We start from the raw sequence: 57,671 nt of genomic DNA, 5'->3' as shown, positions 1-57,671 counted from the left end.
CATGTGGTTGACGGGGAAGAGCACGGCGAGGTGCATCTGCTTGACGGGCTTGTTCATCGAAGGGGCGCCTTTCAGGCCGTGAACACGTTCGGGGCCTTCTCGGGCAGGCCGAGCCGCGCGCGCAGAGTGGTTCCCCGATGCGGGCGGAGCCAGGACCGCCGGCGCAGGACGGGGACGACCTCCGCGACGAACCGGGACAGCGTGGTGGGCAGGAACGCGGGGCGGAGGTGGAATCCGTCGACGTCCCCGGAGTCCCACGTGTCGCCGAGCAGATCGGCGAGTTCCAGCGGTGAGCCGGCGAACCTGGAGCGGTGCGGGGCGGGATCCCCGGTGGGACCGTCCCAGCCGGACACGCCGTGGTCACCGGCGAACAGGACCTCCAGCTCGCCGATGACCCGGGTGCGCGCACCGAACCGTGCGCGGGCCGCCGACGCGTCACGGACGTCGACGAACACCATGTCGGCGTCGTGGACGGCGTTCTGGTCTCCGCGCGGATCGAAGTCGACCGCGAGGACGGGATGGCCCTGGGGCGGCCGGGGCACGTTCGCCGGGCCCTTGATCCGGAAGTGCCGTCCGGCGTGGTCGACGGGGTGGAGCCTGGACCGGTCGAGGAAGCGTCCGGCCGCCACCTCCCTGATCTCCGCGCCGTCCTCCCAGCTGTCCCACAGCCTGGTGACCACCTCGGTGAACTCGGCCTCCTCCGTGTGGAGTTCATCCGGGTGGGCGGGCGGCTCGGGCCCGAAGTGCGCGGCTTCCGCCGCCGCGGTGACCACGCGCGGGCGCCAGCCGGCGCGGCCCCGGCTGATGTGGTCCAGCGTGGCCAGCGCCCTGGAGACGTGTACGGGTTCGCAGTGCGTGGTCGTCACCGTCGGCACCAGGCCGATGGTGGTGGTCAGCGGAGCGATCCCGGCGAACACGGTCACCGCGTCCGGGCGCCCGAGGGCGGCGCGGGGCCCGTCCGGGAGCGCCATGGAGTCGTCCAGCGTCACGAAGTCCACACCACCCCGTTCGGCTTCCAGTACGAGCCGTCGGTGGTGTCCGGGGTCCAGCGGATCGCCGGGCGGACACCACCGGGATTCCGGGTGGCAGCCGGTCGCGTCGACGGCCATGCCGAGGAACATCCGGGAGCTCCTCTCGAAGAGCTGGTCACGGGGGAATGGGTCGATGAGCGGGCAGCCCCGTCGAACGGACTGCCGCTGGGCCGCAGCCTAGGACGGGAGGGCCGGCCGGCCGGGTCTTCCGGGAGAAGGGCAGCGCCTGCGTCCGCGCCGGGCCGGACGGTTGCACGGATCGGTGAAATGCCGGAGCCGGGGCCGTACACGCAATCGGGTAACTGCCGGACAGGGCTTGTCGACCGCTTCGGGGCGCCTTTAAGTTCGCATCGTCCCGCCAGAGAGAAATGATGCTCCGGGGGTCCGGAAGGAATTCCCCGAAGACTTCCTGCGGGAACTTCAGCCTGCTCATCCAGCCAGAAGGAGAAAGACATGGGCGACACCCGGAAGAACACGCCGGAGACCGCGGCGGAGGAGATTTCCCCCGAGGTCGACGACGAGGAGCTGGAAGCCCTTTCCGGCGGGCTGGAAGTGATCTGACCGTCACGTTCCTGGTCGTGTACCGGCGGCGGGTGCCGCGGGTACACGGCCATTTCCATGTGAGAGAGCGCATGATGAAGACCGCACAGGTGCGAGTCGTCGAGTCCATGCAGGAATACGTGCCCCGGGCCGAGGAGAGGAGGATCTTCCTCGCCGGGGGGATGCACAACTGCCCCGACTGGCGCCACGACGCGATATCCGCCTTCCGCCGGATCTGGTCCGCAGGCAGCGCCGACCGGCGCCCACTGGCCCTCCTCAGTCCGCGTCGGGTCATCTCCGGCCCGTCCGGCTTCAATGAGGCCATGGTGACGTGGGAGCACCGGCACCTGGCGCTGGCGGACCTGGTGCTCTTCTGGTTCCCCAGCGGGAACGAGGCGCGGCCGGAACAGCCCATCGCCCTCTACGAACTGGGAGCGGCGGCGGCCACCGGGCGGGCGATCGCGGTGGGCGTCGAGGGCGGATACCGCCGCCGCCCGGACGTGCTGGCCCAGCTGCGCTGCGCGCGGCCGGGGCTGCCGGTCCACAGCGATCTCCTCTCCACCGTGAGCACCGCGGTGGAGGCCCTGCGCGACGGGTCCCGTCCGCTACGAAGTGCTTCGTGAGAGAAGGTGAGCACCTGATGGAGAACCTGCGCTCGTTGGTGGGCGACCCCGAGCGGTTCCTCGGCACCGCCTGGCGGCGTGAGGCCTGTGTGCTGAGCCCGAGCGTGCCGCCCGCCCGGCTGCTCACGCCGGCCGACCTGGACGCCGCGCTGACCGGCGGCCTGCTCCGCAGGCCCTATCTGGAAATGGTCCACGGCGGACGGAACCTGGAACTGAACGACTTCACCACCCCGCGAAGCGTCGGTGGACACGAGTTCCCCGGCTACGCCGACCCGGAAAAGGTGCTGGGGCGGCTCTCCTCGGGCGCCACCCTGCTGATGCGCAACGTCGAGCACTGGCATCCGGGGGCGGCGGCGCTCGCAGACCGGCTCGGCACCGAACTCGGCTGCCCCGTGGAGGCGTTCGTCTTCGTCACGCCGGCGGGGGAACAAGGGCTGGGTTCGCACCGTGACGACGCGGACGTCTTCGTCGTCCAGCTGAACGGCAGCAAGCGGTGGCAGGTGCACGGCGCCCCGGCGGATGAGGCGTGGGAGGTCGGGTACGAGCCGGACCCGGGGCCGGTGGTGCTGGAGACCACGGTGGAGCGCGGCCAGGTGCTCTACATCCCGCGCGGAGCCCCGCACTCGGCCGTCGGCCGGAGCGGCGGTCTGTCGGTGCACCTGTCGCTGACGGTGCGCAGGCCCGGTACCGGTGCTCCGGCCCGTCCGGGGGCGGACACGACGGGGGCGCCCTCGATCGCGGCGCTGGCGGCCGCGCTCGACGGCTGAGGAGCGGGGACCTCGCGGAGGCGGGGGCGTGGGGAACGGTCGTGCCGATGGCGGCACGGCCGTTCTGTCGTTTGCGGGCTGCGGGCTGCGGGCTGTTCGTGACGTGGCCGGAAAGCACTTCGGCGGCCGGCGGACGGGACGCTGCGCGTCCTGACCGCCGGCCGCCTCGGGCGCCGGACGGTGTGGTGCCTATTCGTCGTTCGTGACGGTCAACCCCTTGAGACCTGCCACGAGTGCCTGGAGGTCGTCGTCCGAGAGATCGGCGGCGTAGGTCTCATCTTCCTCGTTCACGGTCCTTCTCCTCTGCTGTGTTTCCTGGGGGGTTTCGGTTTCCCGGTGGGTGACGGCGTTCAGCGCGCGACGTCGGACGGTGCGGGGTGGCCCAGGCCGGCCACGAGGGAGTCCAGCTCCTCCTCGGTGAGGTCGCCGGCCTCGAACCGCTCCGGGTACGGGACCAGCAGCCTGAGGGTGCCGCGGGCGGCGATCTCCCCCCAGGCCCGGATCTGGGATTCCAGCGCACCGGACGTCACGGGCTGATCGCGGACGACCTCGATGACGATGCCCATCGGCACGTCGATCCCGTGTTCGGCGAGCAGGGCGCCGGGATCGCGGGACAGCATCCGCTCCTTGCCGGGATCCGACCAGGCGGCCGCGACCACCGCGTTGTATCGAGCGGCGAAATCACTGCGCTCGGCTTCTTCCATCGTGCGGACCTTCGCTTTCGGTCATGGAGCGGGGGAGTTGGCGGCGGTGCCGCTCGGGTGCGCCGACTGTGCCCACAGCTGGCGCCGGGCGAGCCGGTGGAACAGTCCACCGGTGTCCGCGAACAGCTCGTGATAGGTGCCGCTCTGGACGATCCGGCCCTGGTCCATGACGAGGATGACGTCCGCGTTGATCACGGTGGAGAGCCGGTGGGCGATGACGATCCGGGTCGCGGCGAGCTGTCGGGTGCTCGCGGTGACGATCTCCTGGGTGTGGTTGTCGAGGGCACTGGTCGCCTCGTCGAAGAAGAGCACCCGCGGTTTGGAGATCAGCGCCCTGGCGATCAGGACGCGCTGCCGCTGGCCGACGGACAGGGCGCCGCCGCCGAAGGACAGCAGGCTGTTGAGCGCCATGGGCATCCGGCGGATGTCCTCGTCGAGGCCCGCCATGGCGGCGGCCTCCCAGACCTGCTCGATGGAGTAGGGCTGGGCGCCGCAGATGTTCTCCCGGATGGTGCCGCTGAACAGCCGCCCGTCCTGGAGGACCACGCCGCACTGGCGGCGCACGGCCTGCACGTCGAGCTCGGCGAGGTCCTGTCCGTCGTAGAGCACGGAGCCGCTGCGCGGGCGCTCGAAGCCGAGCAGCAGCCGCAGGAGGGTGGACTTGCCGGAGCCGCTGGGACCGACGATCGCGACGAACTGGCCGGGGCGGGCGTGCAGCGTCACCTTGTCGAGCACCGGGGTGTCCAGGCCCGGGTAGCCGAAGGTCGCGTTGACGATCTCGATCTCCCCCCGGAGGTCCAGCGGTTGGACGTGACTGGCTTCGCGCTCGGCCCGCGCGGTCAGTACCTCGGTGAGTCCGTGCAGACGGGGGAGCACGACGACGAACTCGGCGCCGCTGGTGACCAGGAGGATCATGGACTGGAGCTGCAGCGCGAAGGCCGCGTTGAGCGTGAAGAAGCCGCTCGCCGGCACCTGGCCCCGCAAAGGGCCCGCCAGCAGCGCGAAGAGGATCAGCTGTCCGGCGATGGGGACGGTGACGGCGACCGCCGACAGGGCCCCCTGCACCCGGTGCACGCGTTGCAGCCGGGCGCGCGCCACGACGGTGGCCTGCGCCCAGCGGCTGAACATGGCGTTCTCGGCGGCGGCCAGCCGGATCTTCATGATGCCGCCGAAGATCTCGTTGGTCACGGCCGCGGCGTGGTGCTCGGCGGGCAGGGCCTGGCGCTGACGGCGGATCACCACCAGGCCGAAGAGGACTCCCAGGCCACTGGTGCCCGCCAGCAGGACGAGGGTGTACAGACCGACGACGGGGTTGATCGTCAGGGTCAGGGCCAGTCCGGCCGCCGCGGTCAGCAGGGCGAGGAAGGTCCGGGTCGCCAGCCCGTTCAAGGCCTGGCGGGCATAGGCGGTGCCCAGCATCTTGCTGGCCAGGACACCACTGGCGGTCCGGGTGAAGAAGTCGGACGGAAGGCGCATCAGCCGGTCCCACAGGGCGAGCTGGATCCCCGATTCCAGCCGGTCCTCCAGCCGCAGCGCGTGCAGGTTGAGCAGCGCGGTGAACAGGGCCGCCGCGACCGCGCTCACCAGGTACAGGCCGGTGGCCCAGGGAAGGTCCTGGAGGCCTCCCGACGTCAGGGAACTGAGCACCTGGCCGATCAGCAGCGGGGTGGCCAGGCTCAGCGCGGCCACGGCGACCCCGGTGGCCAGCATGGACCGCAGCTCCGACGCGGTGCCGAAGGCCCCCCGGCGCAGGAGCTGCCGCAGGCTGGTGTCCGCGGGCAGGGGCAGCTGGGCCAGGGTGGCGTTCCGGCCGAAGGTGCCGGCGCGCCGCCGGTCCACCGGGGTACGGGCCCGGGTGTGCGGGTTGACCATCCAGTACCTGCCGCGGGCGAACAGCAGCGGAACCGGGATCAGCCGGGGGCCGCCGGAGGCGTCGTCACCGGAGGCCGGCGCGTCCGTGCGCTCATCGGCGGATGCCGGGCCCGCCGCCGTGGCCGGGCGCCAGCCGATGAGCGGGCCGACGTTGTTGCGCCACCACTTCGTGGACAGCCGGACCTGACGCAGGTGGAGCCCCGAACTCTGGGCGACCGCCCGGAGTTCGTCGCCGTGGTCGCTGGTCCCCGGCGTGTGGGTGGGCGGCTCGGTCACGGAGACGTCCGCTCCCTCGGTGACCACCCGGAGGGTTTCGACCGCCCAGGCCCGCGCGTCCTGGGCGCCGTCGGTGGCGAGCCGCCCACCGCGGGCGCGGTTCGCGCCGAGCACGCCCAGGGCCCGTCGGGCACTCGCCGCCACCATCTGTTCGGCGGCGCGCTTGCGGACGTCGATCGCGTGCAGGAACGCGGTGTCCGTCGCCCGGGCGCGGTCGCCGAGGGAGCGCACCAGATGGGCCATCTGCTGGTCGACCGCTTCGAAGAGGGCTCCCGAGCGCAGCAGGTCCGGGGTGTTCAGGAGCTCGACCAGACAGTCCGACTCCGCACGGGTCCAGTCCTGCAGACCGAGGAAGAGCGCCTCGCGCCCGGCCGAGACGATGTGGTCGGCCAGGCCGTTCTTGCTCATGCGGCCGTCCGCCAGCCGGATCCAGCACGGCCGGCCGCTGCCGACGACCGTACGGCCGCGGGTGAGCGAGACGATCTGCCGGGAGCGCAGTACCTGGGCGTCCCGCGGGGCGCCGGCGGAGCGCACGGCGTCCGAGACGGCCTGGAGGGCCCGGTCGAGGGCGTCGCTGATCACGTCGGCGACGCGGTCGTCACGACCGGCCGGCCGGTCGCGGTCCGGCTCCTCGGGCCGGACCTGGCGGACCAGCCCGGAGAGCTGGTCGTGGTCGATGCCGCGCAGGCGCCCGCCGGGCAGCGGCACCACGGTGAGCTGCCACTCGCCGGTCGCGGTCGAGGAGGGGATCGCGCTGTGGGCGGGGCAGCGGGCGACGAAGTGCTGCCGGGAGGTGTCGCCGTCGGGCACGAGACGGCTCGCGAAGATGTCGGCCGGCCCGCCTTCGACCAGGTAGACGGTGTGCCGCCCGTCGATCCGGCGGGTCGCGGTGGAGCCGGGGGCCGCCAGCTGGGCGAGCAGGTCCCAGTCCTGGGGCGGAACGGCGGTGCTCATGCGGTTTCCCCCGATGTTTTCGCCTGGTGCCGGATGAGTGCCGCATAGGAACCGTCACGTTCCATGAGGGCGTCGTGCGTGCCGCGTTCGACCTCCTGGCCGTGCTGGAGCACGATGATCCGGTCGCAGTCACGGATGGTGGACAAGCGGTGGGCCACGATGAGGCACGTGGCGCCGCGGCGGCGCAGGTTGGAGTCGATCCGTCGCTCCGTCTCGGTGTCCAGGGCGCTGGTGGCCTCGTCCAGGATGAGCAGCCGGGGGTTGCGGACCAGGGCGCGGGCGATTTCCAGGCGCTGGCGCTGGCCTCCGGAGAAGTTGCGTCCGCCCTCGTGCACCGGGCTGGCCAGACCGCCGGGGCGGGCCGCCACTTCCTGGTGGATGCAGGCGTCCTTGAGGGCCTGTACGACGTCCTCGTCGGAGATGGTCGGGTCCCACAGGGTGACGTTGTCACGTACCGTGCCCTCGAACATGATCTTGTCCTGGTCGACCATCGCCATGGTGGCGGCCCACAGACCCGGGTCGAGCTCGTGCGGCTCGCGGCCGTCGACGGTGATCCGCCCGCTCCAGGGCTGGTGCAGTCCGGCGAGCAGCCGGCCGACGGTGGACTTCCCGCTGCCGGATCCGCCCACCAGTGCCACCCGCGCCCCGGGGGGCAGGTCGAGCGAGAAGTCCTGGAGCAGGGGCGGGACCAACGGGTTGTAGCCGAAGGTGACCCGGTCGAGCACCACGTGGCCTTCCAGCGGTGCGGGCGTCCGGGAGGCGGCGGGTGCGGGCGGCAGCGGATAGCGCTCCACGTCCTGGAGGCGCTGCAGGTCCGCGCCGATCTCCTCGACCTGGGCACTGACCGTGGTGAGGCTGGTGACGGGCCGGTTCATCGCGACGGCCAGGCCCTGCATGGCGACGAGCACTCCGACGGTCAGGGTGCCGGTCAGGACGAGGTGACTGCCCAGAGCGATCAGCACGGCGGTGTTCAGTGCGGCGAGCAGAGCGGGGACCGCCGCCACGACGGCGGCGGGCACGCCCGCCTTCTGCTGCCCCGTGGTCACCGCCGCCTGACGCGCGGCGAACTGCTGGTAGCTCAGCTCCTCCTGCCCGCTGGCCTTGACGGTCTCGATCATCGAGATGGTGGTGTACACGGCGGCGAAGAGCCGCCCGCGTTCGGCCTGCAGGCCCGCGATGGCGGTCGCGCGGATGGTGGACAGCCAGCGCAGCACGACCACGTTGAGGCCGGAGAAGAACAGCGCGCACAGCCCGAGCACGAGGTCGTACTGGCACAGCAGCGCGGCGTAGGACAGGGCCAGGGCCATGTCCACCGCGGTGGACGCCAGCCGCCGGGTGAAGATGTCGGCCACCACGTCGTTGGTGCGCACCCGCCGGGCCAGATCGGCCGCCATGCGCTGGTTGAAGAAGCCCAGCGGAAGCCGCAGCATGTGCCGCATCAGGCGGGCCGCGCTGCCGAGCGCCACCGCGGTCTCGGCGCGCACCAGCAGGCGCTGCTGGAGCCATCCCGCGACGAGGGTGATCACGGTCGCCACGGCCATCGCCGCGACCAGCGCGACGGAGGTGGCCGATTCCGAGCCGAGCAGCACCCGGTCGACGAAGACCCGGGTGAGGGCGGGCACCGCGATGCCGACCAGGGCGACCAGGAGGCCGAGGATCGCGGTCTGGGGTACGACCGAGCCGAGGTTGCGCCAGCGTTCGCGCAGTGTGCGGACCAGACTGAACGGGTGCCCGCCGCGCTCGAACGCGGGACCCGGCTCCACCGCGATCAGGATGCCCGTGTACGCGTCGTCGAACTCCTCCCAGCTCACCGTACGGGGGCCGGTGGCCGGATCGTTGAGGCTGACCTTCCGCCCCAGCCCCTCCAGCACCAGGAAGTGTTCGAAGTTCCAGTACAGAATGGCCGGCAGCCGCACGGAGCCGAGCTCCGGGACGGGACTCTGGCGACCGCGTGCGGTCAGCCCGTACCGGCGCGCCGCCTTGGCGACGCTGGCCGCGGTGGAGCCGTCCCGGCTCACCCCGCAGGCCTGCCGGAGTTCTTCGAGCGGGACGTGGCGGCCGTAGTGCGCCAGGACGATGCCCAGCGAGGCGGCCCCGCACTCGGTGGCCTCCATCTGGATCACGGTGGGGGTGCGCACCCGCTTGGCGGACGGCCGGTCGGTACCGCGCTTCGGGAGGGTCGCCTTCATCGCTTCACCAGCCAGTTCAGCGGGCGCTCCTGGGCCACGGTCAGGGTCGCCGTCACCGCGCTCTGCGAAGACAGCGCGAAGGACGGGGAGGAGCGGGACCACTTCAGCCCGCTCGGCGACCCGGCGTCCGCGGTGAGGCGGACGGTCACCGCGACGACCGACCCGGTGCTGAGGAACGGGGTCACATCGCGGCCGGAGCCGAGGAAGGCGTGCAGGGACTCCTCCGTCTCCGGCAGGGAGCCGACGGCCGAGACCGTTCCGGACAGCGTGCCGAAGACGCTCACCGGCGCCACCGTGGTCGAGAGCCGTACGGGCATGCCGACGCGCAGCAGCGGGGCATGGGCCGCCGGGACGTAGACCATCGCCTCCAACCGGTCGCCGGCCGTGTCCAACCGCTCCAGTACGGCGACCTTGCTCCCGGGCAGCAGCATCTCGCCTTCGGAGATCCGGACACTGACCACGTGCGCGGTCCACGGCGCCGTGACCGTCTCCGTCGAGCCGTTCTGGCCGACCAGGGTGTAGAGCGGTTGCTCCTTGCCGACCCGTTGGTTCGGGGCCACCAGGACCGAGGTCACCTGCCCCTGCCGGGTGGCGTCCAGGGTGACGGCACCCGCCGCGTGGGTGAGCACCCCGGGGGCGTCGACGGTCTTCGGCACGGTGGCGAAGGCCGACCAGGTGCCGATGGAGAGCACCACGACCAGGAGCGCCAGCGTAGTCAACCAGCTGGGTATCGAGGCCAGCCGGGCGATCTCGTCGAGTTGCTCGGGTGATTCGAGCTTTCGGAGGGCTTGTTTGCGGAACCTCAAGGCTGCTCCTCGCAGTCGGACGGGCAAGAGCCGAGGACGAACTCGGCGATGGCGGGTTCGACCAGCGTGTCCAGTCCCGACAACGCGGCGAACGAGGCGACGTCCCCCGCCCCCAGCGCGCACGGGGCCAGCCCCATGTCGGTGGCGACGAGGTACATCCACGCGGTCAGGATTCCGGCGTCCTTGAGCGCCAACGCGTACGGAATCCCTTCGTACTTCCACATCAGGCGCCCGATCCGCGCGGTGATCACGAACAGCACCTGGGGCGGGTCCGGCATGGTGGCCGTGGCGCGCGCGAAGGACAGCATCTTCGCGGTCTCGGGGCCCGTGGCGGCGACGGCCGCCAGCCGGTGCCGCACCGAGTCGTAGTGGTAGAGCCCGCTCTCCAGTCCGGCGCAGCGCGAGACCAGCGGATAGATCTCCAGTTCGCCGATCCCGCCGGCCCCCGGGTACGGGCGCCGGCCGGCCTCCCGGCCGTCCGTGCCGCCGGTCGTGGCGGGGCCGAGGCGCTGGACCCGGTGCAGGAACTCGGCCAGCTGGGCCGCGGTGATCGGGCGGGTGCCGTCCTGGCGGCGGACACTGCGGCGACGGGACATCACCGCGGCCAGCGAGTCCGGCGCCGCCCCGGCGGGGCGCGCGGCGGGCGAGGGGAGGGCGATGGTGTGACGCGCGGCGGGACCGTCGGCCGGTGCGGGCTCCGGCTCCGGCTCCGGGACCCCGCGGAAGCGGTGGGTGGCGCCGATCGGCGCCGCGTGGCGCTGCGGCCGCGTCCGGTCGTGCAGCCACAGTTCCTCCGGCGACCACAGACCCATCGGCGCGGTGCCGGTCTCGGCCTCGGCTTCCTCGGAGGTCACCAGGACCTGGGCGGAGAGCAGCTCGTCCAGCACGTACCCGGCGGTGGGCTCGTCCACCTCCAGGGCCTTGGCCACGTCGAGCCGGCCGACCCCGTCCGCCGCCGCGCCCGCCAGGACGGCGCCCAGCTGGGTGTGCGCGCAGGCGATGGCGACGGTGCTCAGCGGGGAATGGGCCAGCATCCGCCCCCGATCGGTGCGGAGCACCGCGAAGCGGGACAGCCGGTAGACCACCCCGGCGCCGTGCAGACGCCGGACGGGACCGCTCTGCGCTCCGAGCCCACGGGGCACCACGTCCAGCAGCACCCGGGCTCCGGCGGCGATCCTCCGCTCCAGCCAGCAGTGCAACAGCAGGCGCCGGAGCAGGAGTTGGGCTGGCAGGATGCGTGCTTCGCCCTCCAGGCCGGTGACGAGCCGGGCTATCTGAAGGTCACTCAGCCACCCCTCGGCCATGCGCAGGAGCAGGGCGCGCCGGCCGGGCTCCGGGTCGGGAAGGCGCAGTCGGTAGCGGGACTGCTCCAGGACCAGGGACCCGCCCGGCTCGTGGATCAGCCGTGCGTCGACGCGCAGCCGGTAGCTCTCGACCTTGGCGGCGCCCGGAAACGGGGACGTGCGTTTCATGGGATTTCACGATCCTGGTACGGGGACGGTCGTGCGACGGTCGGACGGTGGCGGGTCCGTATGGGGTCCGGGGTTCGCGGCGGTCGGGGCCGCCGTCCCGCGGTGCGTGCGGCGAGCCCGGCTGACACCGACCGTAGGGCGGACGGGGCCGGTCCTCGGCGAACGGATCGATCCCGTGCCGGGCAGCCGACCGACCGCGGCACGGAACGGTGTCATCGGCCCACCGGGGACGCCGGGCCGCTCAGCCGTTCTCGACGACGACGGATTCCTCGACCCAGGGCGCGGACCCGAAGCTGCCGGCCAGCAGCTCCGCGGCCAGTTCCCGGCCGTGGTTCTCGGCGGCCGCGCGGAAGGCGCTCGCCAGGAGTTCCACCAGGCCCTGGGCGAAGTTGCCGGTGCCGTGGTCGTCCGGACCGGCGGCGGAGTTCCGGGCGTGGCAGGGAAGGTTGAGCGAGAGGATGTCCGCGCCGACGACCTTGATCAGCTCCTCGGCGGCGCCGTCGACCCGGTCCAGCAACCGTGCCAGGCAGTGCAGGGTGACCGCCGCGGGGATCCCCGCCCGGACGAGGTCGAGGGCGGCGCGCAGGACGCCCGGCCGGGCTATGCGTACGGCGCCGTCCTCGTCCCAGCCGACCACGCCGTGCCGGTTCAGGGAGTGGAAGACGCCGGGCCTCTCCCGTATCGCCCGCTGGAGGGCGGTGGTGAGCTTCTCCCGGACGTCGTCGCGGCCCTCCGCGCCGAGGATGGCGGCGATCGACACCAGGTTGAAGCCCTGCCGTTGCAGCGAAACGATGTGCTCCAGCCGGCGCACGTGCGTGTCGTCGTAGTAGCCGGTCCGCCCCCTGCGGACCGGGGGCTGGAGCAACTTGCGTGATTGGTGCGCCCGGACGTTCCTCGGGGACATGCCGACGATCCTGGAGAGCTCCTCCACGGTGTAGCGGGCTGCCGGACGATCCGGGCTCGTCAGGGACAGGGGGTTCGATGTCATGGTGTGTCCTTCCGCGGGCCGGCACCGTCGATGGCGATGGCGATGGCGATGGCGATGGCGATGAGGTGATGTCGACGAGGTGGGCGCACCGCACCGCGAGAGGGGTGTGCGGTGTGCGGGGGTCGGCCCTGCGGCCTCGGAGGCCGGCCGTGGGCCTGCCGTCCCGTGCCGTGGAGCGTGGTGCCCCGGCAGTGCGGCCGGACCCAGTCGAGCACGCGCGCGGCGGCCCGGACCAGGCGGTTCAGCCCGCAGGACTGAGTCGGGCATACTTCTGCCGTACAGCTCGCGCCGCACCCGGGGGAGCGCGCAGCACCACGAGGAGCGTTCCACGTGCGGCAGCCCTGCCGAGCCCCTGTCACCGGGCGTCCACCAGCAGCCGGTCGGTCATGAGCGGCGGCGGGTCCGCGCCCGGCGGGTTCGGGGAGCTGCTGCGCGGCCTGCGCGTCCGGGCAGGCCATACCCAGGAACGGCTCGCCCATGCCGCGGGAGTGAGCGTGCGCACCCTCGTCGATCTGGAACGCGGCCGTACGCGCGGACCGCAGCGCCGGACCGTGCAGGCCCTGGCCCGCGCACTCGCCCTGGACACCGCGGACCTCGAAGACCTGGAACGGGTCGCCGCCTGCGGCCGTCCCCGCTCACGCCCGGCCGCCGTCCCCTCGGCCACGCTGCCGCTGCCGCGCGACCTCAGTGACTTCACCGCCCGTACCCAGGACCTGGCCCGCCTGCGCGCCCTGGCCGAACACCCCGGCGGAGCCCCGGCACCCGTCGCGGTCGTCGCCGGACAGCCGGGCCTCGGCAAGACCGCCTTCGCCGTCCACGCCGCGCACTCCCTCGCCGCGCACTACCCCGACGGCCAGTTCGCCGTCGATCTGCGCGGCATGGACGAGCGGCCCGCCGACCCGCGCGAGGTCCTGGCCCGCCTGCTGCGCGCCCTCGGCGTCACCGAACGGGCCGTCCCCCACGACACCCAGGACCGTACGGGTCTGCTCCGCTCGATCACCGCCGTACGCCGACTGCTCCTGCTGCTGGACAACGCCGCCGACGAGGACCAGCTGCGCCCGCTGCTCCCGGGCCGGGGCGACTCGCTGACCATCGTCACCAGCCGCCACGCCCTGGCCGGCCTGGAGTGCGCGCACCGCGTCGACCTCGCCCTGCTGCACCGCGAGGAGTCCGTCGGACTGATCACCCGCATCATCGGCGCACAGCGCGTCGCCCGGGAAGCCCAGGCCGCCCGCGACCTCGCCGACCTGTGCGGCCACCTGCCGCTGGCCGTCCGGATCGCCGGACAGCGCCTGGCGATCCGGCCGCAGGAGCGCCTGGGCAAGCTGGTCGCCCAACTCGCGAGGGAGGAAAGCCGCCTGGACTCCCTGAGGGCGGGCAGTCTGGAGATGCGGGCCGCGTTCGCGCTGTCCTACCGTCGTCTCACGCCGACCGCCCGGACCCTGCTGCGGCGGGCCGCCCTGGCGGCCGGCCCCGACTTCAGCCCGGAGACCGCGGCCGTACTGGCGGGCACCACCCTGCGCCGGGCCCGGCTGTACGTCGAGGACCTCGCCGACCACGGACTCCTCCAGCCGCACCCGGAGACCGAGCGCTACCGCTTCCACGACCTGTTGAAACTGTTCGCCACCGAGCAGCTCGCCGCCGCCGACGAACCCACCGCCCTCGCGGCCGCCCGTGACCGCACCGCCCGCTGGATGCTGACCCGGGCCACGGCGGCGGCGCTCCACTTCGACGCGGACCACGGCCGGACCCCCGGAGGCGACCCGGACCCGGCGACCGCCCCCACCGGCTGCGAACCGGCCCGTGCCTGGCTGGAAGCCGAACGCGCCCAGTGGCTGTGGGCGCTCCACCACGCCCGGGCCGCCGGATGGCACCGTGAGGTCGTCGACACCGCCGAGGCCATGCACTGGTTCTCCGACCGGACCCAGCACTGGGAGCAGTGGGTGGAGGTGTTCCGACTGGCCGTCGCCTCCGCCCGGGCCCTGGGCAGCCGGGCGGAGGAAGCCGTTCACCTCAACTATCTGGCCTGGGCCTACAACATGTGCACCTACGACCACCACGCCGCCCTGGAGACCGCCGACGCGGCCTTCACCGCGGCCCGGGAGGGCGGCGACCGGCTCCAGATGGGCTGGGCCCTCGGGTACGGGGCGGGCGCGCTCAAACGCCTCGGCCGCACCGGCGAGGCCATCGCCTGGCTGCGCGACTCCGCCGCCTGCCACCGCGACAACACCACCCCCCAGGGCCGTGTCGCCGAACTGACCACCCTCAACGGCCTCGGGGTCGTGCTGCGCGAGACCGGCCACGCCGGGCAGGCCCTCGCCATCCACCGCAGCAGCGAGGCCATCTGCCGCGCGGGAATCCCGGGCCAGTCACCCGAGGTGATCGCCGTCTACCACGCCGCCACCCTCCACTACCTCGGTTGCGACCTGGCCGCACTCGCCCGCTGGTCCGAGGCGGAAGCCCACCTGCGCCGGGCGCTCGCCGCCTTCGAGGCCGCGGACATGCCGGCCTGGAGCGAACCGGCCCGCCTCGACCTGGGCATCGCCCTGCACCGCCTGGGCCGTGACGAGGAAGCCCGCACCGTCCTGACCAGGGCCCACCACACCCTGAGGGAACTCAACCACCCCCGCCACGGCGAAGCCGCCGCCCATCTGGAAGCACTTCCCGACGCCGGCGCATGACCCCGTTTTCCGTCTCGCGGAAGCCCTCTAGCAGGAGTCCGTCGCGGACGGGCGTATTCCGGTAAATATTTCCTATCCTCTGGCAAAGCATTTGCCGGACGCTTGCCCTGCCGGTGGGCGACCCGATGGGATGCGCGAGTCCCTTTGCTGAGCTTCTCCGGGTGATCCGGTCTCAGCCGAACCGTGGCGTACCGGAGGACCCGGTGCGTCATGCATGCGAACATCGAGGTCGAGTCACATCGTGCGTCAGATATCCTCCGCCGCCAGGCTTCTCACCGTTGCGGCACTTCCGCTGGCGCTGACCGCCTGCTCCTTCACCGCCGCGAAGGCCACCCCGAAGGCCGCCCCGAAGACCGCGGGCTCGAAGCCGGCCGCCGCGGCGCCGTCGGCCGCCGCTCCGGCCGGCGGGCCCAACAAGGGCCTGCTGACCGGCAGGCAGCTCAAGGCGCTGCTCGCTCCCGCGTCCTTCTTCGCCTCCGGTTTCACCCCCGACCCGGAGCTCGCCCGCGACACCGGTGACACCTACCAGCTGCCGGCCACCGCCGACGTGCCCACCCCCGACTGCACCAAGCTCGGCGGGACCTCGTGGACGGAGATCACCGGGATCGCCGGCGTCTCGTTCGCGCAGGACGCGTACGTGGACAAGGACTCCTCCGAGGAGTTCGCCCAGGAGATCGACGTCTACCGGGACACGACCGCCACGACCGTGCTCGACGCGCTGGGCAAGATCTCCATGGCCTGCCCGAGCTACACCGACGGCGCCACCCACGCCAAGGTGACGGTCGCCGAGAAGCCCCTGGCGGGCGTGGGCGACGGTGCCTGGGTCATCACCGAGACCAGCTCCGCCTGGCAGGGCGGCACCACGCTGGTGGCCGCGCGGGTCGGCACCTCGGTGGTGACCGTACTCGTCAGCAGCAGCACCGACAACGGCGTCGCGGGCGGGACCAAGCTGGCGAAGCAGCTGGTGGCGTCCCTCAAGGGCAAGGCCTGACGGCAGCCGCCCTTGCGGGTGGTGGCGCTCCCGCGCGACGGGGGCGCCACCACCCGGTGTGCTTACGGCCGCCTTAAGGCTGTTCAGGCGAATTCCGGCAATTCGCACCTGTGTCCCGAATCTCCACTTGCGGCTCGGCATCATGTCGATCACGGCGAAGGCTGCGACCGGAGCGGCCTTCAGTGGCAGACAGGTACTCATGCGGTGAACGAGATCGAACGGCACCCGCTGACGGCATATCAACGGGACGTCTGGGCCGCCGCCTCCCAGGCTCCCGGATCACCACAGTTCAACGGTGTCCTCCACGAGAGGCTGGAGGGCCGCCTCGACCACGACGCGCTCACCCGGTGCGTCGAGAACGCGTTACGGCGCCACGGGACCTTCCGGCTGCGGTTCGGCGAGGACGGGGGGAGGCCCTTCCAGTGGGCGGCGGGCGAGGACATCCGCGTCACCACGGTGGACCTCACCCGGGAGCCCGAACCGGACGCGGCGTGCGCCGAGTGGACGCGGCGCTCGATGGAGACGGCACTGCCCCTCACGGACGGCGGCGCCCTGGTCGAGGCCACACTGCTCCTGGAGGGCCCGGACCTGACGCACCTGCACGTCAAGGTGCACCACATCCTCGCCGACGGCTGGACCGTCCACCGGCTCAGCCACGAGATCTTCGAGGAGTACGAGCGGGACGCCGCGACCCCCGGTGGGGCCGCCCGCGCCGACGGGAGCTCCTCCTACCTCGCGTTCGTCGAGGAGGAGGCCGCCTACCGCGCCGGTCCCCAGGGCGACCGGGACCGTGCCTTCCACCGGGAGGCCCTGGCCGGTGTGACGCCCGCGCTCTTCACGCGCACCGCCGACGAGCACGCGCGCGGGCGCCATTCGTTCGTCGTCGAGGGGAGCCTCGTCGAACGGGTCCGCGCCGCGGGCTTCTCGCCGTTCGCCTACATCACCGCCGTGTTCGGGACCTGGCTGACCCGGCTGCACCGCAGCGAGGAAGCGGTCCTGGGCATCCCCTTCCTGAACCGGCCGGAGGACCACCACAAGGACGTCCTCGGCCAGTTCGCCAACACCCTGCCGCTGCGGGTCCCGGCGCCCGGCGGACGGACGGTACGGGAACTGGTCGCCGAGACCCAGGCCGCGACCCGCGCGCTGCGGCGCCACGAACGGCTCTCGCTGGGCGACGTCCTGCGCGAACTGCCCCCCTCGGCCAACGGCCCGCGCCGGCTCTTCGACGTGACGCTCTCCTACCTGCACTGGCCACCGCCGGAGCCGGTCACCGGCGTCGAACGGCAGACGGCGATGATGGCCCCCTCGCACGACCAGGACGCCCTGGGCGTCATCGTGTCCGCCTTCGACGGCACCGCCGGCATGCGCGTCGACCTGGACTACGCCCGCGACGTCTTCGACGAGGACCTGCCCATCGCGTCGGTCGCCGGCCACCTCCGGACGATGCTCGAACACGGCGTGACCATGCTCGACGGGCCGGCGTCGGCCGTCCCGATGCTGACGCCCGCCGAACACGCGGACCTCACCGCGATACGGAGCCACGGTCCGCGGGTGCCGTATGCCGACGGGGCCACGCTGCACGGACTGTTCGAAGCGCAGGCCGCCCGCCGTCCCCGGCAGACCGCCGTCATCGGGGCGACCGGCGAGACGCTCACCTACGCGGAGCTGGACGAGCGGGCCAACCGGGTCGCCCGGTCCCTGCGCGAGGACGGCGTCGGCGCGGACGACCGCGTCGCGGTGATGCTGGAACGCGGTCCGCAGTTGCTGGTGGCGCTCCTCGGCGTCCTGAAGTCCGGCGGCGCCTACGTACCGGTGGACCCCGGCTACCCCGCCGAGCGCGTGCGGTTCCTGCTGGAGGACAGCCGTGCCAAGGTGGTCATCGTCGACGGTACGGGCCCCGCCGCCGGCCTCCCCGACGGGGCGGGGGTGCGGCGCGTCGAGGAGCTGCTGGAGGGCGGTGGTGCCCCGCTCGCGCCGGTCGCCGGCTCCCGCGACCTGGCGTACGTCATCTACACCTCCGGTTCGACCGGCCGCCCCAAGGGCGTGATGGTGGAGCACCACAGCGTCGTCAACCGCCTCGCCTGGATGCAGCGCCGCTACCCGCTCGGCGACGGCGACGTCCTGCTGCAGAAGACACCCGTCTCCTTCGACGTATCGGTGTGGGAGCTGTTCTGGTGGGCCGTCGAGGGTGCCACGGTGGCCCTGCTGCCACCCGGTGGCCAGCAGGATCCGCAGGAGATCCTGCTGGCCGTGCGGGAGCGGGGGGTCAGCGCCCTGCACTTCGTGCCCTCGATGCTCGGCCCCTTCCTCGACCTGCTGGAGGGCCTGCCGGAGGGCCGCGCGGGCCTGGACTCCCTGCGGTACGTCTTCTGCAGCGGCGAGGCCCTGCCACCGGCCGCCGTCGAGCGGTTCAACCGGGTCTTCGGAGCCTTTGGGGCGGAGCGTCCGGTACGGCTGGTCAACCTGTACGGGCCGACCGAGGCCACGGTCGACGTCTCGTACCACGACTGCCCGGGGGACCCCGCCGGGAAGGTGACCCGGGTCCCGATCGGACGGCCGATCGACAACACCCGGCTGTACGTGCTGGACCCCGCCGGCCTGCCCCAGCCGGCCGGTGTCGCCGGAGAGCTGTGCATCGCCGGCGTTGGCGTCGCCCGGGGGTACCTGGACCGGCCGGAACTGACCGCCGAGAAGTTCACCGACGACCCGTTCACGCCCGGCGGACGCCTCTACCGCACCGGCGACCTCGCACGCTGGCTGGCGGACGGGACCCTGGAGTACCTGGGGCGGATCGACGGCCAGGTCAAGATCAGGGGCAACCGCGTGGAGCCGGGCGAGGTCGCCGACGCCCTGCGCTCGCTCCCCGGCGTCCGCGACGCCATCGTCGTGGACCGCAGCACCGCGGAGCGCGGCACCCACCTCGTCGGCTACTACGTCGCCGACGCCGAGCTGGACGACGCCCGGCTGCGCGAGGGGCTCGCGCGGACCCTGCCGGCGTTCATGGTCCCGGCCCACTTCCTGCGGATCGACGCCGTTCCGCTGACCCCCAACGGGAAGGCCGACCGCGGCGCGCTGCCCGAGCCCCGCAATGCCGCGGACCCGGACGGCGGCCGGCCGCCGCGCAGCCGCGCCGAGGCCGTCCTCGCCGAGATCTGGGCCGAGGTGCTGGGCTGGGAGCACGTCGGCGTCCACGACGACTACTTCGCGCTCGGCGGGGACTCCATCCTCATGCTCAGCGTGCGTGCCCGGGCCGAGGCCAGGGGCCTGCGCTTCTCCCTCACCGACCTCATCCGGAACCCGACGGTGGCGGGGCTGGCCGCACGGGCCGAGGAGGCGACCGCGCCGGAGGGCAGCGCCGCCCCCGCACCGTTCGCCCTCGTCTCCCGTGTGGACCGGGCCCGGCTGGAAGGCAGCGAGGACGCCTGGCCGCTCACCCGCCTCCAGCTCGGCCTGCTCTACCACAGCCGCAGGCGCGAGACCTCCGCCACGTACAAGGACGTCTTCCGCTACACCCTCGAACTGCCCTGGGATGAAGAAACGTTCCGCCAGGCCTTCGGCAGGCTGGTGGCACGCCACCCGGTGCTGCGCTCCGGCTTCGACCTCGCCGGCTTCTCCGAGCCGCTGCAGATCGTCCGCCCGCAGGCCCCCGGGGGCCTCGACGTCATCGACCTGCGCCCGCTCGACGGTGACGCGGCCGAAGCCGAGGTCAGGGCACACATCGAGGCCCGCCGCCTCCACCCCTACGCCTTCGACCGGGCGCCGCTGTACCTCTTCCGCGCGCACGTCCGGCCCGAAGCCGTCGACCTGGTCCTCAGCTTCCACCACGCGCTGCTCGACGGAGGCAGCGTGGCCACCCTCCTCCAGGAACTGCTCCAGGACTACGCGCACGGCCTGGGCCTGGCCATCGGCCCCGTGGACGACACGCCGGCGCCCTCGGCGGCGGCCTACGCGCGGGAGGAGCTCGCGGCCCTGGGGGCCGAGGAGTCACGGCGGTACTGGACGCAGAAGCTGGCCGGCGCCGAACCCCTTCAGATCGAGGCGTTCCGTACGCACCTGCCCGACACCGACCGGGAGCCGTCGGCGCACCGCGCCGACCTCGACGCCGAACTCCTCGTGCGGGTACGCGAATTCGCCGCCGCGCAGCACCTTCCGGTCAAGTCCGTGTTCTTCGCGGCGCACTGCCTGACGCTGGCCATGTTCGCCGGCACCGGCGACGTGACCACCGGACTGATCACCCACGGACGGCCCGAGCTCGCCGGCGCCGAACGCACGGCCGGGCTCTTCCTGAACACGGTGCCCCTGCGCCTGGACGTCGCCCGGGACCGGTGGCTGGACGTGGCGCGCGAGGCCTTCCGGCAGGAACAGGACGGCCACCCCCACCGCCGCTACCCGCTGAGCGCCATCCGGGAGGACCACGGCGGCTCCGTCCTGGACACCGCCTTCAACTACGTGCACTTCCACCAGCTGTCCCGGGTTTTCGGCCTGCCGGGCGTGCGACTGCGCGAGATCCGCACCTGGGAGGAGACCGACTTCGGCCTCCTGGTGAACGTGGTGACCGAGCCGGACGGTGGGCGCGTGTGGATGCGGATCGACCACGACGGCACCGGATTCTCCGCCGGCCAGGCCGCCCTCTTCGCCGACGGGTACCGCAAGATCCTGCGGAGCATGGTGGAGGACCCGCACGCCGAACCCGACTTCGTCTTCCTCGCCGGCCGGCCGTCCCCGGCACGTGCCACCCGGCTGCCCACCGTGGTCGAACGCTTCGCACGGCAGGCCGCCCGCACCCCGGAGGCGACCGCCCTGGTGATGGGGGAGGAGCGGTGGGACTACGCACGGCTGGACGCGACGGCCGCCCGGGTGGCCCGCAGGCTCTGCGGACTCGGCGCCCCGCTCGGGGCCCGGATCGGGATCGCCATGGACCGCTCGCCGCAGACCGTCGCCGTGCTTCTGGGCGTGCTGCGGGCCGGCTGCGCGGTGGTGCCGCTGGACGTCGGCTACCTCGTGAAGCGGCTGGCCGAGATGCAGGAACAGGCCCGGCCCTTCCGGGTCATCGCCCACGCCGCCCACGCCGGTCTCGTCCGTGACCGCTCGCTGCTGCTGCCCGCCGAGTCGCTGACCGATCCGTCCGCGGGGCCCGTGGGGGAGCCTCCGGCGACGATCCCCGCCGACACCACCGCCTACGTCCTGTTCACCTCCGGCTCCACGGGCCGGCCCAAGGGCGTGGCCATGCCGCACCGTTCCCTGGCGGGCCTGGTCGACTGGCAGACACGGGCGCAGAGCGGCGCCGCGGGCGGCGCCACCCTCCAGTACGCGCCGATGAGCTTCGACGTCTCCTTCCAGGAGATCTTCTCCACCCTCTGTTCCGGCGGCACGCTGCACCTGATCGGCGACGCCGAGCGGCGCGACATGCCGGAGCTGCTCAGGCTGATCGACCGCGCCGGCATCGAGCGCGTCTTCCTCCCCTACGTGGCGCTCCAGCAGCTGGCGGAGACCGCACAGACGCTGGGCATCACCCCGCGCGCGCTGCGGGTACTGGTGTCCTCGGGCGAGCAGCTGCGCGTCACCCGGGAGATCCGGGCCCTGTGCGCCGCGTTGCCCGGCGCCGTGCTGGAGAACCAGTACGGGCCGACGGAGACCCACGTCGCCACCACCTTCACCATGACCGGGGACCCCGCCGCCTTCCCCACGCTGCCCCCGATCGGACGACCCGTCGACGGCGCCGAGGCGCACGTGCTGGACGCCCGGATGCGCCCGGTGCCCGCCGGAGTGCGCGGCACGATCCACCTGGGCGGCACCTGCCTGGCCGACGGCTACGAAGGCCGCCCCGACCTCACCAAGGAGCGCTTCGTCCGGCACCCCTTCGCGGGTGAGGACCGGATGCTGTACGACACCGGGGACCTCGGGATGGTGCTGCCCGACGGGACGCTCGTCTACACCGGCCGGGCCGACGCCCAGGTCAAGGTGCGCGGCTACCGCGTCGAACCCGCCGAGGTGGAGCTGGCCGTCACCGCCCTCACCGAGCGGTACCCGTCGCTGCACGACGCCGCGGTGGTGGCCCGGTACAAGAACGGCGAATGCCTCCTCGCCGCCTTCCTCGTGGGCGAGGGCACCACCGAGGACCTGACGGCCGTCCGCGAGCGGTTGCGCACCGAGCTGCCCGAGCACCTGGTCCCCTCCCACCTGCAGTGGGTGACCCACCTGCCGCTGACCCCCAGTGGGAAGCGGGACGACGCCGCCCTGCGCCGGATGCCGCTCGACGCGACGGCCGCCACGGCCGGAGCCGGCGCGACCGGGCCGCGCGACGCCCACGAGCGCGTACTGTGCGAGATGCTGGCGGACCTGCTGGAACTGCCCGCCGTCGGCGTCCACGACAACCTCTTCGACCTGGGCGGCACCTCGCTCACCGCGATGCGCCTGACGGTCCGGATCGAGCAGCGCTACGGCGTCGCCGTTCCGCTGTCGCAGTTCATCGCCGCTCCCACCGCGGCCGGCCTCGCGGCACGCCTGCGCGCGGGCGGCGCGGCCCCCGCCTACGACCCCCTGGTCCCCATCCGCCCGCAGGGCACCCGCCCGCCGCTGTTCATGGTCCACCCCATGGGCGGCAACGTGCTGTGCTACGTACCCTTCGCCCGGCACCTTCCCGAGGACCAGCCGCTCTACGCGCTCCAGGCGTGCGGCGCTGACCCCGGCACCACACCGCTCGGCACCGTCGAAGAGCTCGCGGACAGCTACATCGCCGCACTGCGCACGGTGCAGCCGCACGGCCCGTACAGCGTCGGCGGATGGTCCTACGGCGGCTTCGTGGCCTTCGAGATCGCCCGCCGCCTGCGGGAGGCGGGCGAGGAGGTGGCCCACCTCGTGCTCCTGGACACCACCGCGCTCAGCCGGGAGGAACGCCACCGGCACGACGACGACGCGCTGCTGGGGTGGTTCTTCTGGGAGCTGCTCTGGCTGGGGCGCGGCGGGGACTCGCCGATGGAGGTCATACCCGGAGAACTGGAGGGTCTGGAGGAGAAGTTCGACTTCATCGCCCGCCTCGCGGCCGACGAGGGCGTCCTGCCGGCCGGCAGTTCCGGTGCCGTCGTCCGCCGGCTCTTCGGCGTCTACCGGGCGAACTGGCAGGCGGCGCTGGAGTACCGCCCCGAGGGCGGGTACCGGGGGCTCACCCTGATCCGCGCCGTGGAACCCCTGCCCGACGTCCTCGCCGCGATGCACGGCGCGGCCGGAAGCCGCCACGCGGACGAGTCCAACGGCTGGCGGGACATCGCCGGCGGCCGGCTCCGGATCATCGCCGTGCCCGGCGACCACCTCACGATCATGGAGGAACCGTACGTGGAACACATGGCGAGGACGGTCGCGGACCTGATCATGTCCGAAACCCCCACGACCCACGAGGAGAACTGACGACATGCCGACGAATCGTCCCGTGAAGGCCATCGTCATCGGAGCCGGCATCGGCGGGCTGGCCTGCGCGGTCACACTGCGCCGGGTCGGCATCGACGTGGAGGTGTACGAACGGGCCACCGAACTGCGCGCCGCCGGTTCCGGCCTGTCGGTCATGAGCAACGCCATCAGCGCCCTCGCCACGCTGGGCATCGACCTGAGCCTGGAGGAACGCGGCCGGGTCGTCGAGTCCTTCACCGTCGTGGACCACAGCGGCCGTCTCATCAGGGACCTGCCCTTCAAGGAGGTCTGCGAGAAGGTCGGCGCGCCCAGTGTCTGTCTGAGCCGCTCGGACCTCCAGAAGGCCCTGCTGGAGGCGGCCGGGGACTGTCCCGTCCACCTGGGCGCCACCGCGACCGGCTTCGAGACCGACGACTCGGGCGTCGTCGTCCGCTTCGCCGACGGGAGTTCGGCGCGCGGGGACCTGCTCATCGGCGCCGACGGGTTCAACTCGGCCGTGCGCGGCGGGCTCGTCGGACCGGAGACCTCCCAGGACAGCGGCTACGTCTGCTGGCTCGGCATCGTCCCCTTCAGCCACCCCGTGCTCGCCCCGGGCGCCGTGCGCCACTACTGGGGCAGCGGACAGCGCTTCGGTCTCATCGACATCGGCCACGGCCGCTACTACTGGTGGGGCACCCGGAACATGCCCGAAGCCCGCTCGCGGGCCTGGGACGGCACCAAGGAGGACGTCGTCGGGGCCTTCGAGGGGTGGGCCGACGAGGTGCGGTCGGTGATCGGGGCCACGCCCCCCGAGGACATCCTCGCCACGCCCTCCCACGACCGTCCGTTCCTGGAACGGTGGGGAGCGGGCCCCGTCACCCTCCTCGGTGACGCGGCGCACCCCATGCTGACCACCCTCGGGCAGGGCTCGGCCATGGCGATCGAGGACGCCGTGGTCCTGGCCCACACCCTGGCCGGGCCGGAGGCCCGCGAGGACCTGCCGCTCGCCCTGCGGACGTACGAGGACCGGCGGCGCGACCGGACCAGGGCCATGGTCGCCGCCTCCCGGGCGATGAGCGACCTCGAACAGGCCGACACGCCCGAACACCGCCGGATCCGCGACGACCACTTCCGCCTGACGCCGCACGAGGAACTCGCCCGCCGGAACGAGGAGGCGCTGACCTTCCCCGCCGTCGCGGTGTCCGCACCCCTCGTCCGGCCGAACCCCGCAGGCCACGTGCTCCCGTAGGAGCCACCCCCGCCGCCCCGGCCGGGCCGGGGCGGCGGCCGGTTCAGCTTCCGCGCAGGATCCGTACCCGCGTCTCGATCGCGGTGATGAGGGCCTCGACCCTCACCTCGAAGATCTGCTCCTCCGTCACCTCGGCGAGCTCGGTGCTCAGCGCGGTGATGTGCGGGAAGCCCGCGGGATCCACCAGCCGGTACTCGCGGCTCCAGGAGGACTCGTCGGCCGCGCGGACGTCCGGGTCGAAGAGCAGGTAGGCGGCGCGCTGGCCGACGTAGGCCAGCAGGGAGTCGCCGACCATCCGGTAGTGCACGGCTGCCTCGGCGCCTTCGAGTCCGGCCTCCGTGACGGCGCCGAGGATCAGTTCCACCACCCGGAACTCGTTGGGCCTGCGGGTGGTCCGGCTGGCCATGGTCGAGCCGACCACCGGGTACTTGAGGGCGACCTCCAGGGAGCCGGCGGCCAGGGCCCGCAGCCGGTCCTTCCAGTCGAGGCCCCCGGGGATGCTGTCGAGGACCTCGCCCAGGGTGCGGTCCGCCACGGACAGCAGCAGGTCGTCCTTGTCGCGGAAGTGCCGGTAGACCGCCGTCGGGTCGGCACCGAGCTCCTCGCCGAGACGGCGCACGGTGAAGGCGTCCGCACTGCCGCGCGCCGCGATGCGCAGGCTCGCTTCGATGATGGAGTCGGGAGTGAGCTGGCTTCCGGCGCGCTTGGACCGGGTGGGTGTCTCGGATGACTTCGGCATGGTGCGGCCAGTGTAACGATGCGGAACAGAGGCAGCGCAACACCGTTGACAACAATGTTGCGCTCCCGTTCACTCCTCCTCAACGAACACGCCGTGCGGGCCCCGCCCGCCGAGCCGGAGGAAGCATCGATGGACCGGAACAGGCAGTACGGCAGGCAGCGGGCGGACACCGTCTTCGTGGGAGGACGGGTGTTCACCGGGACCCACGGGACACCGGTCGACGCGGCCGTGGCCGTCGGCGGGGGCCGGATCCTCGCCGTCGCCGACGACAGCGCCGTGCGCTCCCTCGCGGACACGGGCACCGAGGTGGTGGACCTCGCGGGCGGGCTGCTCGTCCCCGGATTCCAGGACGCCCACGTCCACCCGGTCGTGGCCGGCGTCCAGATGCTCGGCTGCGACCTGAGCGGGGAGCACTCGGCCGACGGCTACCTGGCCGTGGTGGCCGCGTACGCCGCCGCGCACCCCGAAGCACCGTGGATCCGAGGCGGCGGCTGGTCGATGGACGTCTTCCCCGGCGGCACCCCCACCCGGGCCATGCTCGACGCCGTGGTCCCCGACCGGCCCGTCCTGCTCGGCAACCGCGACGGACACGGCGCCTGGGTCAACACCCGGGCCCTGCGCCTCGCCGGCGTCGACGCCGCCACCCCCGACCCGGTGGACGGCCGGATCGAGCGGGAACCGGACGGGTTCCCGGCCGGCACCCTCCAGGAGGGTGCCGTGGAGCTGGTCGCCCGCCACGTGCCGATCGCCACCGCCGACGAGGCCCACGCCGGCCTCCTCGCCGCTCAGGAACACCTCTTCTCCCTCGGCGTGACCAGCTGGCAGGACGCCATGATCGGCGCCTTCCCCGGCAACCCCGACAACTACGACGTCTACCTGCGCGCCGCCCGCGAGGGGTCGCTGCGGGCCCGGGTGGTCGGCGCCCTGTGGTGGGACCGCGAGCGCGGGCTGGAACAGATACCGGAGATCGAAGAACGCCGCCGCACCGGACGGGTGGGGCGCTTCAACGCCACCAGCGTCAAGATCATGCAGGACGGCATCGCCGAGAACTTCACGGCCGGCATGCTGGAGCCCTACCTCGACGGCTGCGGCTGCGCCACCGGGAACTCCGGCCTCAGCTTCATCGATCCCGAGCTCCTCACCGAAGCCGTACGGCTCCTCGACCGCTCCGGCTTCCAGCTCCACTTCCACGCGCTCGGGGACCGTGCGGTCCGCGAGGTCCTCGACGCCCTGGAAGCGGCCCGCGCGGCCAACGGCGCCAACGACAACCGCCACCACCTCGCCCACCTCCAGGTCGTCCACCCCGACGACATCGCCCGCTTCGCCCGGGTGGGGGCGGCCGCCAACATCCAGGCGCTGTGGGCCGCCCACGAACCGCAGATGGACGAGCTGACGATCCCCTTCCTGGGCCCCGAACGCGCCGCCCTCCAGTACCCGTTCGGGGACCTCCGGCGCGCCGGAACCCGCCTGGTCGCCGGCAGCGACTGGTCGGTGAGCAGTCCCAACCCGCTCTGGGGCATCCACGTCGCCGTCAACCGGACCGTCCCCGACGAGGCCGCCGGAACCCCCGACGCGGCCCACGGCCCCCACGGCCGCCACGAGCCGGCCGCCCCCTTCTTCCCGGAGCAGGCCCTGACCCTCTCCCAGGCCCTGACCGCCTACACCGCCGGAAGCGCCTGGGCGAACCACCTCGACGCGGTCACCGGCACCGTCGAGGAGGGCAAGTACGCCGACCTCGTCGTGCTCGACCGCAACCCCTTCGAGCTGCCCCCCGGCGAGATCGCCGGGACCCGGGTGCGCCGCACCTACCTCGACGGCGAACAGGTCTTCGCCGCGAAGGACTGAGCGCCGGCCCCCACCGGTGACGCACCGCAACGCCCCGGCCGGTCCGCCCGCGGCCGGGCAGCACCACGCCCCTCAGGAAGCTCACCCCTCACGGAGGCAGACGATGCCATCAGCCCGATCGAGAGCGACACGCACGCAGAACACCAGCCTTACCGCCCCTACCCCCCGCACCCCTCACACCTCCCGCACCGTCCGCCTCCGGCGCGCCGCGGTCGGCGGCCTCGCCGCCACCGCCGTGTTCCTCACCGGCGGGTGCAGCGGCACGGCCCACCCGGCGAAGGACGCGGCCGCCGCCTACACGATCACCGACCGCACCCCCGCCCCGGCCGGTGACCTCGCCTCCTTCACCTGGTCCACCTTCGCCGAGCCCGCCTCCATCGACTACGCCCAGTCCTTCGACTACCCGCCCAACCAGATCCTCGCCAACGTCTGCGAGAGCCTGCTGCGCTGGAACCCCGACCTCACGACCTCCCCCAACCTCGCGGAATCGTTCACCAACCCCACCCCCACCACCTGGGTCTACCGGATCCGGCCCGGCGTGCGGTTCCACGACGGGACCCCGCTCACCGCCGACGACGTCGTCGCCTCGCTGCGCCGCAACCTCGACCCGGCCGTGGCCAGCGTCTGGGCCTACCCCTTCAAGAACGTCAAGTCGGTGGAGCGCAGCGGTGACATGGAGGTCACCGTCACGCTCACCCAGCCCGACTCCACCTTCAACAAGTACCTCGCCGCCGCCCCCGGCACGGTGGAGTCCGCCGCCACCCTGGCCAAGGCCGGCAAGGACTACGGGAACCCGCAGACCGGCGTCAACTGCACCGGCCCCTTCTCCTTCGGCTCCTGGACCTCCGGCCAGTCCCTCACCCTCAAGCGCAACGACGCCTACTGGAACCCCGAACTCAAGGCCAGGTCCGGCGAGGTGAAGTTCGTCTTCCTCGCCGACGCCACCACCCGGGTCAACGCCTTCCAGTCCGGCGAGGTCGACGGCGGCTGGATGGTCCCGCCCAACGCGTACGCCCAACTGCGCTCCACCCAGGCCGGAAGCCTCTACTTCGGCCGCAACACCACCGTCGCCGACGAGGTCGTCGGCAACCTCAAGGGCCCCCTCGGCGACGCCCGCGTGCGCCGGGCCCTGCTCATGGCCATCGACCGCAAGGGCATCGTCAAGGCCGGAGCCGGCGGCGCCGGAGAGGTCGCAGACTCGCTCGTCACCGACAACCTGTGGGGCGACGTGCCCGCGGCCACCCGCGAGGCCCTCCTGAAGGACCTGCCGAAGTACCCCTACGACCCCGCCAAGGCCAAGGCGCTCGCCGCCGAGGCCGGAGTGTCCGGCCAGAAGGTCGTGATCGCGACCAGCCCCCTGGACTCGCAGACCACGATCATCACCCAGGCCGTCGCCCAGGCCGCCACGGCCATCGGGCTCAAGCCGCAGATCGACAGCGTCTCCGCCGAGAAGTACACCGCGCTCTTCACCGACCCCGCCGCACGCGAGGGCGTCGACCTCTTCCTCACCTTCTGGTACACCTCCATCACCGATCCGCTGGACATGTACGCCTCCCTGCGCACCGGCGCGTTCAGCAACTACGGCGGCTGGTCCGATCCCGCCTACGACGCGGCCGTCGACCGGGCCGTCGACACCTACGACCCGGCCGGCCACGCGCAGGCCAATGCCGAGGCCCAGCGCATCGCCCTGCGCGAACTGCCCTGGCTGCCCCTGTACACCCAGCCCGTGAGCGTCTTCCTGGGCAAGCGGATCACCGGCGTCCAGCCCTCCATCGCCTACCTCTACTACCCCTGGGCCGCCGAGATCGGAGCCAAGGGATGACCGACGAGCCCCCGGGCACGGCGCCGACCGCCCCGGCCGGTCCCGTGCCGTCCGGTCCCGCCCCGGCGGTCCTCGCCCGGGCCGGGCGGGTCCTGCGCCGGCTCGCCGGGATGGCCGCGACCCTCCTGGTCACCTCCTTCCTGGTGTTCTCCTCCCTCTACCTCGCGCCCGGCGACCCGGTCTCCTTCCTGGTACGCGGGCGCAGCCCCGGCCCCGAACAACTCGCCGAACTGCGCCACCAGTACGGCTTCGACCAGCCCTTCCTGCTGCGCTACTGGCACTGGCTCGAAGGCGTGGTCCAGGGGGACTTCGGCCGCTCCCACCTCTTCCACCAGGACGTCTCGGCGGTCATCTGGTCCCGGCTGCCCTCCTCCCTCCTCCTCGTCGCCACCTCCGCCCTGATGATCGCCGTCCTGGGCGTCGGCGCGGGGATCGTCGGAGCGCTGCGCCGCGGCACCCGCACCGACCGGACCCTGATGCTGCTGGTCACGGTCGGGGCGGCCGCACCCGCCTTCGTCGTCGCCCTGCTCCTGCGCTCCCTCCTCGGAGTCCGCCTGGGCTGGTTCCCGACCATCGGCAACGGCAGCGGGGTGTTCGACCGGCTGCACCACGTCGTCCTGCCGGCCATCGCCCTGGCCGTGACCTTCACGGCCCTGGTGACCCGGGTGACCCGCTCGGCGATGCTCGACGAACTGCGCCGCGAACACGTCGAGGTCGCACTCAGCCGGGGCACCCCCCGGCGGACCGTGATCCGGCGCCACGTCCTGCGCAACGCGCTGGGTCCCATCGTCACCGTCTCCGCGCTCCTCGTCTCGGGCATGCTCGTCAGCACCGCCATCGTCGAGACCGCCTTCGGCATGTCGGGCGTGGGCTCCCTGCTCGTCCAGAGCGTCGACCAGCTCGACTTCCAGGTCGTCCAGGCGATCGTGCTGCTGGTCGTGGCCGCCTTCGTCGTGGTCAACGCCCTCGTGGACCTCCTGCACCCGCTGATCGACCCGCGCACGGCGGCCGGGGGGAGCGCCCGATGACCCCTGACAACCAGGCCCCCGCCGCGCTCCTGTCGCGCCCCGCCCGCCTCACCCGGCTACGGGCCCTCGGGGGCAGCCCGCTCCAGCGGACCTGCCTGTTCCTCCTCGCCCTCTTTGTCCTGGTCGCCGTCGTGGCGCCCTGGATCGCACCACAGGACCCCACCTTCGGCAGCCTCGGGGACACCCTCCTCGGGCCCGGCGCCGGGCACTGGCTCGGCACCGACCAGGGCGGCCACGACACCCTGTCGGCGCTCCTCGTAGGCACCCGGACCAGTCTGGTCGGGCCGCTCGCCGTCGTGGTGTTCTCCACCGTCACCGGCATCGCCGTCGGCCTGTTCACCGCGTGGCGCGGCGGCCGGACCGACGCCCTCGCCGGACGCGTGCTCGACGTGCTGTTCGCCTTCCCCGCCCTGCTGCTCGCGATCCTCGCGGTCGCCCTCTTCGGCAAGGGCATGACCGCCCCCGTGCTCGCCATGGCCATCGCCTACATGCCGTACACCGCACGCCTCGTCCGGGGCCTGGCCCTCCAGGAGAAGGCCCGCCCCTACATCGCCGCCTACACCGTCCAGGGCCACTCCGCCGTGTTCGTGACGGTCCGCCGGATGCTCCCCAACATCGCCCCGACGCTCCTCGCCCAGGCGACGGTGAACTTCGGCTACGCCCTCCTCGACCTCGCCGCCCTCTCCTTCCTCGGCCTCGGCGTCCAGCCGCCGACACCCGACTGGGGCGCCATGATCAACCAGGGGCAGGCCGCCGTGCTCCAGGGACAGCCGCTGTCCGCGGTCGTCCCGGCCGTCGCGGTCGTCGTCGTGGTCGTCGCCTTCACCGTCGTCGGGGAGAGCCTCGCCGACAAGATTGCTGGAAGGGACCCCCGATGACCCTGCTCCGGTACGAAGACCTCAGCGTCACCCTGCCCGGCACAGCCCGCCCCGTCCTCGACGGCATCGGCCTCACCGTCGGGGCCGGCGAGGCCGTCGCCCTGGTCGGCGAGTCGGGGTCCGGCAAGTCCGTCACCGCCCGCGCCGCCCTCGGCCTCTTCCCCGAGGGCGCCCGGATCGCCGGACGGGTCAGCGTCGACGGCACCGACCTCGTCGGAGCCGACGCCGCGAGCCTGCGCGAGGTGCGCACCGCCACGGCGGCGATGATCTACCAGGACCCCCGCGCCGCGATCAACCCCGTCCGCCGCGTCGGGGACTTCCTCACCGAGTCCCTGCGCCTGGTCCACGGCTGGACCCGGGACCGGGCCCGCGCCCGGGCCGCCGAACTGCTCGGCGCGGTCGGCCTCCCCGACCCCGTCCGCCACCTGGACCAGTACCCGCACGAGCTCTCCGGCGGCATGCTCCAGCGCGTCGTGATCGCCGCCGCCCTGACCGCCGAACCCCGCCTGCTGCTGTGCGACGAGCCGACCACCGCCCTCGACGTCAGCACCCAGGCGGAGATCCTCGCCGTCCTCGGCAGGCTGCGGCGCGAACGCGGCCTGGGCCTGCTCCTCATCACCCACGACATCGAACTTGCCGCCTCCGTCAGCGACCGGATCTACGTGATGTACGCGGGCCGCATCGTCGAGACCGCCCCCGTGGGGGACCTCTTCACCACGCCCCGACACCCTTACACCGCCGGACTGCTCGGCTCCTCCCCACCGCTGGACGGCAGGGCGCCCGAGCGGCTCGTCCCCATCCCCGGCGCCCCCATGGGCCTGCTCGAATCCGCCACCGGCTGCGCCTTCGCCCCGCGCTGCCGCTTCGCCGAACCCGGCCGCTGCGACCAGTCACCGCCTCCACTGAGCGAGCACGGCCCGGCCCGGGTCGCGTGCCACCTGGCCGGCGAACTCACCCTCACGCCGCACCGCGACCGGCCCGGCGACCACCGTCCCCACCCGAACCAGGAGGTCAGGTGACCACCGACCAGCCCCCGCTCCTGCGGGTCGAAGGCCTGCGCAAGACCTACCGGAGTGGCGCCGCCGAGGTCGTCGCCGTCGACGGCCTGTCCTTCACGCTGGGCCACGGCGGCGCCCTCGGCATCGTCGGCGAGTCCGGATCGGGGAAGACCACCACCGCCCGGATGCTGATCGGCCTCGAACGCCCCGACTCCGGGGAGATCCACGTCCAGGGCCGCCCCCTTGCCGCGTCCGTACGCGGCAGGGCGGCCCGGCTGGCGCGCGCCAGAGCCGTCCAGATCGTCTTCCAGGACCCCTACCTCTCGCTCGACGCCCGGATCACGATCGCGGCCACCCTCGACGGGGTGCTCCGGCTGCACGGAACCCGCGACCCGGCGGAGCGCGCCGCCCGGACCCGGGCGCTCCTCGCCCGGGTCGGGCTCGGCGACCGGGAAGCAGCGGCCCTGCCCCGCCACCTCTCCGGCGGCCAGCGCCAGCGCGCCGCGATCGCCCGCGCCCTCGCCGTCGAACCGGCCGTGCTCGTCCTCGACGAAGCCGTGTCCGCCCTGGACGTGTCCGTGCAGGCCCAGGTCCTCAACCTGCTCGCCGACATCCGCCGCGACACCGGCATCGGACTGGTCTTCGTCAGCCACGACCTGGCCGTGGTCCGCTACGTGTGCGACGAAGCCCTCGTCATGTACCGGGGCCGGACCATGGAACACCGGCCCGTCGCCGAACTGCTCACCACCCCGCACCATCCGTACACCCGGCTGCTCCTGGCCTCCGTCCCCCGCCCCGGCTGGGACCCCGACTCCATCAGCCGCCGGCGCCGCGCCCTCGACCCCCTGGGAGTCCCCCTCGACAGGTGACCCGTCCGGGTGCGAACCCGTCGGGGCCGCCCCCGGCGACCGCCGAAAATGCGGTGCGCCGCGCGGGCGGCCCGGTCTACGGTGGCACGATGAGCACCCGCACCTTCCGCGTCACCGTCCGTGGCTTCTTCGACGGCCTCACCGCCGAACAGCACGCCGAGCTGACGGCCGCGGCCCCCGAACACGACGTACTGCGCGCTTCGTTCACCACCGAGGGGAACCTCAGCTACGAGCTGGCCGCCCGCAACTCCTTCGCCTTCCGCTTCCTCGACTCCGGGGAGGCGGAGGAGGACATCCTCGAAGCCGCCGCCCGCGCCGAACTGGCCGCCGAGAGCTGGCTGACGCAGCGCGGCTACGGTTTCAAGCGGCTGCGCTGCACCGCCGAGGACCTCTCGCTGGCCAAGCAGAGCAAGCGCCAGCGCCAGGCGGCGGCCCGCGCGGACTCCTGAACGCCCGGGGCCGCCCGGACGGGTCCGCGGGCCGGTCACACGTCGGGCAGCGGGCGGGCCGCGAGCGGGTGCGCGGGGACCTGGTGGCCGCCCGAGGGGAGCATCCGCACCTCACCCCGGTCGCTGATCTCCGCACGGACGATGCCGGTGGCGTCGGCGTACACCGGGTGGCCGCCCGGCCCCGCGGTGTCGGTGCGGTCCACCACCACGACGTCCTCGCCCGTCCCGTCGGTGGAGGGGAAGACCAGCTCGTACCGCTTGCCGCTCATGTACGCACTCCCGTCGTTACACGACCCCCACACCCTCCCATCGTGGGCCGGTCCGGCCCGGCCCGCCCGGTGGCTTTGCCTCCGTTTTGCGTTCGCGGGGGTGGCCCGCGATGAGATAGTGGCGCTCTCCAAGGAAGGGCGGCAAGGGGTGCGGCTGGCGGAACTGAGCGAGCGCAGCGGTGTCTCCACCGCGACCATCAAGTACTACCTGCGCGAGGGCCTGCTGCCGCCCGGACGCCGGATCGGTGCGACGACGGCCGACTACGACGAATCGCACCTGCGCCGGTTGCGCCTGGTGCGCACGCTGATCCAGGTCGGCGGGGTGCCCGTGGCGACGGCCCGCGAGGTGCTCCGCCACGTCGACGACGACTCGCTGGGCCGGACGATCCGCACGGGAGCCGCCCTGTGGGCGCTGCCGCGCGTACCGGAGCCGGACGAGGAGGACGAGGCCGTGGCGACCGCCCGCGCCGAGGTGGACCGCCTGCTGGAGGAGCTGGGCTGGTCGACCGCCCGGGAACTGGCCCCGCTCTCTCCGGACCACCGCTCCCTGGTGCTGGCGGTGGCCTCGCTCATCCGCCTCGGCTACCGCTGGGACGCGCGGATGCTGGCGCCCTACGCCCGTCTGATGCACCAGGTGGCCGTCCGCGACCTCGACAACATGGAGGACTACGGCTCGGAGGCGGAGAGGGTGGAGGCGGCGGTCGCCTCCGCCGTCCTCTTCGAGCCCGTGCTCAAGGCCATGCACCGGCTGGCGCAGGAGGAGGAGTCGGCCCGTCGCTACGGGCTCTCCTGACCCCGTACGGCGTCGCTTCCCCCCGGCGGGGCGTACCCGCGGGCGGCGGTCACCTCCCGGGCCAGCGCGGTGAAGGCCCGGGCCGCGGCGCTCGGGTACGCGCCGTCGCGCCGCAGCAGGCTCACGGTGCGCGGCGGCAGCGGCGGGACCAGCCGGACCGGGGTCAGTCGCGGATGGTCGTCGGTGACGGCGTCGGGCAGGACGGTGGCCAGGCCGGTCCGCTGCACGAGCTCGGTCAGCGCCTGGACGGAGCCGGCCTCCACCGCGACGCGGGGCCTGACCCCGTGCGCGGCGAGGTAGGCGTCGATGTGTTCCCGGGTCGCGAAGTCCCCGCTCAGCAGCGCCAGTCGACGGTCCGTCAGGGCCGATACCGGCAGCGGATCCGGCTCCGGCGCCGCGGGGACCGTACCGCGTCCGCCGACCACCAGGCCCAGGGTCTCGGTGAACAGCCCGGTCGCGGCGATCCCCGGCAGGTGGACGCCCCGGAAGGCGATGCCGAGGTCGGTGTCGTCGGCCAGCAGCGCGACCTCGATGCGGTCCTGGGGCATCTCCCGCACCTCCACCGTGATGCCCGGATGCGCCGTGTGGAAGGCGGCGAGCAGCGGGCCGAGGAGGTACGCCGTGAAGGTGGGGGTGAGGGCCAGCCGCAGGTGGCCGCGGCTCAGGTCGGCGAGGTCGTGGACCGCCCGCTCGGCCGCCGCGAGGTCCCGCAGCGCCCGGCGGGCGTGCTCCGCGTAGACCGCTCCGGCGTCCGTGAGGCGCACCGCGCGTCCGCTGCGGTCCAGGAGCTGCACGCCCACCGTCCGCTCCAGCTGCTTGACCTGCTGGGACAGGGTGGGCTGGGAGATCCGCAGCTCCTCGGCGGCGCGCGTGAAGCTGCTGTGTTCGGCGACCGCGAGCAGGTAGCGCAGGTGACGCAGTTCCAAAGCCATGCGACCGACTATAGATGACATCGATGAGGGTCATCGAATACCGCTCTTGGACACTATGACCGCAGGTCATGCATGGTGGAACACGTCAGCCCCCACGGGGGTGGATCCCAGAGAACGGGAGTGACCATGCACGACCTCACCGAGGGCGTCGAGCGGTTCCGCCACGACGTCTTCCCCGCCAAGGCGGAGCTCTTCGCCGAGCTCGCCGCGACCCACCGCCCGCGGACCCTGTTCATCAGCTGCTCCGACGCCCGCGTGGTTCCGGAGCTGATCACCCAGAGCGAGCCGGGCGAGCTGTTCGTCGTCAGGACCGCGGGCAACCTCGTCCCCGCGCACACCCCGGGCCCGGACGGGGTGGCGGCCGGCGTCGAGTACGCCGTCGCCGTCCTCGGCGTCACCGACATCGTGGTCTGCGGCCACTCCGCCTGCGGCGCGATGACCGCGCTCGCCGAGCGCCACGACCTCGGCCCCCTCCCGGCGGTGGCCGACTGGCTCCGCCACGCGGACGCCGCCCTCGCCCGCACCGCCCCGGCCGACGGCGGCCCGTACCCCCTGGACGCGCTGGTACGGGAGAACGTCCGGGCCCAGCTGGCGAACCTCGCCACCCACCCCTCGGTGGCCCGCGCCCTCGCCGCCCGCTCGCTGGTCCTGCGCGGCTGGGTCTACGACATCCCCTCCGGCGCCGTCGAGGAGATCGAGCGCACCGGCGGCCCCGTCGCCCTCGCGGCCTGATCCGCCGCTCCCCGCCCCGGCACCCCACCCCGAACCCCTTCCCCCTCCGAAAGGAAACCCTTCCCATGGTGCACGCCCAGTTCGCCCCCGCCGTCCGTGAGCGGATCGCCGACGCCGCCGTCGAGGCCAAGGTCCGCAAGAACCTGACCTGGCGCCAGATCGCCGACGTCACAGGCCTGTCCGTGGCCTTCGTCACCGCCGCCGTCCTCGGCCAGCACCCGCTGCCCGAGCCCGCCGCCAAGGCCGTCGCCGAACTCCTCGGCCTCGACGAGGACGCCGCGATGTGGCTGCAGACCATCCCCACCCGGGGCTCGATCCCCGGCTCCGTCCCCACCGACCCGACGATCTACCGCTTCCACGAGATGCTCCAGGTCTACGGCACCACCCTCAAGGCCCTGGTCCACGAGGAGTTCGGCGACGGCATCATCAGCGCCATCAACTTCCGCCTCGACGTGCGGAAGGTCGCCGACCCCGACGGCGGCGAGCGCGCCGTGATCACCCTCGACGGCAAGTACCTTCCGACCAGGCCCTTCTGACCCCGGCCGCCGGGGCCGGTCCGCTCACCGGCCGGCCCACCGGTCCACTCACCGGCGCGGGTCCAGGCAGGCCAGCGCCGCCGACGTGAGCGCGCCCACCCCCGCCGGCAGCGCCGTCCGCACGTCGGGCGCGAAGTCCGGCGCGTGATTGGCCGGGAGCGCGGCCAGCTTCGCGGCGGCGCCCTCCCCGGGCGCCGCCGCCCACGCGGCGGGGCCGACCACCCCCAGCATCCAGTAGGCGAGCCGCACCCCCTGCGCCCCGTGCACCGCCCGCCCCGCGTCGCCGAACAGTCCGAAGTCCTCCGTGGCCAGCGACGGCGGCCACATCGCCACCCGCTCCGCCCCGAAGTGCGCCGCGTGCGCCGCCCGCACCACCCCCGTCGTCGCCGGATCGGGGTGGGTGACGGGGGACTCGCGCTCGCGGACGATCTCCGGTTCGCGGGGGCAGCCGGAAGCCGCGCACTCCGCGCGGACGATCCGTTCGACGCCGTCCGCGGCCCGCGCGAGCGCCGCCCCGCCCGCGGCCCGTACGGTGATCGCCAGCTCGGCCCGCTCCGGCACCACGTTGGCGCGCTCGCCCGCCCGGAACGAGCCCACCGTGACGGCCACCTGCTCCGAGGGCGCCGCCTCCCGCGCCACCACCGTCTGCAGCCGGGTCACCACGTGGGCCGCCGTCACCACCGGGTCCACCGTCAGGTGCGGGGCGCCCGCGTGCCCGCCCCGGCCGTGCACCACGACCCGGAAGGTGACGCTGCCCGCCGTCATCGGCCCGTACCCGTGCGCCACCATCCCGGTCGGGAGCGGCGCGGCGTGCTGGGCGAGGACCGTGTCCGGGCGGCCGACGCGCTCGTACAGCCCGTCGGCGAGCATCGCCGCGGCCCCGTCGAGGGTCTCCTCCGCGGGCTGGCCCACCACCACCAGCGTGCCCCGCCAGGCCTCCGGGGCGGCGCCCGCCAGCACGGAGGCGGCCCCGGCCGCCGCGGCCAGGTGCAGGTCGTGCCCGCAGGCGTGCGCCACCGGCCCCTCGCTCGCGTACGGCAGCCCGGTGGTCTCGCGGACCGGCAGCGCGTCCAGCTCGGCGCGCAGCACCACGGTCGGGCCCTCGCCCCGTCGCAGCACCCCGGCCACGCCGTGCCCGCCGATCCCGCGCGTGGTCGCGTACCCGGCGGACTCCAGCCAGTCGGCGAAGCGGCCCGCCGTGCGCCGCTCCCCGCCCGACAGCTCCGGGTGCCGGTGCAGATCGAGGTAGAGGGTGGTCAGCGGCCGCAGGAGCGGGGGGAGCGCCGCGAGTACGGCGGAGGCGGGGCCGGGGACGGAGGCGGAGGCCGGGGCGGTCGCGGTCATGGAGCCCATGATCGGCCACCGGATCCGGCCGGGTCTGTCAGGCCGCTGACACCTTCTGTCAGCGGAATGTCAGAAGGAGGACACGTGACATGACGGTGCGAGCGGTTCTCCTGGAGGGGCACCGCACGGAGACGGCCGTCCCGTGGCCGCGCACCCAGTGACCGCACCAACTGAAGGAGTCCCCATGGAGAAGTCGCCGCTCGCCTCGCTCGCCGACGAGATCCTGGAGCTGGAGTCGGAGACCTTCGAGATCTCGGACTACTCGGACGCCAGCGAGGTCGTGCTCGCCGGTTCCACCAGCTGCAGCTCCACCTCGACCTGTTCCTCCACCACCAGCACCACCTCCTGCAGCGCCTGACCCGAGCTCAGCAGGCCGTGCACCCGGATGCCCCGGCCCCCTCTCCCGAGGGGACCGGGGCATCCGGCGCGCGGGGTCGGCCCGCTCAGGGGAAGGGGTGCGGCACCAGCCGGACCTCCGCCTCCGTCAGCGGCTCCCGGCGCAGCCCGGCGCGCACGGCCGCCGTCCGCATCCTCGGCATGTACGGGGCCCGCTGGCGCGACCAGCCGAAGTCGATCGGCAGCAGCCCCGGGACGACCGCGCACACGGTGCTCAGGCCCGCCCGGCGCTGCTCAGGGGTCGTCTGGTCCACGACGATCACATCGTGTCCGGCGGAGGTGAGTTCGCCCACGCACAGCATCAGGTCGTCGCGCAGATCGCCCGTCCGCGGGCGCCCCCGCTCCTCCCACTCCCGGTACAGCCCGTCCATCGGCCGCACGGCGAGCGGCTCCAGGTACGGGTGCACGTACGGGGACATCGCGGGCAGCCCGTACAGCTGGGCATGGTCCTTGAGGTGCTTGACCAGGGAGAAGTCCCGGGTCATCGCCTCCAGTTCGGCCTGCCGCTCCGCCACCTGGCCGGGCAGGTGCGGGATGTAGGTGAGCACCTCCGACAGGGCGGCCTCCACCGCCGTCGCCGGATCCAGCGCGGCGCCCGCGCCGAAGGAGTGCAGCCCCGGCCCGCCGTCGCGCCGCACCGCGAGCCCCGTCACCACCGGCACCGCCAAGTCGATCCGGTTGTCGAAGGCGTGCACGTCGTACCCCTGCAGGGCGGCCCGGTCCACCATCGTCCGCACCGCCGGCCCCGGCACGGACGCCAGGTCGATCTCCGTCAGCCGCAGGCCGCCGTACCAGGCGAGCAGGAAGGCGTCCCGCTCGATCAGCTCCAGCAGCGCGCCGAGCAGGGCCTCTTCCGGGGAACCGCCGATCGCGCAGCCGTTGGAGCACTCGAAGACGAAGTTGTCGGCCGCGAGGCCCGCGCTGTAGTACGCCAGGCGGGCCGGGACCAGCACCGGGCGGTCGTCGCGCAGCGAATGCCCGTACACCCAGGGGATGGGCCGCTGCGGGTCGAAGGGCGAGACCAGCGGATCGTCGCGGTAGGTCGCCTCCGGGTAGAAGCCGCAGAGCGCCGGGTCCAGGGCCCGCCCGCCCAGTTCCGCGTACGGGGCGGTGAGCACCTCGGTGGCGCCGGTGCGCCGGTGCGTGCCCGCGTACCGCTCCAGGCCCTCCAGGAAGGCCAGGTCGCGGCTGGCGGAGAAGCTGTTCGCCTGCCCGCTCCAGGTGACGTCCGTCAGCCCGGCGTAGCCGCGCATGAAGACGCTGCCCGCGACGGGCGCGGTGGTCGGCGAGGTCACGTTGGTCCAGGTGCCCGCGCCCAGCACCCCCGTCACCGGGTTGGCCAGCGCCTCGTGCGGCACCGGGTACGAGGACGCCGCGCGCAGCCGCTGCGCCCCCGGGTGGGGTTTGGGCCGCGAGCGGGGGGTGAAGGGCCGCGGGGCGTCGGTGCCGCGCGGGCCGCAGTCCGGGCAGAGCGGGTCGGCTGCCAGCGGGTACGTGCGCACCTGGAGGGTCTCCAGGTCCAGCCGGGAGACCTGGGGCAGGGCCCGGTCGGCCGGCGACGGGCCGGGCGCGCCCGCCTCCCCGCCCGCCACGGCCGCGTGCAGGGCGGCGACCGCGTCGAGCACGTACGGGGACGGCCGCGGCCAGTGCGCCGCCACGGCGGTGACCGGCCCGGTGCCGGTCTCCAGCGCGTCCCGTTCGCTGCGGCGGCGCCGCCGCTGCCAGCGCATCGCCAGGCACTGCCCGCAGGCGGGCGCGGTGCCGTCGCCGCCCCACGGGCCGACCAGTACGGCCCGGGCGCTGAGGTGGACGGTCGCCGCCGGCCGGACCGTCGCGAACGGGTCGGCGGCGCGCGGTCCCAGGGCGTCGTGCACCCCCAGGGTGACGACGGCGGGCCCGGTGCCCGCGCCGCCGAGGGCCCCCTCCAGCGCGCGCCGGGCCGCTTCCATCGGGGCGCCCGCCGGGGCCCCGGCCCGTACGGCTCTCGTCGTGGTCATGACTGGTTGCTCCAGCGGAAGGTCTTGAGCCCGATCCCGCCGAACAGCAGGGCGAACCCGCACAGTGCCGCGCACCCGATCCCGATGCCGGCGAGCGAGCCCGAACCGGTCAGCGCGCCCGTGGCCGCGTCGTTGAGGTAGCGCAGCGGCAGCACCCGGGAGACCGACCGCAGCCAGCCCGGCATCATGTCGAGCGGCAGGAAGGACCCGGACAGGAACGCCATCGGCACCATCAGGCAGTTGGCGATCGCGGCGACGGCCTCGGGGGTGTTGGCGAAGTTCCCGACGATCACGCCGATCGCCATGAAGGCGGTGATCCCGGCCACCAGCGCCGGCAGCACCAGCGGCCAGCGGCCGTCCAGGACCAGCCCGAAGCCGGGCAGCATGGCCACGGCTATGAACACCGCCGCCTGCACGACGCCCACGACCACGGCCAGGACGTAGCGGGAGGCCAGCACGGTGGTCAGCGGCGTCGGAGTGAGCCGGATCAGCCGCAGCAGGTCGTCGCGCCGCCACTGCATCAGGGTGAAGGCGATCCCGAAGACGGCGGCGTTGGCGACGCCCCAGGACATCACCCCCGGTGCGATGTACGAGATGTAGGGGCGCCCGCTCTCCTCCACGTCCTGGCCGCTGAAGATCAGGCCGAAGACGACGAGGAAGAGGAGCGGGAAGGCGAAGGTGAAGAAGAGGGTGGCCTTGTCGCGGACCTGGGCCCGGTAGCCCGACGAGGTCAGTGCCGTGTATGCGCTCATGCCGGGGACTCCGTGGTGTGTGCGGGGGTGCGGCCGGCGTCCGGCCCGTGGTGGTGGCCGGTGAGTTCCAGGTAGACGTCCTCCAGGGTCGCGGTCCGGGTCATCACCCCGTCGAGCCCGGTCAGAGCGTCGACGGCCTGCAGGACCCGGCCGGGGGCCGAGGTCTCCAGCACCAGGGAGCCGCCCTGCTCGCTCACCCGGTCCACCCCCTCCAGGGCGGCGGCCTGCGCGAGGCCGATCCGCCCGGCCGGCACCAGCAGCCGGGCCGGGGCCCCGGCGGAGGCGACCAGCCGGTGCGGGGAGTCGAGGGCGGCGATCCGGCCCGCGACGAGGATGGCCACCCGGTCACACAGGGCCTCGGCCTCGTCCAGGTGGTGGGTGGTGTAGACGATGGTGCGGCCCTCGCTCTTGAGGGCGCGCAGCACCTCCCACAGGTCGCGGCGGGCCTGAGGGTCCAGCGCGGCCGTCGGCTCGTCCAGGAAGATCAGTTCGGGGTCGTGGACCAGCGCCGAGGCGATGGCGAGCCGCTGGCGCTGCCCGCCCGAGAGGTTTTCGACGAGGACGTCGCGCTGCTCGCTCAGGGCGACCGTCTCCAGCGTGCGGTCCGCGGCGGCCGCGTCCTTGCGGTACAGCCCGGCGACGGTCGCCAGGTGCTCGCGCGCCGTCTGCCGCACGAAGAAGGCCGACGCCTGCGTCTGGACGCCGATCCGCGGCAGCAGCGCCGTGTTGCGGGGCCAGGGGCGTTCGCCCAGGACCTCCACCGTGCCGGAGTCCGCCCGGCGCAGGCCCTCGACGATCTCGATGAGGGTGGTCTTGCCCGCGCCGTTGGGGCCGAGCAGGCCGAAGAACTCGCCGCGGCGCACGTCGAGGGAGATGCCGTCCACGGCCTGGCGGTCGCCGTAGCGCTTGCGGACCTCCTGGACGGAGACGGCGACGGGGCCCGTGACGGGTGCCTCGGGCGGTGGGGTGCGGTCAGTTGTCATGGGCGGTGCGGTTCCCTCGGTATCGGTATCGGTATCGGCATCGGAGACGGAGCGGGCGGAAGGTAGGGGATCGGGTTCAGGAGCGGACGGTGAGGACCACGGCGGCCGCCGCGGCCCCGGCCAGGAGCAGGACCAGCACGGCCGAGCCGATCCCGTAGCCGAGGTAGAGCCGCCGGGCCCGGCGCGGGTAGGCGTCCGCGGCGGTGCGGTCGCGCATCCGCAGCCGCAGGTAGGCCGAGCTGGCGGGCGCCAGCCGGGTCACGCGCAGGGCGTGCCCGAGCAGCGCGTAGCCGTCGAGCGGCGGCAGCGGGACGAGGTTGACCAGGGCCTGGGCGCTGCCGAGCAGCAGCAGCGCGCCCAGCACCCGCCCGGTGGGGTCGCCGGCGGGCAGGGCGGCCCACCAGCCGAAGAAGGGCAGCAGGAACAGCAGGTTGGCGAAGGCGCCCGCCCCGGCGACCGCCAGCTGCTGGCGGCGGCGGTGCAGGTAGCGGTAGTTGTCGACGGTGCAGTACATGATCGCGACCGGCAGCCGCCAGCGCAGCCCGATCTCCCCGACCGTACCGCCGACGTGCCGGGCGGCGATCCCGTGCGCGAACTCGTGCAGGGCGGTGCTCAGCCACAGCAGCGTGGCCACCGCCAGCAGCGGCACCGGGCGCGACAGCAACCACCACAGGTCCTCCAGGAGTTCCCCGCACGCGAGCGCCAACACCCCTTCCATGCCCAGGCATACGAGGATCAGCACCCCCACCGCCACCGGCCGCAGGACCGGCCGCAGGAACCGGTGCAGCCGCGCTGTCGTCGCGTCGGCGTCCGCGACCAGGCGCAGGCTCCCGCGCAGCAGGGTCCCGGTGCGCTGCGGCCCCGGTCCGGCCGCGGGCTCCGGGAGCGGACCGCCCGCCAGCAGCCGCCGGCTCCCCAGCAGCCCGAGCAGCTGCTGCCAGTTCCGCTCGCCCAGCCGGCGCCCGAAGGCCCGGCCGTAGGCCTCGCCGATCTCCGCGAGGCTGCGCGAGCCGTCCAGCCGCGAGACCAGGAAGTACTCCTTCGGCCCGATCTCGAAGGAGGACCCGGACACCGGGTCCTTGACCAGGTGCACCACGGCCGGACCGTTCAGCAGTGGCGGCGACAGCAGGATCCCCGGCCGCAGCGCCGGCCGGTGCTCCAGCATCCCCGAGGGCGTGCTCACGGCCCGGCCACCCCCGCCCCGGCCGGGTCCGGCGAGGCGTCCCCGGGCACGCCCTCCCGCAGCACCCGGCCCAGCAGGTGCGCGAGGTAGGCCTCGTCCCGGATGGTCACGTGCAGCCGGTTGTTCGTCATGTGCATGTAGGGGGAGAGCAGCAGCGGCAGCGCCACCGCCGGATCCGTCACCCGCTCGTCGCGGGTCCCGTCCCACGAGCGGAACACCAGCTCCCCGCCGACGGCGAGCGCCTCGGCCCGCCGCCGCAGCTCCCGGCAGTGCTCGGCCCAGCCGCCGAGGAAGGCGGGCAGCCGGCCGGTCTCCCCGGAGCCGAGCGCCGTCAGCACCCCCGCGAAGCGGCGCGCGAGCCCGGGGGCGGTCTGTTCGTAGGTGCGGTCGTACTCGGAGGAGCCGATGAACCCCGTGCCGGGGAAGGCCCGGTGCCAGAACTCGTAGTAACGGTCGAGGTAGCCGCCGAGCTCCTCCCGGTCGGGCAGGAACACCCCCGCCATCACCATCATCAGCTGCGCCGACGTGCCCAGCAGCACCGTCCGCAGGTGCAGGTTCATCGAGCCCAGGGCCTCCATGACCAGATCGCTGGAGCGGGCGAAGTGCCACTCGGCGAGCTCGACCCCGGCCGGACCGCCGTACTTGCCGAACTCCGGCTCGTACGGCTCCCACGAGAAGGAGTTGTTGGGGCGCAGGTTCATCCGGCCGTCGGCGCCCATGAAGGCGGCCCGGTCCCCCTCGGGGAACTCGATGTCGAAGAGCGTGTTGTAGAACTCGTTGAGGAATCCGGAGTCCACCTCGTACAGCGCCGGCCGGGTCTTCAGGAAGGCGGCCACCGCCTCCTCGGTGCGCCGGCGCACCTCGGCCTCCGCCGCCGGGGTCACCGGGCGCAGCCGCAGCCGCACGTGCGGCCCTTCCAGCCAGTAGTTGATGAAGAAGTGGCCCGCCAGCAGGCCGTCCTCTTGGAGCGAGGCGATCAGCGGGCGCACGCACCGCACCAACAGGGGCTGCGGGTTGGCGGCGTAGAAGACGTGCACGGCCTGCCACGCGCCACGCGTCGGGGTCAGCTCTGACATCTGGCAACGCCTTCCGGATCGGGGGAGTTCGAGGACGACACGGTGGTCGTGGTGAAGGTCTCGACGGAGAGTTCGGCGACGTGCGCCCCGCGCTCCGAGAAGGTGTGCAGCGCGCCGGGGTCCGGCAGCATCTCGCGGAAGACCACCCGGTGGCCGCCCTCCCGCAGCAGCGGCTCGAAGGCCGCCAGCGACAGCAGGCTCGCGAAGTCCACGTACTGCGGTTTCGCCCCCAGCGCCGACGGACCCGCCGACACCGTCGCGAACACCCGCTCCGGCAGCCCGTGGGACCGTCGCCAGCGCTGCCACTCCAGGAAGTGCGCGGCCTCCCGCGCCCCGTGCACGGGCAGTTCCCCCGCCGTGGTGGTCCAGCTGCGCCGGCTCAGCACCACGTCCCCGTGCACCACCCGCGGACGCGCGCTCACCCCGCCGTGCGCCACGCCCTCCGGCACCCCCGCCCACACGTCCAGCGGGGACATCGAGGACGGCGAGAGCAGCAGCAGCGTCCGCGGTACGGCGGGCAGCGCGAGCGGCACCAGGTACCCGAGGTACACCGGGATCACCTCCATGCCCAGGCGCCGCGACCGCAGCACCACCCGGCCCGTCTCGGGCACGTGCTGCGCGTACAGGTCGTCCAGGCGCAGCAGCCGCTCCTGCGGCAGTGTGCCGCTCTCGCCCGGACAGACGATCTCGTACTCGGTGAGCCGCCCGTGCAGGTTCAGGTTGGTGGTCACCGGCCCGCCGGTGACCTCCGCGAACACCGCGCCCGGCGGGGTGACCGCGGCGGCCGTGGCGCGCAACTGCCCGTCGAGGGACGGCAGGCCGTCCTGGTCGCCGTAGACGTGGGTGAAGCGGCTGAAGGGGAAGGACAGCCCGCCGTAGGAGCGGTTCAGCACGGTCAGCTCCGCGCCCGTGGCCGGGTCGCGCGCCAGCTGCACGTGGTGGCAGCGCGGCGCGAAACCGGGCACCACCGGCTCCAGTTCCCCCGCCACCGCCTCGACGTCGTCCTCGGTCAGCCGCAGTTCCGTGCCCGCGCCCCGTTCCTCGTACGCCGCCCAGTGGTCCCGCATCCGGCCGGTGAAGGCGCGCCGGGCCGCGTCCAGGGCCCGGATGCCGGGCAGGCCGAGCCAGTTCTCCTCCGGCACGTACGCGCCGCGCGCGTCGAAGGGGGTGCGCCGCGCGGTGAAGGACAGGTACTGGTCGAAGAAGTCCTCGTGGAAGTCGTGCACCAGGCCCAGGAGGTCCTCGCAGCGCCCGCCCCGCCCGTAGCGGGCGGTGAAGAAGCCCTCGAAGGTGATCCGCTGGGCGAGGGTCAGGTCGAAGGCCGGCAGGATCCGCTCCACCGACCGCAGGGCGCCCCCGCCTGAACCCTCCCGCGCCCACGCCGGTGCCGCCGCCGCCAGCTCACGGCCCGCGCTCACGTCCTCGTAGACCAGGGTCTGCGGCAGCGGCGTGTCCGCGGGCGCGCCCAGCTCCTCCTGCGCCCGGCGCAGCCCGCTGCGCAGGGCGCGCAGCAGCTCCGCGCGCTCCTCCCGGGCCGCGTGCGGATAGCGCTCCAGCACCCGGGCCGGCTCCTCCAGCAGTCCGGCGAGAGCCTGCGCCCAGGGCCGCTCCAGCGCGCGCAGCGCGGCCTGGAAGGACCGTACGGGATCCCCGCTGTGCACCTGGGTGTCCAGGCACGGCACGCGCACCATGCCCAGCTCCAGCAGGGCGGCGATGTACGTCTCGCACTCCGCCGCCGGCGCCCCGTGCTCCGCCGCCAGCCAGTCGGCCAGCTCCCGGTGGCGCAGCTCCGGCTGCCCGGCCGTCTCCTCCCGCTCCGCGAACAGGGCGAGCAGCCGGTCGAGGGTGCCGCTGCGGCGCAGGAAGAACAGCCGGTCCTTGACCGCGTCGAAGGTGACGGCGGCCGAGTCGTCGCCTGCCGTGACCGAGCGGCGCACGTAGCGGATCCGCTCCTCCTCGCGCCCCCAGCCCGGCGCGGGGCGCAGCGGCAGGTCCCGGCGGCGCACCGGATCGGCCAGGACCAATTCGGCGAGCCGGGCCAGGACCACCACGTTCAGCCGGACGTGGCTGCTCCAGTGGTCCGCCACCCGGATCCCCTCCGGCCCGCCCTCCGTCGTGAACCGGCCGGTCGCCACCCCGGTGAAGGTGCTGAAGGGGCTGGTCTTGCAAGCAGTGCGGAAGAGGTACGAGAGCACCGAGCGCTCGGCCTTGCGGGCCCGGCCCTGCGGCACCGAGCCGTCCGCGGTGGCCTGCGCGTACGCGTCGAGCTGCCCTTCCAGGACCGGCGAGGCCAGCAGCAGCCCGTGCCGCAGCCGCTCGTCCGCCAGCAGTCCGCGCAGCGCCGCCCGGCCCCGGCCCAGATCGGCGGCCAGCAGGGCCTCGCCCTCGGCCAGCAGCTTCGCCAGTTCGTCCGCGCGCCGCAGCCAGCCGCCGAGCCGCTCCACGGCGGTGTCCGCCGGCGGTCCGCCGAACTCGGCGAGGGTGCGCAGGGCGCCCTCGGGGTCGGCGGGCGGCCTGCCGTTGTGGATCTGCCGCCGCAGCCGCAGCAGCGCGCGGCGCCCGGCCGCGTCCGGACCGCCCGGATCCGGGTCGGTCGCGCCGACCGCCCGGTGCAGCACCTCGCTCAGCCACTGGGCGTCCGCCCGCAGCTCGTCCTCGGCCGTGAGCACGTCGTCCGCCCAGCGGCGGGTGTCCGCGCAGCGCAGCGCGTCGGCCGCGGTCAGGGGCAGGCCGGCCACGCGCAGCATGAAGCGGTCGCCCGCTCGCCATGGGGTGGTGGTGTTCATCCTGATCGTTCCGCTTCTCTCGGTGGGCACTTCGCGTCCGGTCAGGCGATCTCGTGGCGGAAGTCGGCGGGCCGCGGCCGCTCGTGACCGAGCAGCATGATCAGCAGCGGCGCCTCGTCGGTGTCCCGCAGCCCCAGCCGCTCGGCGTACGAGACGTTGTCGAAGCCGAGCGCCACGCCCGCGCCGAGCCCGTGGGCGGCGGCAGTGGCGTAGAAGGTCTGCGCGACGCCGCCGATGGCCGCGCCGACGAGGCGGTAGCCGCGGTCGCCGACCGCGTCGAGGACCGCGGTGGTCCGTACGGTCGGCACGAGCACGGCCGCCGCCTGCTCCAGGTTGTAGTTGGACAGGAAGTAGTTGGCCTGGAGGAAGGGGCCGGGCGGCCCGGCCATCACCAGGCGCAGCGCGTGGGCCGCCGGGTCGTAGGCGTAGCTGCCGGGGGCGATGCCCTCGACGTGGTTGACGAAGGCGTACAGGGAGGTGAGCGGCGGCCCCTCGGGCCGTTCCGCCTCGCTGCCCACCCGGGTGGCCGCGCAGTCGGCCAGCGCGGCCGCCAGCTGCCCCGCCGTCACCGGCCGGCTCGCGTCGAACCGGCCGAAGCTACTGCGCCGCGCCCGCAGCGCCGCCGCCGGCTCCAGCGGGGCGACGTCCGGCACGGGCAGCGGCACGGCCCGGCCGCCCCGGGACGGGTACGCGGCGGCCGCGTCCAGCGCGCCCGGAGCGGGACGCCCGCCCTCCCGGCCCAGCGTGGCGCCGTGGATCCGGCGCAGCGTCTCGAAGCCGAGCACGGTCCGGGAGCGCTCGCTGTCACGGAGGCGGACGGCGGGAGGCGCCGCGGAGGGCGCGGCGGGGGCCGCGGCGACCGTCGGGGACCCGCCGCCCTCCCACTCCAGCGGCAGCACCGCGAAGATCCCCTCCTCCTCGGGGACCACGCCGAGCAGCCGGGCCAGCCGCTCCTCGTCGAACCACAGCGCGGGCGCGATCCGCAGCCCGTACGCACGCGCCCACAGCCGCCAGGTCTGGATCAGCGCGCCCACGTCCATGCTCACCGCGTGGAAGGAGAAGCTGTTGTACTTGAAGGCGTTCTGCCAGTACTTGACGCCCAGCACCAGGTACTGGGTGCAGCCGTCCGGGCCCGCCCCGAGCGCCCCGCGGACCTCACCGGTGACGTCGCCGGTCAGCAGCCGGCGCAACCCGTGCTGGTGCGGGGCGTAGTGGTACACCCCCGGGGTGAGGGGCCCGCCCGCCCCGGCGGCCCAGTACACGCCGACGGGGTAGAGCCCGCCACCGGAGGCCGTGCCCCGGGACCAGTTGGCCTGCGTGTAGTGGGGGAGCGCCGCCAGGTCGGTGTTGGCCTGCACCCCCAGGCGCCGGCCGGTCAGCCCGTACGAGTCCTGGAGCATCCCGGAGAGCAGCGGCAGGGTGAACCCCGGCGCGGGCCGGGGCCCGTCCGCCGGATCCGGAAGCGGCAGGGTCTCCGCCTCCGGGTAGAACTTGGCCTTTCGGGGGCGGTCGGCCCAGTCGGGCACGAAGTCCACGGGCTCCATGGGGATCCGGCCCCGGTACATGATGGCGCTGGCGTAGTCATGGGCGTAGCCCACGGGTCCTCCTCGTTCGGTCGGGTCGTGCCGGAGCGTGCCGGCGGCCGGGGTCAGGGGAAGGGGTGCGGGGCCGGGTTGAGGTCGCGGTCCTCCAGGTCCCGCTCGCGCAGCCCGGCCGCGCGCAGGGCGGTGCGCAGCCGCGGCATGCCCAGGGCCCGCTGCCGCGACCAGCCGAAGTCGATCGGCAGCAGCCCGGGTACCAGCACGCTCACGGTGTGCAGTCCCAGCGCCCGCTGCTCGGGCATCGTCTGGTCGACCACCACCACGTCGAACCCCCGGGCGGCGACGGCGTCGACGCACCGCGCCAGGTCCTCGCGGACGTCGTCCGCCACCCCCTCGGGGCCCAGCAGCGCCGACACCGGACGCGGCGGCCCGGGGGAGGGCGCGCGCAGCAGGAAGTCGGCGTGCCGGCCCATCTCCGGCACCCCGTACACCAGCGGGTGGTCATGCAGGGCGGTGACCAGGTCGAAGTCGGCCGCCATCGCGCGCAGCCGGTCCGCGTCCCGCTCGGTGCGGCCGGGCAGGTTCACCGCGTCCGTGGCGATCTCGCACAGTGCCGAATCCAGCGCGGACTCCGGGTCCAGCCCCGCCCCCGCCCCGAAGCACATCCGGCCCGTGCCCCCGTCGAAGCGCTCCGCGACGGCGGTCACCACCGGGATCGGGAAGCTGATCCGCGTGTCGAAGAACCGCGCCCGGTACCCGTACAGGGCCAGCCGGTCGACCATCGCCCGGGTGGAGGCCCGGGAGCTCGTCGCCGGATCGATCTCCGGCAGCGGCTGGCGCCCGTACCAGGCGAGCAGGAAGGCGTCCCGTTCCACGACCTCCATCAGCCCGAAGTAGCAGGCCTCGGCCAGGCTCCCGCCCGAGGCGCAGCCGTTCGAGCTCTCCTGGACGAACCGGTTCTCCAGTCCGGGCGCGTGGTAGTACGTCAGGACCTCGGGCACCAGCCGCGGCTCCCGGTCGCGCAGGGACCAGCCCCATACCCAGGGGATCTCCCGGTCCGGGTCGAAGGGCCGCACCCGGGGGTTGTCCCGGTGGAACTCCGCCCCGTACAGGCCGACTTCCCGCGGATCCACGGCCTCGGAGCCGAAGGACCGGAGCGAGCCGGTGACGCTGGTCGTACGCGAGCGGGCGCGCATCCCCGCGTACCGCTCCAGCCCCTCCAGCACCCCGACGCGCGCGCTGCGGTCGAAGGTGTCGGTGTGCCCGCCCCAGAAGGTCTCGCGCAGGTACTCTCCCGAACGCATCGAGAAGCAGCCGATGGTGGCCGAGGTGGACGTCGAGGAGACGTCCTGCACCACGGAGGGCCCCAGCGCCCCGCACAGCGGATTGGCGAAGGCCGCCACCTCGATGGCGTACTCCTCCACGGGACGGGTGCGGAAGGCGCCCGGCCGGTACTTGGGCGCCGGCGCCAGGTCCAGCGGCGCGGGCCCGTCCACGGTGGGCGTGGCGCACACCGGGCACTCGGGATCGGGCACCAGCGGGTAGCGCCGGACCGCGCCGGTGCGCAGGTCGAGCGACCGCACCTCGGGGAACGGGCCCGCCGCCGGACCGGCCCCGGCGGCCGCCGCCACCAGCGCGGCGACGGCGTCGGCGGCGAAGGGGTGCGCGTACGGCCACCCGCCCACCGCCCGCGTCCCGGTACCCAGCTCCAGCGCGTCCCGCAGCGCGACGGACCGGACGGCCTGCCAGCGCCGCTCCAGGCACCGCGCGCACCCCGGCCCCGGCAGGGGCCCGACGACGGCCTGGTGTCCGTACAGGCTCACGGGCACCCCGGCCGCCTCCGGCGCCGCCGCGTCCGGAACCGGGGCGCGGAAGGCGTCGCGCAGGCCGAGGGCCGTCAGGGTCACCGGGGGAGCGTCCAGGGCCGTCAGGGCGCGTTCCAGCAGGGCCGTGAACCGACCGGCGGCCTCCCGGCCGAGCCCCTCGGCCAGCGTGACGGCGGCCGTCACCCGGCGGGCGGGGGCGTCACGCGTCATCGCCGGGCTCCCGCTCCGCCGTGAGAAGCACCCGCACGGTGTGGATCCCGGCGCCCGCCAGCTCCGGTGCCCCGGTCACCACCACGTACGCGTCCCGTCCGCCGGCGCCCAGCCGCTCCAGCACCGCGTCCCAGGAGGTACCCGGGCCCGCCGTCGGCACGGGGGCCGAACCGGAGACCGTCAGCGCCCGCGGGTCCAGGTCCCGCAGCAGCGGATCGCCCGTGTCGGCCGGGCCCCCGGCCGCCGGATCGGCGGCGTACTGGACCCTGCCCAGCAGCTCCCGCAGCGCAGCGACCGCCGCCGACCGCCGGTCCAGCCCCTCGCCCAGTGCCCAGTGCTCCCCGGACCGGGCCAGCAGCACCTCGACCCCGCTGCGGGCGCCCTCGCCGAGGTCCAGCACCTGCGGCTCCAGCCCGAGCCGCTCCGCAGACCGCACGAGGAAGACGAGTTCGGCGTCCTCCCCTTCCGCCTCACCCTCCCGGGGCCCCGGCAGCTCCACCGGGGCCGCCGCGGCGCCCCGTACGGCCCGCAGCAGCGCGCCGTGCCCGAGGGCCGACAGCAGACCGGCGGCGGCCGCGTCGGCGGGGGAGGGGCCGGCCCCCGCCCCGGCACGGGTGCGCTCGAAGAGCCGGTCGGCGTTGTGCGGGCCGAACGGCCGCACCGCGCCCGCCGGGACCAGCGCCGGCTCCTTCGTCAGCAGCGACACCGCCCGCTGGTACGCGGACACCTCGCCCGGTATCCCGGAGGCCGTCGTCAGCCGGGCCGCCGTCACCGCGTCGCCCCAGCCGCCCGCGGTCAGCCCGCGCGCCGGCACCACGTGCTCCGCGTACACCAGGGCCGCCGCGTCCAGTGCCCGCATCCGCGCCCCGGCCACGTGGTGGATGTCGAAGGCCGCCACCGCGCGCGGTCCGGCGTGCCCGATGCCCAGTTCGACCACGCCCAGCTTGAGCGGGATCTGCGTCAGCTCCTCGTCCGCGTACCGGGTGAACACCCCCGCGTACGGCCGCACCGCCACGGAACGCCGGTTCAGCTCCTCGACGAGCTCCTCCGCCTCCCGGGCCGTCTCCAGCGTGGGCAGCGCGGGCGTGCCCGAGCGGCCGGCGGCGGCGAGATCCACGGACACCGCAGAAGGTTCCTCCTGCGCGCAGAACGGGCAGCGCGGGTGCGGGAACAGCGGCTCGGCCGTCACGTCGAGCGAGGCCATGTCCTGGACGAGCAGCCGCCCGGCGGTCTCGGCCGGCAGGGTCCCCGAGGTCGCGCGGAACACCTCGTACCCCAGCAGGTTGCCGATCATCGCGGCCAGCGGCCGCCCCGGCACCGGCCCCGCGGCCGGGGGGCCGCCCGGCAGCGCCAGAGCGCTCCACAGCTCGGCCGCTCCGGCGCCCCCGCGCGCCGCGCCCAGCCGCAGCGCGGCACAGGACCAGCAGCCGACGGTGCCGTGCGTCATCAGGGGGCCCACGACGGCGTCGCCGCCGTACGTCCAGGCGGGCAGAAGCGAGCGGCCCTCGGGTATCCCGGCGCGCAGCAGCGGGAGCAGCCGGGCCGGGGCGTCGGTCCCGCCGGTCACCACCACGAAGTCGTAGTCGGCCAGTTCCTCCCACCCCGACGGGAGGGAGGCGAGCGTGCGGACCTCCACCGGGCAGCCGTCCGCGACCGCCTCCGCGGCCTCGGCCTCCACCTCGGCCACCGCCGGCCCCGGCGGCAGCGCCACGGCCGCGCAGCCGTTGCGCACCAGGGAGAGCGCGCACCAGCGGGCGACGGGGTCCTCGCCGAGGACGGCCACCCGGGTGCCGCGGAAGCGCAGGAAGCGGGCCTCGCCGTCGTCGGCGTAGTGGTCGGCGTAGGCGATCTGCGGCGCGTACCGCCGTGCGACGTCGGGCTCGGGGACCGCGGCCGGGGAAGTTGACTCCGCCTCGGCCACGGGACGGGCGAAGTCCCGCTCGTACAGGGTTCTGACGAGTTCGGCGACCATCGCGCGCTGGGGTGCGCCCAGCCCCTGACAGAGCTCGGCCACGGAATGCTCGCCGGTCAGGTGAGGGACGATCAGCGTCGCGAAGCGGTACGCCGAGCGGGCGGTGAGGCGAAACCCGCCGTCGGAGTTGTGGAACAGCACGCCGTCCGGCGTCTCGGTGAAGAGCACGTCCCGGCGGATCCGGGGCCGGGTGGCGGCGACGTCGTCGAAGCTGGCTTGGGACATGGAACACCTCTGCTTGCGGTCTGGTGGGGTCGGAGACGTGAGGTGGGAAATGCCGGGGGCGGGAGGGCCGGTGGGCTGCGGGGGGTGCGCGGCCGGCGCCCGCCGCGGGGGTGGGCGGGGCCGGGGAGGAGCGGGTCGCGGACGGGTGGGGGTGCGCGCGACGGAGCGCGCGCGGGAAAGAGCGGCGTGGGCGGGAGGAGCCGGGCTACGGGGATGGGCGGGGCTGCCAGGACGAGCGGGGCTGCCGGGATGGGGTGTGGGCCCTGGGGCAGGCAGGCAGGCAGTCGGTGCGGTACGGGGTCGCGCGGGGCGGCGTATCAGCGCGTGAGGGACGTCGCCGCCGCCGCGTCCTCGCCGTCCCGGGCCAGCCACCGCGCGTAGACCTGGAGGAAGGCGTGGATCCGGTACGCCTGGCCGGGCGGCCCGTCCTCCAGCATCCCCGCCTCCACGAGCTGTTCGAGGACGGTTTCGCTCCCGGCCGCGCACAGTCCTTCGGCGGGATCGAGCGAGCCCACCCGCAGAAACGTTTCACGCAGCGGGGGCGGGAGCGCGCTCACGGCCTGCCCGAACACCTCCGGCACCGACAGCCGGGGGTCCTCGGCCAGTGCCAGCCGGGCCGGTGGATCCTCCGCCAGCCAGGCCGTGCAGTCCGCGACGGACAGGCCCGGCCGGGTCAGCAGCCGTCCCGCGGCGATCCTCAGTGCGAGCGGGAAGTGGCCGCACACCGCGGCCAGTTCCCGGGCGGCCGCCTCCTCGGTGCCGATCCGCTCGGCCCCGACCAGCCCGGCGAGCAGCCGGCGGGCCTCGCCCGGCCCGAGCACGTCGAGCCGGTGCACGGCCCCGCCGTGGGTGGCGACGACCGCGGCGAGCCCGCGCCGGCTGGTCACCAGCACCGAGGCGTCGCCCGTCCCGGACAGCAGGGGAAGCACCTGTCCGGCGCCGGCCGCGTTGTCGAGGAGGACCAGCCGCCGCCCGCCGCCGTCCGGCTCCGGCAGCAGCTCGCGGGCCTCGTCGACGCCGAGGCCACTGCCGTCCGGGTGGGCCAGGTCGACGACGGACACCCCGCCGGGGAAGGCGTCCCGGACCTCGTACGCGCTCTGCCGGGCCAGCGCCGACTTGCCGATGCCGGGCGCTCCGGAGACGACCACGAGCCGGGGCCCGTCCGAGTCGGTGAGCCGCAGGGCCATCGCCCGCAGGTCCGCCTCGCGTCCGGCGAAGCCGCGTACCGGCGTCGCGCCGCCGACCGGGGCGCCCGCACGGCCGGGGTGGGCCGTGCGGCCGGGGTGGGCCGTGCCCGTGCCGCCGGGGTGCCCCGGTTCCGCGCCGGAGCCGCGGAGCGCAACCGGGCCGGTGACCGCCGACGGCTCCTGCCGCGAGGGGAGTTCGACGGCCCCTTCGCCGCGGCCGGCCGGCCCCAGCTCCTCGGCCCGCAGGATCGCGAGCTCCAGGCGGCGCAGTCCGGGTCCGGGGTCCACACCGAGTTCCTCGCGCAGCCGGTCGCGCACCGTGCGGTACTCGGCCAGCGCCTCGGCCTGCCGTCCGGTGCGGTAGAGGGCTTCGATCAGCTGCTCGGTGAACCGCTCGCGCACCGGGTAGCGGCGGGCGCTCTCGTAGAGGTCGACCAGCACCTGATGGCAGTTGCCGCCGGCGAGTTCGAGGTCGCAGACCCGCTCCAGCACCCGCAGCCGCTCCTGTTCGAGCGCGGGCACCGCGTCCCGCTGGAGCATCCGCGAGGCCACGTTGGCCAGGGGCTGGCCGTGCCAGAGCGAGAGTGCCTCGCGCAGCCGGTACAGCTCCTCGTCCGTGCCGGCGGCGGCGCGGGCCTGCGCCGTCAGTAACCGGAACAGCACCAGGTCCAGGGTCTCGGTGTCGTTGCGCATCCGGTACCCGCCCGGTACGGCCTCTATGGTCGTCGCGGATATGCCGTATTTCGCGAATAATCTGCGCAGACGCAGTACGCACGTCTGGAGCGCGGCCCGCGCCGTCGCGGGAGGCTCCTCGTCCCAAACGGCACGCAGGAGATAACCGGTGGAAACCACGGCGCCGGGATGGAGGAGAAGCGCCGCGAGCAGGCTGGTGGGCTTGGACGGTTTGAGAACCACTGTCTCGGGGCCGTGCGCAATACTCAGGGGCCCCAATAGCTGGAACCGCATGATGGTCCCCCGTGTCGGGTCACGTGTTTCGCAGACGGGTGTGACGGGTGCGGTGATCTGCGGAGCTTCCGTGCCGGACATACTCCGGAAATAGTCCGGACCATAGCCTGAGGACGCTCGCCGCTCCCCGTCGGGCGGTGAATATCTGGAACCCTACATAACGGATCTTGCGAAAGTCGAGGCGTCGACCGCAACATTTCCGGCGTACCGGCCCGCCTTCTCCTCTCCGTCACCCGGGCGTCCCGTGGAGTTACTGTCGGCGCGTCAATGCTGTTCACGAGCAGACGAGTCCCGATGGTCGGCTCGCTGGAGTCCGAATTGAGTACGCATTACCCGTGGGTCGAAACCGGATGGGGCGAGATCTTCCCCATGGCCGGATCTGGTCGTCCGGGATGGCGGATTCCGTTTCCCGGAACGGAATCCGCCCTCGTGCGAGAAGGTGTGTCCGGCGCTGTTACTCGAAACGGTCGGTGTCGCCCGCGCCGCGGCGAATGATTTCGGCCTCGCCGCCGGAGAAGTCGATGACCGTCGTCGGCCGGGTCCCGCAGTCCCCGGAGTCGAGCACGGCGTCCACCACGTGGTCGAGCCGCTCCTTGATCTCCCAGCCCTGCGTCAGCGGCTCCTCCTCGTCCGGAAGGAGCAGCGTGCTGGACACCAGGGGCTCGCCCAGCTCGGTGAGGAGGGCCTGGGTGACGAGGTGGTCGGGGATCCGGACGCCGACCGTCTTCTTCTTCGGGTGCATCAGCTGGCGGGGCACCTCCGAGGTGGCCTTCAGGATGAAGGTGTACGGGCCGGGGGTCGCCGCCTTGATCGCGCGGAAGACGTCGTTGTCGACGTGTACGAACTGCCCCAGCTGGGCGAAGTTCTGGCACACCAGGGTGAAGTGGTGGCGGTCGTCGAGGTCGCGGATCGTACGGATCCGGGTGAGGCCGTCGCGGTTGCCGAGCCGGCACCCCAACGCGAAACACGAGTCCGTCGGATACGCGATGAGCGCGCCCGAACGGATGCTGTCGGCCACGCCGCTGATGGTGCGCCGCTGGGGGTTCTCCGGGTGCACGTCGAAATACTTCGCCATCCGTCGAGCCTACGGGACCGGACCGGCACCCTCCGCCACACGCGAACCCCAGAACGGCCTCCCGCGACCCCATAGGGGGTGTCCGGAAACCGCCGTCCGGTAGGACGGGGCCGAGCGGACCGTGAGGGGCGGCTGACGGCGCGCTCTGCTCCGTCCGGGTTCTCTTGGCGCGCCCGTTCGGCCCCAGGGCCGAGTTTATGATCATCGTTTCGCGCTCCGGTCGTTTTGATGCTGCCATCCGGCGTGTGCGACCTGGGAGGGCTGCGTGGCGAAGTCACGGACTCAAGCGTGGAGTGCGGCGGCTGCCGTGACGGGCGCCCTGCTGGCCGTCGCCGCCGCCCCCGGCCAACCGTCCTCGGGGTACGGCCCCTTGGACCGGACGGCCGCGGGCGCGGCCCGGGACGCGGCGGTCACCCTGCTGGTCGGCCGCACCGTCGACGGGGAGGACGGCGACCACGGCCCCGTCACCGCCGGCTGGTGCGAGGCCGGAGCCTTCCGGGGCGGGCCGTGCGGCGCCTGGCGGGAACAGCGGATTCTGGCCACCGCCCACGGAGCCGCGTCCGTACTGCCCGACCCGGCGTTCCGCCGCCCCGAAGCCCTCCCCACGGACGCGGGCGGGCCCCTGGAGATCGCCCTGGCCCGCTCGCAGGCCGGCAGCCTCACCGACGTCACCGTCCACGACGGCCACGGCCGCCACCTGGCCGGAGCCCTCGCCCCGGGCGGCGGCCACTGGCGCAACACCGAACCGCTGCGGGCGGGGGAGACCTACACCCTGCAGGTCGGCGCCCAGGACGGGGACGGCACCCCGGTCGGCGTCACCATGGCCTTCCGGACCACGCCCCCGGCGGCCGACGGGGGCAGGCTCACCGCCGAGTTCGGACCCCGCCCGGGCACCTACGGGGCCGGGGAGATCGTGACGGCCGTCCTGAGCCGTCCGGTCCCCGCCGAGGACGCCGACGCGCGGGCCCGCGTCGAACAGGGCCTCCAGGTCACCTCGGAGCCCCACGTCGAAGGCGCCTGGCACTGGGTCGACGACACCACCCTGCACTTCCGGCCCCGCACCTACTGGCCCGCCCACACCGTGGTCCGCGTCCGCAGCGGCCTCGACGGGGTCGAGCTCGGCGGCCACGGGTACGGAGGCCCCTCCGAGTCCCTGGAATTCACCGTCGCCGACCGGATCGAGGCCGTCACCGACTCCGCCGCCCACCAGATGACCGTACGCCGCAACGGCCGGGTCATCCGGACCATCCCGGTCACCACCGGCAAGGCGGGCTTCCTGACCCGCAGCGGCATCAAGGTCGTCCTGGGCAAGGAGGCCAAGGTCCGCATGCGCGGGGACACCGTCGGCATCCAGAAGGGCACCAAGGAGTTCTACGACCTCCCCGTCCTCTACGCGACCCGGGTCACCTGGAGCGGCGAGTACGTCCACGCCGCGCCCTGGTCGGTCGAGGCGCAGGGCGAGGAGAACGTCAGCCACGGCTGCACCGGCATGTCCACCGAGGACGCCGCCTGGTTCTTCGAGACGGTCCGCGAGGGCGACATCGTCGAGGTGGTCAACAGCGGCGGCGCCCCGATGGCCCCCTTCGACAACGGCTTCGGCGACTGGAACATGGACTGGCGCACCTGGCTGTCGGGCAGCGCCCTGACCCCCGCCGCCGCCCGCCCGGCACCCCCCGCCGCGCACACCCCCTCCCGGCTGCACCCGACGACGTGACGGGCCCGCCGGGAGCGGCCGC

The 57,671-nt window shown here is 73.9% G+C and carries 41 protein-coding genes (1 of these 41 running past the window's edge); 18 read left to right on the top strand and 23 right to left on the bottom strand.

Going from position 1 to position 57,671, the window contains the following annotated elements:
- Positions 1-57: the 5' end (the start) of an NtaA/DmoA family FMN-dependent monooxygenase gene (locus ACEPPI_RS17255; protein WP_373916106.1), read on the bottom strand. It extends 1,257 nt beyond the left edge of the window; 57 of the gene's 1,314 nt are visible here — the first part of the coding sequence; its start codon is at positions 55-57; its stop codon lies beyond the left edge, outside the window.
- Positions 58-71: 14 nt separating this feature from the next.
- Positions 72-1,121 carry an LLM class flavin-dependent oxidoreductase gene (locus tag ACEPPI_RS17250; protein ID WP_373916105.1) on the bottom strand — a complete coding sequence of 350 codons (1,050 nt, stop codon included), beginning with the start codon at positions 1,119-1,121 and terminating at the stop codon, positions 72-74.
- Positions 1,122-1,663: 542 nt separating this feature from the next.
- Here ACEPPI_RS17250 and ACEPPI_RS17245 point away from each other — a divergent pair.
- Positions 1,664-2,194 (top strand): nucleoside 2-deoxyribosyltransferase domain-containing protein, encoded by a 531-nt coding sequence (locus ACEPPI_RS17245; protein WP_373916104.1) that lies wholly within the window; start codon positions 1,664-1,666, stop codon positions 2,192-2,194.
- Positions 2,191-2,961, top strand: coding sequence for a JmjC domain-containing protein (locus ACEPPI_RS17240; RefSeq protein WP_373916103.1), 771 nt, complete (start codon positions 2,191-2,193; stop codon positions 2,959-2,961). The genes ACEPPI_RS17245 and ACEPPI_RS17240 overlap by 4 nt, the downstream gene beginning before the upstream one ends.
- Positions 2,962-3,311: 350 nt before the next feature.
- Here the strand turns inward: ACEPPI_RS17240 and ACEPPI_RS17235 are convergent, their stop codons facing one another.
- The 6 genes from ACEPPI_RS17235 to ACEPPI_RS17210 all read right to left on the bottom strand — a co-directional run bounded on the left by ACEPPI_RS17235 (position 3,312) and on the right by ACEPPI_RS17210 (position 12,222).
- A complete protein-coding gene (locus ACEPPI_RS17235; protein WP_373916102.1) occupies positions 3,312-3,665 on the bottom strand; it encodes a hypothetical protein in 354 nt (117 codons plus the stop codon).
- 21 nt (positions 3,666-3,686) lie between these two features.
- Entirely contained in the window at positions 3,687-6,767 is a 3,081-nt protein-coding gene (locus ACEPPI_RS17230; RefSeq protein WP_373916101.1) for an ATP-binding cassette domain-containing protein, read from the bottom strand.
- Positions 6,764-8,956 carry an NHLP family bacteriocin export ABC transporter peptidase/permease/ATPase subunit gene (locus ACEPPI_RS17225; protein WP_373916100.1) on the bottom strand — a complete coding sequence of 731 codons (2,193 nt, stop codon included), beginning with the start codon at positions 8,954-8,956 and terminating at the stop codon, positions 6,764-6,766. The genes ACEPPI_RS17230 and ACEPPI_RS17225 overlap by 4 nt, the downstream gene beginning before the upstream one ends.
- Positions 8,953-9,762 (bottom strand): HlyD family efflux transporter periplasmic adaptor subunit, encoded by an 810-nt coding sequence (locus ACEPPI_RS17220; RefSeq protein WP_373916099.1) that lies wholly within the window; start codon positions 9,760-9,762, stop codon positions 8,953-8,955. The genes ACEPPI_RS17225 and ACEPPI_RS17220 overlap by 4 nt, the downstream gene beginning before the upstream one ends.
- Positions 9,759-11,234 (bottom strand): SagB family peptide dehydrogenase, encoded by a 1,476-nt coding sequence (locus tag ACEPPI_RS17215; protein ID WP_373916098.1) that lies wholly within the window; start codon positions 11,232-11,234, stop codon positions 9,759-9,761. Before ACEPPI_RS17215 ends, ACEPPI_RS17220 begins: the two co-directional genes overlap by 4 nt.
- A 241-nt stretch (positions 11,235-11,475) precedes the next feature.
- On the bottom strand, positions 11,476-12,222 hold the full coding sequence (locus ACEPPI_RS17210; RefSeq protein ID WP_373916097.1) for a MerR family transcriptional regulator: 747 nt from the start codon (positions 12,220-12,222) through the stop codon (positions 11,476-11,478).
- 386 nt (positions 12,223-12,608) lie between these two features.
- Here ACEPPI_RS17210 and ACEPPI_RS17205 point away from each other — a divergent pair, with 386 nt between their 5' ends.
- The 4 genes from ACEPPI_RS17205 to ACEPPI_RS17190 all read left to right on the top strand — a co-directional run bounded on the left by ACEPPI_RS17205 (position 12,609) and on the right by ACEPPI_RS17190 (position 24,526).
- Positions 12,609-14,903 (top strand): helix-turn-helix domain-containing protein, encoded by a 2,295-nt coding sequence (locus ACEPPI_RS17205; RefSeq protein WP_373916096.1) that lies wholly within the window; start codon positions 12,609-12,611, stop codon positions 14,901-14,903.
- A 241-nt stretch (positions 14,904-15,144) separates the two neighbouring features.
- A complete protein-coding gene (locus ACEPPI_RS17200; protein ID WP_373916095.1) occupies positions 15,145-15,894 on the top strand; it encodes a hypothetical protein in 750 nt (249 codons plus the stop codon).
- Positions 15,895-16,107: 213 nt separating this feature from the next.
- Positions 16,108-23,298, top strand: coding sequence for an amino acid adenylation domain-containing protein (locus ACEPPI_RS17195; RefSeq protein WP_373916110.1), 7,191 nt, complete (start codon positions 16,108-16,110; stop codon positions 23,296-23,298).
- A 4-nt stretch (positions 23,299-23,302) separates the two neighbouring features.
- On the top strand, positions 23,303-24,526 hold the full coding sequence (locus ACEPPI_RS17190; protein ID WP_373916094.1) for an FAD-dependent monooxygenase: 1,224 nt from the start codon (positions 23,303-23,305) through the stop codon (positions 24,524-24,526).
- Between the two features lie 43 nt (positions 24,527-24,569).
- Here ACEPPI_RS17190 and ACEPPI_RS17185 read toward each other — a convergent pair whose 3' ends face one another.
- Positions 24,570-25,265: a TetR/AcrR family transcriptional regulator gene (locus ACEPPI_RS17185; protein WP_373916093.1), complete on the bottom strand. Its 696-nt coding sequence runs from the start codon at positions 25,263-25,265 to the stop codon at positions 24,570-24,572.
- A gap of 129 nt (positions 25,266-25,394) precedes the next feature.
- Between ACEPPI_RS17185 and ACEPPI_RS17180 the strand changes: the two genes are divergently transcribed.
- From ACEPPI_RS17180 to ACEPPI_RS17150, 7 genes are all read left to right on the top strand, one after another.
- Positions 25,395-27,110, top strand: a complete 1,716-nt coding sequence (locus ACEPPI_RS17180) for an amidohydrolase (protein ID WP_373916092.1) — start codon at positions 25,395-25,397, stop codon at positions 27,108-27,110.
- A gap of 103 nt (positions 27,111-27,213) precedes the next feature.
- Positions 27,214-28,932 (top strand): ABC transporter substrate-binding protein, encoded by a 1,719-nt coding sequence (locus tag ACEPPI_RS17175; RefSeq protein ID WP_373916091.1) that lies wholly within the window; start codon positions 27,214-27,216, stop codon positions 28,930-28,932.
- Positions 28,929-29,960 carry an ABC transporter permease gene (locus tag ACEPPI_RS17170; RefSeq protein WP_373916090.1) on the top strand — a complete coding sequence of 344 codons (1,032 nt, stop codon included), beginning with the start codon at positions 28,929-28,931 and terminating at the stop codon, positions 29,958-29,960. Before ACEPPI_RS17175 ends, ACEPPI_RS17170 begins: the two co-directional genes overlap by 4 nt.
- Positions 29,957-30,838: an ABC transporter permease gene (locus tag ACEPPI_RS17165; protein ID WP_373916089.1), complete on the top strand. Its 882-nt coding sequence runs from the start codon at positions 29,957-29,959 to the stop codon at positions 30,836-30,838. Before ACEPPI_RS17170 ends, ACEPPI_RS17165 begins: the two co-directional genes overlap by 4 nt.
- Complete coding sequence (locus ACEPPI_RS17160) at positions 30,835-31,857, top strand: ABC transporter ATP-binding protein (protein WP_373916088.1); 1,023 nt, start codon at positions 30,835-30,837, stop codon at positions 31,855-31,857. Before ACEPPI_RS17165 ends, ACEPPI_RS17160 begins: the two co-directional genes overlap by 4 nt.
- Entirely contained in the window at positions 31,854-32,705 is an 852-nt protein-coding gene (locus ACEPPI_RS17155) for an ATP-binding cassette domain-containing protein (protein WP_373916087.1), read from the top strand. The genes ACEPPI_RS17160 and ACEPPI_RS17155 overlap by 4 nt, the downstream gene beginning before the upstream one ends.
- 89 nt (positions 32,706-32,794) lie before the next feature.
- A complete protein-coding gene (locus ACEPPI_RS17150; RefSeq protein WP_373916086.1) occupies positions 32,795-33,154 on the top strand; it encodes a DUF6204 family protein in 360 nt (119 codons plus the stop codon).
- 35 nt (positions 33,155-33,189) lie between these two features.
- On the opposite strand, the gene ACEPPI_RS17145 is transcribed toward ACEPPI_RS17150, so the two are convergent.
- The gene (locus tag ACEPPI_RS17145) at positions 33,190-33,423 is read right to left on the bottom strand and encodes a DUF6296 family protein (protein WP_373916085.1); all 234 of its coding nucleotides are present in this window, start codon (positions 33,421-33,423) and stop codon (positions 33,190-33,192) included.
- A gap of 148 nt (positions 33,424-33,571) precedes the next feature.
- Here ACEPPI_RS17145 and ACEPPI_RS17140 point away from each other — a divergent pair, with 148 nt between their 5' ends.
- Positions 33,572-34,216 carry a MerR family transcriptional regulator gene (locus ACEPPI_RS17140; RefSeq protein ID WP_373916109.1) on the top strand — a complete coding sequence of 215 codons (645 nt, stop codon included), beginning with the start codon at positions 33,572-33,574 and terminating at the stop codon, positions 34,214-34,216.
- On the opposite strand, the gene cynR is transcribed toward ACEPPI_RS17140, so the two are convergent.
- Complete coding sequence (gene cynR, locus ACEPPI_RS17135; protein WP_373916084.1) at positions 34,201-35,148, bottom strand: transcriptional regulator CynR; 948 nt, start codon at positions 35,146-35,148, stop codon at positions 34,201-34,203. The genes ACEPPI_RS17140 and cynR overlap by 16 nt on opposite strands.
- A gap of 126 nt (positions 35,149-35,274) precedes the next feature.
- On the opposite strand from cynR, the gene ACEPPI_RS17130 reads away from it, so the two are divergent.
- Positions 35,275-35,880 (top strand): carbonic anhydrase, encoded by a 606-nt coding sequence (locus ACEPPI_RS17130; RefSeq protein ID WP_373916083.1) that lies wholly within the window; start codon positions 35,275-35,277, stop codon positions 35,878-35,880.
- A 65-nt stretch (positions 35,881-35,945) separates the two neighbouring features.
- Positions 35,946-36,416, top strand: coding sequence for a cyanase (gene cynS, locus ACEPPI_RS17125; protein WP_356224539.1), 471 nt, complete (start codon positions 35,946-35,948; stop codon positions 36,414-36,416).
- Positions 36,417-36,464: 48 nt separating this feature from the next.
- Here the strand turns inward: cynS and ACEPPI_RS17120 are convergent, their stop codons facing one another.
- Entirely contained in the window at positions 36,465-37,760 is a 1,296-nt protein-coding gene (locus ACEPPI_RS17120) for an amidohydrolase (RefSeq protein WP_373916082.1), read from the bottom strand.
- A 184-nt stretch (positions 37,761-37,944) separates the two neighbouring features.
- Between ACEPPI_RS17120 and ACEPPI_RS17115 the strand changes: the two genes are divergently transcribed.
- Positions 37,945-38,118 carry a thiazolylpeptide-type bacteriocin gene (locus ACEPPI_RS17115; protein WP_007268044.1) on the top strand — a complete coding sequence of 58 codons (174 nt, stop codon included), beginning with the start codon at positions 37,945-37,947 and terminating at the stop codon, positions 38,116-38,118.
- Positions 38,119-38,203: 85 nt separating this feature from the next.
- On the opposite strand, the gene ACEPPI_RS17110 is transcribed toward ACEPPI_RS17115, so the two are convergent.
- The 11 genes from ACEPPI_RS17110 to ACEPPI_RS17060 all read right to left on the bottom strand — a co-directional run bounded on the left by ACEPPI_RS17110 (position 38,204) and on the right by ACEPPI_RS17060 (position 55,935).
- The gene (locus tag ACEPPI_RS17110) at positions 38,204-40,153 is read right to left on the bottom strand and encodes a TOMM precursor leader peptide-binding protein (RefSeq protein ID WP_373916081.1); all 1,950 of its coding nucleotides are present in this window, start codon (positions 40,151-40,153) and stop codon (positions 38,204-38,206) included.
- Positions 40,150-40,905, bottom strand: a complete 756-nt coding sequence (locus tag ACEPPI_RS17105; RefSeq protein ID WP_356219097.1) for an ABC transporter permease — start codon at positions 40,903-40,905, stop codon at positions 40,150-40,152. The genes ACEPPI_RS17110 and ACEPPI_RS17105 overlap by 4 nt, the downstream gene beginning before the upstream one ends.
- The gene (locus ACEPPI_RS17100; protein ID WP_373916080.1) at positions 40,902-41,888 is read right to left on the bottom strand and encodes an ABC transporter ATP-binding protein; all 987 of its coding nucleotides are present in this window, start codon (positions 41,886-41,888) and stop codon (positions 40,902-40,904) included. Before ACEPPI_RS17100 ends, ACEPPI_RS17105 begins: the two co-directional genes overlap by 4 nt.
- 76 nt (positions 41,889-41,964) lie before the next feature.
- Positions 41,965-43,053, bottom strand: coding sequence for a peptidase M50 (locus ACEPPI_RS17095; protein ID WP_373916108.1), 1,089 nt, complete (start codon positions 43,051-43,053; stop codon positions 41,965-41,967).
- Between the two features lie 14 nt (positions 43,054-43,067).
- Positions 43,068-44,147, bottom strand: a complete 1,080-nt coding sequence (locus ACEPPI_RS17090) for a lantibiotic dehydratase C-terminal domain-containing protein (RefSeq protein WP_373916079.1) — start codon at positions 44,145-44,147, stop codon at positions 43,068-43,070.
- Positions 44,135-46,933, bottom strand: coding sequence for a lantibiotic dehydratase (locus ACEPPI_RS17085; RefSeq protein WP_373916078.1), 2,799 nt, complete (start codon positions 46,931-46,933; stop codon positions 44,135-44,137). Before ACEPPI_RS17085 ends, ACEPPI_RS17090 begins: the two co-directional genes overlap by 13 nt.
- Positions 46,934-46,974: 41 nt before the next feature.
- Positions 46,975-48,531, bottom strand: coding sequence for a SagB family peptide dehydrogenase (locus ACEPPI_RS17080; protein WP_373916077.1), 1,557 nt, complete (start codon positions 48,529-48,531; stop codon positions 46,975-46,977).
- 50 nt (positions 48,532-48,581) lie between these two features.
- A complete protein-coding gene (locus ACEPPI_RS17075) occupies positions 48,582-50,510 on the bottom strand; it encodes a TOMM precursor leader peptide-binding protein (protein WP_373916076.1) in 1,929 nt (642 codons plus the stop codon).
- On the bottom strand, positions 50,500-52,707 hold the full coding sequence (locus ACEPPI_RS17070) for a TOMM precursor leader peptide-binding protein (RefSeq protein ID WP_373916075.1): 2,208 nt from the start codon (positions 52,705-52,707) through the stop codon (positions 50,500-50,502). The genes ACEPPI_RS17075 and ACEPPI_RS17070 overlap by 11 nt, the downstream gene beginning before the upstream one ends.
- A 317-nt stretch (positions 52,708-53,024) precedes the next feature.
- Entirely contained in the window at positions 53,025-54,860 is a 1,836-nt protein-coding gene (locus ACEPPI_RS17065) for a BTAD domain-containing putative transcriptional regulator (RefSeq protein ID WP_373916074.1), read from the bottom strand.
- Positions 54,861-55,314: 454 nt separating this feature from the next.
- Positions 55,315-55,935 (bottom strand): L-threonylcarbamoyladenylate synthase, encoded by a 621-nt coding sequence (locus ACEPPI_RS17060; RefSeq protein ID WP_373916073.1) that lies wholly within the window; start codon positions 55,933-55,935, stop codon positions 55,315-55,317.
- 307 nt (positions 55,936-56,242) lie between these two features.
- Between ACEPPI_RS17060 and ACEPPI_RS17055 the strand changes: the two genes are divergently transcribed.
- Complete coding sequence (locus ACEPPI_RS17055; RefSeq protein ID WP_373916072.1) at positions 56,243-57,649, top strand: Ig-like domain-containing protein; 1,407 nt, start codon at positions 56,243-56,245, stop codon at positions 57,647-57,649.
- Positions 57,650-57,671 lie beyond the last annotated feature (22 nt).

Source organism: Streptomyces sp. AB3(2024) (genome assembly GCF_041862025.1).
GTDB lineage: Bacteria > Actinomycetota > Actinomycetes > Streptomycetales > Streptomycetaceae > Streptomyces.
The sequence above is the reverse complement of the archived record's forward strand: the minus strand, read 5'-3'. Positions and strand labels throughout refer to the sequence as shown.

Bases quoted from the DNA above. Each gene is read 5' to 3' on its own strand.
- ACEPPI_RS17165 (WP_373916089.1), top strand. From the start codon at position 29,957: ATGACCCCTGACAACCAGGCCCCCGCCGCGCTCCTGTCGCGCCCCGCC.
- ACEPPI_RS17150 (WP_373916086.1), top strand. From the start codon at position 32,795: ATGAGCACCCGCACCTTCCGCGTCACCGTCCGTGGCTTCTTCGACGGC.
- ACEPPI_RS17120 (WP_373916082.1), bottom strand. From the start codon at position 37,760: ATGACCGCGACCGCCCCGGCCTCCGCCTCCGTCCCCGGCCCCGCCTCC.
- ACEPPI_RS17090 (WP_373916079.1), bottom strand. From the start codon at position 44,147: ATGTCAGAGCTGACCCCGACGCGTGGCGCGTGGCAGGCCGTGCACGTC.
- ACEPPI_RS17105 (WP_356219097.1), bottom strand. From the start codon at position 40,905: ATGAGCGCATACACGGCACTGACCTCGTCGGGCTACCGGGCCCAGGTC.
- ACEPPI_RS17095 (WP_373916108.1), bottom strand. From the start codon at position 43,053: ATGCTGGAGCACCGGCCGGCGCTGCGGCCGGGGATCCTGCTGTCGCCG.
- ACEPPI_RS17115 (WP_007268044.1), top strand. From the start codon at position 37,945: ATGGAGAAGTCGCCGCTCGCCTCGCTCGCCGACGAGATCCTGGAGCTG.
- ACEPPI_RS17145 (WP_373916085.1), bottom strand. From the start codon at position 33,423: ATGAGCGGCAAGCGGTACGAGCTGGTCTTCCCCTCCACCGACGGGACG.
- ACEPPI_RS17130 (WP_373916083.1), top strand. From the start codon at position 35,275: ATGCACGACCTCACCGAGGGCGTCGAGCGGTTCCGCCACGACGTCTTC.
- ACEPPI_RS17185 (WP_373916093.1), bottom strand. From the start codon at position 25,265: ATGCCGAAGTCATCCGAGACACCCACCCGGTCCAAGCGCGCCGGAAGC.
- ACEPPI_RS17070 (WP_373916075.1), bottom strand. From the start codon at position 52,707: ATGTCCCAAGCCAGCTTCGACGACGTCGCCGCCACCCGGCCCCGGATC.
- cynS (WP_356224539.1), top strand. From the start codon at position 35,946: ATGGTGCACGCCCAGTTCGCCCCCGCCGTCCGTGAGCGGATCGCCGAC.
- ACEPPI_RS17180 (WP_373916092.1), top strand. From the start codon at position 25,395: ATGGACCGGAACAGGCAGTACGGCAGGCAGCGGGCGGACACCGTCTTC.
- ACEPPI_RS17230 (WP_373916101.1), bottom strand. From the start codon at position 6,767: ATGAGCACCGCCGTTCCGCCCCAGGACTGGGACCTGCTCGCCCAGCTG.
- ACEPPI_RS17060 (WP_373916073.1), bottom strand. From the start codon at position 55,935: ATGGCGAAGTATTTCGACGTGCACCCGGAGAACCCCCAGCGGCGCACC.
- ACEPPI_RS17210 (WP_373916097.1), bottom strand. From the start codon at position 12,222: ATGACATCGAACCCCCTGTCCCTGACGAGCCCGGATCGTCCGGCAGCC.
- ACEPPI_RS17235 (WP_373916102.1), bottom strand. From the start codon at position 3,665: ATGGAAGAAGCCGAGCGCAGTGATTTCGCCGCTCGATACAACGCGGTG.
- ACEPPI_RS17065 (WP_373916074.1), bottom strand. From the start codon at position 54,860: ATGCGGTTCCAGCTATTGGGGCCCCTGAGTATTGCGCACGGCCCCGAG.
- ACEPPI_RS17085 (WP_373916078.1), bottom strand. From the start codon at position 46,933: ATGAACACCACCACCCCATGGCGAGCGGGCGACCGCTTCATGCTGCGC.
- ACEPPI_RS17245 (WP_373916104.1), top strand. From the start codon at position 1,664: ATGATGAAGACCGCACAGGTGCGAGTCGTCGAGTCCATGCAGGAATAC.
- ACEPPI_RS17175 (WP_373916091.1), top strand. From the start codon at position 27,214: ATGCCATCAGCCCGATCGAGAGCGACACGCACGCAGAACACCAGCCTT.
- ACEPPI_RS17190 (WP_373916094.1), top strand. From the start codon at position 23,303: ATGCCGACGAATCGTCCCGTGAAGGCCATCGTCATCGGAGCCGGCATC.
- ACEPPI_RS17250 (WP_373916105.1), bottom strand. From the start codon at position 1,121: ATGTTCCTCGGCATGGCCGTCGACGCGACCGGCTGCCACCCGGAATCC.
- cynR (WP_373916084.1), bottom strand. From the start codon at position 35,148: ATGGCTTTGGAACTGCGTCACCTGCGCTACCTGCTCGCGGTCGCCGAA.
- ACEPPI_RS17225 (WP_373916100.1), bottom strand. From the start codon at position 8,956: ATGAAGGCGACCCTCCCGAAGCGCGGTACCGACCGGCCGTCCGCCAAG.
- ACEPPI_RS17110 (WP_373916081.1), bottom strand. From the start codon at position 40,153: ATGACCACGACGAGAGCCGTACGGGCCGGGGCCCCGGCGGGCGCCCCG.
- ACEPPI_RS17205 (WP_373916096.1), top strand. From the start codon at position 12,609: ATGAGCGGCGGCGGGTCCGCGCCCGGCGGGTTCGGGGAGCTGCTGCGC.
- ACEPPI_RS17170 (WP_373916090.1), top strand. From the start codon at position 28,929: ATGACCGACGAGCCCCCGGGCACGGCGCCGACCGCCCCGGCCGGTCCC.
- ACEPPI_RS17160 (WP_373916088.1), top strand. From the start codon at position 30,835: ATGACCCTGCTCCGGTACGAAGACCTCAGCGTCACCCTGCCCGGCACA.
- ACEPPI_RS17100 (WP_373916080.1), bottom strand. From the start codon at position 41,888: ATGACAACTGACCGCACCCCACCGCCCGAGGCACCCGTCACGGGCCCC.
- ACEPPI_RS17215 (WP_373916098.1), bottom strand. From the start codon at position 11,234: ATGAAACGCACGTCCCCGTTTCCGGGCGCCGCCAAGGTCGAGAGCTAC.
- ACEPPI_RS17075 (WP_373916076.1), bottom strand. From the start codon at position 50,510: ATGACGCGTGACGCCCCCGCCCGCCGGGTGACGGCCGCCGTCACGCTG.